General features: G+C 64.6%; 62 protein-coding genes (1 of these 62 running past the window's edge). 47 read left to right on the forward strand and 15 right to left on the reverse strand.

Annotated elements, in window-relative coordinates; all coding sequences use genetic code 11:
* The 5 genes from VJV41_RS21205 to ddaH form a co-directional block, all read right to left on the reverse strand.
* The coding region (locus VJV41_RS21205; protein WP_325336994.1) for a M15 family metallopeptidase at positions 1 to 380 on the reverse strand (380 nt) is incomplete at its 3' end.
* A gap of 108 nt (positions 381 to 488) precedes the next feature.
* Positions 489 to 1,370, reverse strand: a complete 882-nt coding sequence (locus VJV41_RS21210; protein ID WP_325336995.1) for a universal stress protein — start codon at positions 1,368 to 1,370, stop codon at positions 489 to 491.
* On the reverse strand, positions 1,367 to 2,902 hold the full coding sequence (locus VJV41_RS21215) for an amino acid permease (protein ID WP_325336996.1): 1,536 nt from the start codon (positions 2,900 to 2,902) through the stop codon (positions 1,367 to 1,369). Before VJV41_RS21215 ends, VJV41_RS21210 begins: the two co-directional genes overlap by 4 nt.
* Positions 2,903 to 2,918: 16 nt before the next feature.
* Positions 2,919 to 4,169, reverse strand: coding sequence for an ornithine--oxo-acid transaminase (rocD, locus tag VJV41_RS21220; RefSeq protein WP_325336997.1), 1,251 nt, complete (start codon positions 4,167 to 4,169; stop codon positions 2,919 to 2,921).
* A complete protein-coding gene (ddaH, locus tag VJV41_RS21225; protein WP_414685017.1) occupies positions 4,166 to 5,047 on the reverse strand; it encodes a dimethylargininase in 882 nt (293 codons plus the stop codon). The genes rocD and ddaH overlap by 4 nt, the downstream gene beginning before the upstream one ends.
* Before the next feature lie 114 nt (positions 5,048 to 5,161).
* On the opposite strand from ddaH, the gene VJV41_RS21230 reads away from it, so the two are divergent.
* Positions 5,162 to 5,608, forward strand: a complete 447-nt coding sequence (locus VJV41_RS21230; RefSeq protein ID WP_325336998.1) for an Lrp/AsnC family transcriptional regulator — start codon at positions 5,162 to 5,164, stop codon at positions 5,606 to 5,608.
* Positions 5,609 to 5,632: 24 nt separating this feature from the next.
* Positions 5,633 to 6,841 carry an NAD(P)/FAD-dependent oxidoreductase gene (locus VJV41_RS21235; RefSeq protein WP_325337057.1) on the forward strand — a complete coding sequence of 403 codons (1,209 nt, stop codon included), beginning with the start codon at positions 5,633 to 5,635 and terminating at the stop codon, positions 6,839 to 6,841.
* Between the two features lie 53 nt (positions 6,842 to 6,894).
* On the opposite strand, the gene VJV41_RS21240 is transcribed toward VJV41_RS21235, so the two are convergent.
* The 4 genes from VJV41_RS21240 to mftR all read right to left on the reverse strand — a co-directional run bounded on the left by VJV41_RS21240 (position 6,895) and on the right by mftR (position 11,070).
* Positions 6,895 to 8,181, reverse strand: coding sequence for a VOC family protein (locus VJV41_RS21240; protein WP_325336999.1), 1,287 nt, complete (start codon positions 8,179 to 8,181; stop codon positions 6,895 to 6,897).
* Complete coding sequence (locus VJV41_RS21245) at positions 8,178 to 8,702, reverse strand: sigma-70 family RNA polymerase sigma factor (protein ID WP_325337000.1); 525 nt, start codon at positions 8,700 to 8,702, stop codon at positions 8,178 to 8,180. The genes VJV41_RS21240 and VJV41_RS21245 overlap by 4 nt, the downstream gene beginning before the upstream one ends.
* A gap of 62 nt (positions 8,703 to 8,764) precedes the next feature.
* Complete coding sequence (locus tag VJV41_RS21250) at positions 8,765 to 10,408, reverse strand: NAD-dependent malic enzyme (RefSeq protein WP_325337001.1); 1,644 nt, start codon at positions 10,406 to 10,408, stop codon at positions 8,765 to 8,767.
* Between the two features lie 59 nt (positions 10,409 to 10,467).
* Complete coding sequence (mftR, locus tag VJV41_RS21255) at positions 10,468 to 11,070, reverse strand: mycofactocin system transcriptional regulator (RefSeq protein WP_325337002.1); 603 nt, start codon at positions 11,068 to 11,070, stop codon at positions 10,468 to 10,470.
* Between the two features lie 93 nt (positions 11,071 to 11,163).
* Here mftR and mftA point away from each other — a divergent pair, with 93 nt between their 5' ends.
* The 7 genes from mftA (at position 11,164) to mftG (ending at position 17,672) form a co-directional block, all read left to right on the forward strand.
* Entirely contained in the window at positions 11,164 to 11,256 is a 93-nt protein-coding gene (gene mftA, locus VJV41_RS21260; protein WP_325337003.1) for a mycofactocin precursor MftA, read from the forward strand.
* 3 nt (positions 11,257 to 11,259) lie between these two features.
* The gene (mftB, locus tag VJV41_RS21265) at positions 11,260 to 11,538 is read left to right on the forward strand and encodes a mycofactocin biosynthesis chaperone MftB (protein ID WP_325337004.1); all 279 of its coding nucleotides are present in this window, start codon (positions 11,260 to 11,262) and stop codon (positions 11,536 to 11,538) included.
* Positions 11,535 to 12,746: a mycofactocin radical SAM maturase gene (gene mftC / locus VJV41_RS21270; RefSeq protein WP_325337005.1), complete on the forward strand. Its 1,212-nt coding sequence runs from the start codon at positions 11,535 to 11,537 to the stop codon at positions 12,744 to 12,746. Before mftB ends, mftC begins: the two co-directional genes overlap by 4 nt.
* A 2-nt stretch (positions 12,747 to 12,748) precedes the next feature.
* Entirely contained in the window at positions 12,749 to 13,942 is a 1,194-nt protein-coding gene (mftD, locus tag VJV41_RS21275) for a pre-mycofactocin synthase MftD (protein WP_325337006.1), read from the forward strand.
* 134 nt (positions 13,943 to 14,076) lie between these two features.
* The gene (gene mftE, locus VJV41_RS21280) at positions 14,077 to 14,820 is read left to right on the forward strand and encodes a mycofactocin biosynthesis peptidyl-dipeptidase MftE (protein ID WP_325337007.1); all 744 of its coding nucleotides are present in this window, start codon (positions 14,077 to 14,079) and stop codon (positions 14,818 to 14,820) included.
* Positions 14,817 to 16,229: a mycofactocin biosynthesis glycosyltransferase MftF gene (mftF, locus tag VJV41_RS21285; protein ID WP_325337008.1), complete on the forward strand. Its 1,413-nt coding sequence runs from the start codon at positions 14,817 to 14,819 to the stop codon at positions 16,227 to 16,229. The genes mftE and mftF overlap by 4 nt, the downstream gene beginning before the upstream one ends.
* Positions 16,230 to 16,238: 9 nt before the next feature.
* Positions 16,239 to 17,672: a mycofactocin system GMC family oxidoreductase MftG gene (mftG, locus tag VJV41_RS21290; protein WP_325337009.1), complete on the forward strand. Its 1,434-nt coding sequence runs from the start codon at positions 16,239 to 16,241 to the stop codon at positions 17,670 to 17,672.
* Here the strand turns inward: mftG and VJV41_RS21295 are convergent.
* Positions 17,659 to 17,973, reverse strand: a complete 315-nt coding sequence (locus VJV41_RS21295; protein WP_325337010.1) for an aspartate/glutamate racemase family protein — start codon at positions 17,971 to 17,973, stop codon at positions 17,659 to 17,661. The genes mftG and VJV41_RS21295 overlap by 14 nt on opposite strands.
* Before the next feature lie 174 nt (positions 17,974 to 18,147).
* Here VJV41_RS21295 and VJV41_RS21300 point away from each other — a divergent pair, with 174 nt between their 5' ends.
* Positions 18,148 to 18,798, forward strand: a complete 651-nt coding sequence (locus VJV41_RS21300; RefSeq protein ID WP_414685018.1) for a TetR/AcrR family transcriptional regulator — start codon at positions 18,148 to 18,150, stop codon at positions 18,796 to 18,798.
* Here the strand turns inward: VJV41_RS21300 and VJV41_RS21305 are convergent.
* Positions 18,791 to 20,041 carry a cytochrome P450 gene (locus tag VJV41_RS21305; protein WP_325337011.1) on the reverse strand — a complete coding sequence of 417 codons (1,251 nt, stop codon included), beginning with the start codon at positions 20,039 to 20,041 and terminating at the stop codon, positions 18,791 to 18,793. The two genes, VJV41_RS21300 and VJV41_RS21305, sit on opposite strands and share 8 nt — an antisense overlap.
* A gap of 118 nt (positions 20,042 to 20,159) precedes the next feature.
* Between VJV41_RS21305 and VJV41_RS21310 the strand changes: the two genes are divergently transcribed.
* The 4 genes from VJV41_RS21310 (at position 20,160) to VJV41_RS21325 (ending at position 24,537) form a co-directional block, all read left to right on the forward strand.
* Positions 20,160 to 21,773 (forward strand): carboxylesterase/lipase family protein, encoded by a 1,614-nt coding sequence (locus tag VJV41_RS21310; protein ID WP_325337012.1) that lies wholly within the window; start codon positions 20,160 to 20,162, stop codon positions 21,771 to 21,773.
* Positions 21,774 to 21,777: 4 nt separating this feature from the next.
* The gene (locus VJV41_RS21315) at positions 21,778 to 22,167 is read left to right on the forward strand and encodes a nuclear transport factor 2 family protein (protein WP_325337013.1); all 390 of its coding nucleotides are present in this window, start codon (positions 21,778 to 21,780) and stop codon (positions 22,165 to 22,167) included.
* Positions 22,168 to 22,254: 87 nt separating this feature from the next.
* A complete protein-coding gene (locus tag VJV41_RS21320; RefSeq protein ID WP_325337014.1) occupies positions 22,255 to 23,772 on the forward strand; it encodes a hypothetical protein in 1,518 nt (505 codons plus the stop codon).
* 24 nt (positions 23,773 to 23,796) lie between these two features.
* Positions 23,797 to 24,537, forward strand: a complete 741-nt coding sequence (locus VJV41_RS21325; RefSeq protein WP_325337015.1) for a hypothetical protein — start codon at positions 23,797 to 23,799, stop codon at positions 24,535 to 24,537.
* A 147-nt stretch (positions 24,538 to 24,684) separates the two neighbouring features.
* Here the strand turns inward: VJV41_RS21325 and VJV41_RS21330 are convergent, their stop codons facing one another.
* A complete protein-coding gene (locus VJV41_RS21330; RefSeq protein ID WP_325337059.1) occupies positions 24,685 to 25,134 on the reverse strand; it encodes a hotdog fold domain-containing protein in 450 nt (149 codons plus the stop codon).
* Between the two features lie 377 nt (positions 25,135 to 25,511).
* Between VJV41_RS21330 and rpsJ the strand changes: the two genes are divergently transcribed.
* The 23 genes from rpsJ (at position 25,512) to VJV41_RS21445 (ending at position 46,142) form a co-directional block, all read left to right on the forward strand.
* Positions 25,512 to 25,817: a 30S ribosomal protein S10 gene (gene rpsJ / locus VJV41_RS21335; protein WP_003883485.1), complete on the forward strand. Its 306-nt coding sequence runs from the start codon at positions 25,512 to 25,514 to the stop codon at positions 25,815 to 25,817.
* A 25-nt stretch (positions 25,818 to 25,842) separates the two neighbouring features.
* Positions 25,843 to 26,493, forward strand: a complete 651-nt coding sequence (gene rplC, locus VJV41_RS21340) for a 50S ribosomal protein L3 (RefSeq protein WP_325337016.1) — start codon at positions 25,843 to 25,845, stop codon at positions 26,491 to 26,493.
* Positions 26,493 to 27,167, forward strand: coding sequence for a 50S ribosomal protein L4 (rplD, locus tag VJV41_RS21345; protein ID WP_325337017.1), 675 nt, complete (start codon positions 26,493 to 26,495; stop codon positions 27,165 to 27,167). Before rplC ends, rplD begins: the two co-directional genes overlap by 1 nt.
* Positions 27,167 to 27,469: a 50S ribosomal protein L23 gene (rplW, locus tag VJV41_RS21350; protein WP_325337018.1), complete on the forward strand. Its 303-nt coding sequence runs from the start codon at positions 27,167 to 27,169 to the stop codon at positions 27,467 to 27,469. The genes rplD and rplW overlap by 1 nt, the downstream gene beginning before the upstream one ends.
* Positions 27,470 to 27,495: 26 nt before the next feature.
* Positions 27,496 to 28,338 carry a 50S ribosomal protein L2 gene (gene rplB / locus VJV41_RS21355; RefSeq protein WP_325337019.1) on the forward strand — a complete coding sequence of 281 codons (843 nt, stop codon included), beginning with the start codon at positions 27,496 to 27,498 and terminating at the stop codon, positions 28,336 to 28,338.
* A gap of 9 nt (positions 28,339 to 28,347) precedes the next feature.
* Positions 28,348 to 28,629, forward strand: coding sequence for a 30S ribosomal protein S19 (gene rpsS, locus VJV41_RS21360; protein ID WP_010908582.1), 282 nt, complete (start codon positions 28,348 to 28,350; stop codon positions 28,627 to 28,629).
* Complete coding sequence (gene rplV, locus VJV41_RS21365) at positions 28,626 to 29,210, forward strand: 50S ribosomal protein L22 (RefSeq protein WP_325337020.1); 585 nt, start codon at positions 28,626 to 28,628, stop codon at positions 29,208 to 29,210. Before rpsS ends, rplV begins: the two co-directional genes overlap by 4 nt.
* A complete protein-coding gene (gene rpsC / locus VJV41_RS21370) occupies positions 29,210 to 30,067 on the forward strand; it encodes a 30S ribosomal protein S3 (RefSeq protein ID WP_325337021.1) in 858 nt (285 codons plus the stop codon). The genes rplV and rpsC overlap by 1 nt, the downstream gene beginning before the upstream one ends.
* A 3-nt stretch (positions 30,068 to 30,070) precedes the next feature.
* Positions 30,071 to 30,487 (forward strand): 50S ribosomal protein L16, encoded by a 417-nt coding sequence (gene rplP / locus VJV41_RS21375; protein ID WP_325337022.1) that lies wholly within the window; start codon positions 30,071 to 30,073, stop codon positions 30,485 to 30,487.
* Positions 30,487 to 30,720 carry a 50S ribosomal protein L29 gene (gene rpmC, locus VJV41_RS21380; RefSeq protein ID WP_325337023.1) on the forward strand — a complete coding sequence of 78 codons (234 nt, stop codon included), beginning with the start codon at positions 30,487 to 30,489 and terminating at the stop codon, positions 30,718 to 30,720. The genes rplP and rpmC overlap by 1 nt, the downstream gene beginning before the upstream one ends.
* The gene (rpsQ, locus tag VJV41_RS21385) at positions 30,720 to 31,037 is read left to right on the forward strand and encodes a 30S ribosomal protein S17 (RefSeq protein ID WP_325337024.1); all 318 of its coding nucleotides are present in this window, start codon (positions 30,720 to 30,722) and stop codon (positions 31,035 to 31,037) included. Before rpmC ends, rpsQ begins: the two co-directional genes overlap by 1 nt.
* A gap of 336 nt (positions 31,038 to 31,373) precedes the next feature.
* Complete coding sequence (locus VJV41_RS21390) at positions 31,374 to 32,966, forward strand: methane monooxygenase (RefSeq protein ID WP_325337025.1); 1,593 nt, start codon at positions 31,374 to 31,376, stop codon at positions 32,964 to 32,966.
* An 8-nt stretch (positions 32,967 to 32,974) separates the two neighbouring features.
* Positions 32,975 to 34,123 carry a toluene hydroxylase gene (locus VJV41_RS21395; protein ID WP_325337026.1) on the forward strand — a complete coding sequence of 383 codons (1,149 nt, stop codon included), beginning with the start codon at positions 32,975 to 32,977 and terminating at the stop codon, positions 34,121 to 34,123.
* Complete coding sequence (locus VJV41_RS21400) at positions 34,120 to 34,530, forward strand: MmoB/DmpM family protein (protein ID WP_325337027.1); 411 nt, start codon at positions 34,120 to 34,122, stop codon at positions 34,528 to 34,530. The genes VJV41_RS21395 and VJV41_RS21400 overlap by 4 nt, the downstream gene beginning before the upstream one ends.
* Positions 34,527 to 35,552, forward strand: coding sequence for a 2Fe-2S iron-sulfur cluster binding domain-containing protein (locus tag VJV41_RS21405; protein WP_325337028.1), 1,026 nt, complete (start codon positions 34,527 to 34,529; stop codon positions 35,550 to 35,552). The genes VJV41_RS21400 and VJV41_RS21405 overlap by 4 nt, the downstream gene beginning before the upstream one ends.
* Positions 35,549 to 36,103, forward strand: a complete 555-nt coding sequence (locus tag VJV41_RS21410; protein WP_325337029.1) for a methane monooxygenase — start codon at positions 35,549 to 35,551, stop codon at positions 36,101 to 36,103. The genes VJV41_RS21405 and VJV41_RS21410 overlap by 4 nt, the downstream gene beginning before the upstream one ends.
* A gap of 41 nt (positions 36,104 to 36,144) precedes the next feature.
* Positions 36,145 to 37,710 (forward strand): sodium:solute symporter family protein, encoded by a 1,566-nt coding sequence (locus VJV41_RS21415; RefSeq protein WP_325337030.1) that lies wholly within the window; start codon positions 36,145 to 36,147, stop codon positions 37,708 to 37,710.
* Between the two features lie 38 nt (positions 37,711 to 37,748).
* Positions 37,749 to 38,096, forward strand: coding sequence for a hypothetical protein (locus VJV41_RS21420; RefSeq protein WP_325337031.1), 348 nt, complete (start codon positions 37,749 to 37,751; stop codon positions 38,094 to 38,096).
* A complete protein-coding gene (locus VJV41_RS21425; protein WP_325337032.1) occupies positions 38,093 to 39,412 on the forward strand; it encodes an LLM class flavin-dependent oxidoreductase in 1,320 nt (439 codons plus the stop codon). Before VJV41_RS21420 ends, VJV41_RS21425 begins: the two co-directional genes overlap by 4 nt.
* A 236-nt stretch (positions 39,413 to 39,648) precedes the next feature.
* Positions 39,649 to 41,484: a hypothetical protein gene (locus VJV41_RS21430; protein ID WP_325337033.1), complete on the forward strand. Its 1,836-nt coding sequence runs from the start codon at positions 39,649 to 39,651 to the stop codon at positions 41,482 to 41,484.
* Positions 41,481 to 43,007, forward strand: a complete 1,527-nt coding sequence (locus VJV41_RS21435) for a hypothetical protein (RefSeq protein WP_325337034.1) — start codon at positions 41,481 to 41,483, stop codon at positions 43,005 to 43,007. The genes VJV41_RS21430 and VJV41_RS21435 overlap by 4 nt, the downstream gene beginning before the upstream one ends.
* Entirely contained in the window at positions 43,004 to 44,476 is a 1,473-nt protein-coding gene (locus tag VJV41_RS21440; protein ID WP_325337035.1) for a glycosyltransferase, read from the forward strand. Before VJV41_RS21435 ends, VJV41_RS21440 begins: the two co-directional genes overlap by 4 nt.
* Positions 44,460 to 46,142: an ABC transporter gene (locus VJV41_RS21445; protein WP_325337036.1), complete on the forward strand. Its 1,683-nt coding sequence runs from the start codon at positions 44,460 to 44,462 to the stop codon at positions 46,140 to 46,142. The genes VJV41_RS21440 and VJV41_RS21445 overlap by 17 nt, the downstream gene beginning before the upstream one ends.
* On the opposite strand, the gene VJV41_RS21450 is transcribed toward VJV41_RS21445, so the two are convergent.
* Positions 46,139 to 46,846 carry a TetR/AcrR family transcriptional regulator gene (locus VJV41_RS21450; protein WP_325337037.1) on the reverse strand — a complete coding sequence of 236 codons (708 nt, stop codon included), beginning with the start codon at positions 46,844 to 46,846 and terminating at the stop codon, positions 46,139 to 46,141. The genes VJV41_RS21445 and VJV41_RS21450 overlap by 4 nt on opposite strands.
* Positions 46,847 to 46,904: 58 nt before the next feature.
* Between VJV41_RS21450 and VJV41_RS21455 the strand changes: the two genes are divergently transcribed.
* The 4 genes from VJV41_RS21455 to VJV41_RS21470 all read left to right on the forward strand — a co-directional run bounded on the left by VJV41_RS21455 (position 46,905) and on the right by VJV41_RS21470 (position 51,558).
* A complete protein-coding gene (locus VJV41_RS21455; RefSeq protein WP_325337038.1) occupies positions 46,905 to 47,546 on the forward strand; it encodes a DUF2306 domain-containing protein in 642 nt (213 codons plus the stop codon).
* A 55-nt stretch (positions 47,547 to 47,601) separates the two neighbouring features.
* Positions 47,602 to 49,953, forward strand: a complete 2,352-nt coding sequence (locus VJV41_RS21460) for an arylsulfatase (protein WP_325337039.1) — start codon at positions 47,602 to 47,604, stop codon at positions 49,951 to 49,953.
* A gap of 242 nt (positions 49,954 to 50,195) precedes the next feature.
* The gene (locus VJV41_RS21465) at positions 50,196 to 50,642 is read left to right on the forward strand and encodes a hypothetical protein (RefSeq protein ID WP_325337040.1); all 447 of its coding nucleotides are present in this window, start codon (positions 50,196 to 50,198) and stop codon (positions 50,640 to 50,642) included.
* Between the two features lie 4 nt (positions 50,643 to 50,646).
* Positions 50,647 to 51,558, forward strand: a complete 912-nt coding sequence (locus tag VJV41_RS21470; protein ID WP_325337041.1) for a formylglycine-generating enzyme family protein — start codon at positions 50,647 to 50,649, stop codon at positions 51,556 to 51,558.
* On the opposite strand, the gene VJV41_RS21475 is transcribed toward VJV41_RS21470, so the two are convergent.
* Together VJV41_RS21475 and VJV41_RS21480 are read right to left on the reverse strand one after the other, a co-directional pair.
* Complete coding sequence (locus VJV41_RS21475) at positions 51,493 to 52,440, reverse strand: DMT family transporter (protein ID WP_325337042.1); 948 nt, start codon at positions 52,438 to 52,440, stop codon at positions 51,493 to 51,495. The genes VJV41_RS21470 and VJV41_RS21475 overlap by 66 nt on opposite strands.
* 73 nt (positions 52,441 to 52,513) lie before the next feature.
* A complete protein-coding gene (locus tag VJV41_RS21480; RefSeq protein WP_325337043.1) occupies positions 52,514 to 53,050 on the reverse strand; it encodes an SDR family NAD(P)-dependent oxidoreductase in 537 nt (178 codons plus the stop codon).
* Between the two features lie 126 nt (positions 53,051 to 53,176).
* On the opposite strand from VJV41_RS21480, the gene rplN reads away from it, so the two are divergent.
* The 6 genes from rplN to rplF all read left to right on the forward strand — a co-directional run.
* On the forward strand, positions 53,177 to 53,545 hold the full coding sequence (gene rplN, locus VJV41_RS21485) for a 50S ribosomal protein L14 (RefSeq protein ID WP_015305035.1): 369 nt from the start codon (positions 53,177 to 53,179) through the stop codon (positions 53,543 to 53,545).
* Positions 53,546 to 53,863, forward strand: coding sequence for a 50S ribosomal protein L24 (rplX, locus tag VJV41_RS21490; RefSeq protein ID WP_325337044.1), 318 nt, complete (start codon positions 53,546 to 53,548; stop codon positions 53,861 to 53,863).
* Between the two features lies 1 nt (position 53,864).
* The gene (gene rplE / locus VJV41_RS21495) at positions 53,865 to 54,455 is read left to right on the forward strand and encodes a 50S ribosomal protein L5 (protein WP_325337045.1); all 591 of its coding nucleotides are present in this window, start codon (positions 53,865 to 53,867) and stop codon (positions 54,453 to 54,455) included.
* A gap of 4 nt (positions 54,456 to 54,459) precedes the next feature.
* The gene (locus tag VJV41_RS21500; RefSeq protein WP_003920619.1) at positions 54,460 to 54,645 is read left to right on the forward strand and encodes a type Z 30S ribosomal protein S14; all 186 of its coding nucleotides are present in this window, start codon (positions 54,460 to 54,462) and stop codon (positions 54,643 to 54,645) included.
* 85 nt (positions 54,646 to 54,730) lie between these two features.
* Positions 54,731 to 55,129, forward strand: a complete 399-nt coding sequence (gene rpsH / locus VJV41_RS21505; protein WP_325337046.1) for a 30S ribosomal protein S8 — start codon at positions 54,731 to 54,733, stop codon at positions 55,127 to 55,129.
* 13 nt (positions 55,130 to 55,142) lie between these two features.
* A protein-coding gene (rplF, locus tag VJV41_RS21510; protein ID WP_325337047.1) for a 50S ribosomal protein L6 crosses the window boundary here: on the forward strand, positions 55,143 to 55,508 show its 5' portion. The gene runs 174 nt beyond the window's last position; only the first 366 of its 540 coding nucleotides appear in the window; its start codon is at positions 55,143 to 55,145; the stop codon falls past the right edge of the window.

The raw sequence follows: 55,508 nt of genomic DNA on the forward strand, positions 1-55,508 counted from the left end.
TAGTGCATCTCGTCTTTGGGGCACTCCCAGTTGCGGCCCCAGAAGATCACTCCCCGAAAGAGCGCGAGGCCGTTCTCGACTTTGGCGACGCGGTCGGCCGGCATGGTGAGCATCCGGAACGGATAGCTATTCCAGTTCAGATCCAAAGCGGTGCCCGAGAGGTGATTGGAGTTCCACACATCGTTGGTCGGGGTCCAGCAGCCGCACACCCCGTTCCGAAGCGGCTCGACGTTGCCGTTGTACCAGGCCGCCCACGCTTTCAGGATCACAGACGCATCACCTCCGCGCACCGGCAGCCGAATGTCAGTCCCCGGGATGGGGGCCCTTTCGGTGTCTTGTGCGCTGCACTGCGCCCAGCCGTTCTCCGTTATCAGCGCCATGGCAGTTGCCCCCATCTGTTGCGGACTGCTGCAGTCGATGGTGACGCTGAATTCGACGGTGGGCGCGAGTAGTGGACTACCTCATTCTCCGAGACGCGCGACGAAGGATCAGCCCGCTAGCACGAGCACCGGCACCGGGCTGTGCCGCAGAATCTTGGATCCACGCGAGCCAATGAACACGCGGGCGATTCCGCCTACCGGCGAGGTGCCAATGGCCAGTAGTTCGCCCTCCTGCCATTCGGCCGCGTCCAGTGCCTCGTCCCAGCCGTTGCCGGTGACCACCTGCAGCACCGCGTCGTCACCCACCACGCCTTCGGACCTCAACTGCGACAGCGACTCGCGCGCGTGGGACGCCAGCTGCTCGAGGATCGAGTCCTCGGCGCGCAAGCCCACCTCCGGCGGATACATCGTGCGGCCGCGAACCGCGAATGTGACCACACGCATCGGAACTTGCAGTCGTTCGGCGAGCGCCGCGGCGCGCTCCACCACGTGACGTGTTTCCAGAGTGCCGGGGTAGGCGGCAGTGATGCGGGTCAGTCCACCGGCTTTCGATCCGCGATATCCGCGGGGCGCGATGGCGAGTGGTACCGGTGACGAGTGCAGCAACCGGTCTGCGGTCGATCCCACGACCACCTGGCCGAGCTTGCCGTCGGCCGCCGATCCCAGTATCAGCGCCTCGGCATCGAGTTCGGCGACGGCCTCCAGCAGTCCGCCGGACGCCGACCGGTGGGAGATCTTGTGGTACTTCACATCCAGCCCGTCGGCCAGCGCACCGATGACCTGCTGTGCTTCCTTGGCGGAGTTCGCCGCCAATTGCTCGGCGTACTGGGCGTATTCGGCGTCGATCCGGCCCAGCGACGGCGTCATCCATGGCCGCGGCACGACCGTGACCACCGTCAACGACGTCTTCAACGTCCTCGCCGCTTCGACGGCCAGGTACAGCGGTGACCGGCCACCCTTGCCGGCCAGATAGCCGACCGCGACGGTCACGGCTCATCCTCGTGCTTGGTGACGAAGTGGTGATCCTTCGGTTCTTCAACGAACATGACGTCGTCGTCACCAGGAACCGCGGTCGGGATGTAGCCATCTGCGCCACCGGCATTGAGTGCACTGTGGCGGCGACCCCACAACAGGTAGAACACCAGCACTGCGCCGACACAGCCGCCGAAGACCAGCCATGTCTGCCAGCGCAGGCCGTAGAGCACAGCTGCGCATGCGAGGACAGAGAGGACGGGCGTAACGGGGTAACCCGGCACTTTGAACGGGCGCTCCAGATTGGGTTCGCGCACCCGCAGGATGATGACGCCGATCGACACCGTGATGAAGGCGACCAGCGTGCCGATCGACACGGCATCCAGCAGCCAGGTCAGCGGAATGAAACCGGCAAGGATCCCGGTGGCGACCGCGACGATGATGGTGTTGCCGACAGGAGTCATGCTGCGCGGGTTGACCTTTGCGAACATCGACGGAAGCAGTCCATCCCGGCCCATCGCGAACAGGATGCGGGTCTGGCCGTACATCACGACCAGGGTCACCGAGAAGATCGAGATCACCGCTCCCGCGGCCAGAAGCGTGCTGGCCCACGTTCCGCCGGTGATCTTCTCCAGGATCACAGACAGCCCCGCTTCGGCCTGTTCTTCCGAGCCGAACTCGGCGGCGTCCTGTGTGCCGAGTCCGGCGAAGGCGACGAGGATGTAGAAGCTGGTGACCACGATCAGTGCGGCAATGATCGCGCGGGGCATGGTCTTTTGCGGATCCTTCACCTCGTCACCGGCTGTCGATACCGCGTCGAGGCCGATGAACGAGAAGAAGATCATGCTCGCGGCCGTGGTGATGCCGGCCAAGCCCTTGTCCCAGAAGCCGTGGAAGTGGTCGGCGTTGAAACCGGTGAGCGCAATGACGATGAACATCAGAAGCACACCGAGCTTGATCAATACCATGATGGTGTTCACCGTTGCGGACTCGCTGGCACCGCGGATGAGCAGCAGCATGCACATCCCGATCAGCAAGACGGCGGGTAAGTTGACGATGCCCGGGGTGGCATCCCAGGGGGCTGACGTCAATGACTGCGGGAGTTGCCAACCAAACAGGTTGTCCAACAACTTGTTCACGTACCCGCTCCACCCAACTGCTACTGCGGAGATGGACACGCCGTACTCCAGAAGCAGACAGGCTGCCACACCCATCGCGACGAATTCGCCCATCGTCGTGTAGGCGTACGAGTATGTCGAGCCCGACACCGGCACCGACGACGCCATCTCCGCGTAGCAGATCGCGGACAGGCCGGCCGCGATGGCGGCGAGGACAAACGAGATGAGCACCGCCGGGCCCGCCTCCGGCACTGCCGCAGACAGCACGAAGAAGATGCCGGTGCCGACGGTCGCGCCAACACCGAACAGTGTCAGCTGGAATGTGCCGATGCTTCTCTTCAGGTGATCGGAGGCACCGTGTGCGACCGGGGCGCCGGCCACGGGCCGACGACGCCATAACTGCTGGGAGAGGCTTTGAGATGGGGCGGTCATGGTGCCTCCTGTGGGCCTATAACTGACTACCGGACAAGTGTGAACCGGTCTCCGCCAAAACTTCGGCGAACTGGCCAATCGCCCAGTCGATCTCCTCGGCGGTGATGACCAGCGGCGGAGCGAAGCGCAGTGTCGAGCCCTGCGTGTCCTTGACCAGTACCCCGCGTTCGGTCAGCTTCATGCTGATCTGCTTGCCGGTGGCCAGGTCTGGATCGATGTCCACGCCGGCCCACAAGCCCATGCCGCGCACGGCCACTACGCCGTGGCCGATCAGCGCTCGTAGCCGGCTGTGCAGGCGCTCGCCGAGTTCGGCTGAGCGGGTTTGGAATTCGCCGCGGCGCAGCATCCCCACCACCGTGGTGCCGATGGCGGCGGCGAGCGGGTTACCGCCGAAGGTCGAGCCGTGCTCGCCGGGATGCAGTACGCCGAGGACATCACGGTTGGCGACCACCGCGGACAACGGAACCACGCCGCCGCCAAGGGCTTTACCGAGAAGGTAGATGTCGGGCACAACGCCCCAGTGGTCGCATGCGAACGTGCGCCCGGTGCGGGCCAGGCCGGACTGGATCTCGTCGGCGATCATCAACACGTTGCGCTCGGTGCATAGTGCGCGGACGCGCGGAAGGTAGTCCGCGGGCGGCACGATGATTCCCGCCTCGCCCTGGATGGGCTCGATCAGCACCGCGACCGTGTTGTCGTCGATGGCCGCCGACATCGCTTCGGCGTCACCGAACGGCACGGCACGGAATCCGGGCGTGTACGGACCGAAGCCGCGGCGCGCCGCCTCGTCGTCGGAGAAGCTGATGATGGTCGTCGTGCGGCCGTGAAAGTTGTTGTGGGCGACGACAATATTGCTCTCGCCGGGCGCAACGCCCTTGACGTCGGTGCCCCACTTGCGGGCCACCTTGATGCCGCTTTCCACTGCTTCGGCGCCGCTGTTCATCGGCAGCACCATGTCTTTTCCGCACAGCTCGGCCAGGGCCTCGCAGAACGGTCCGAGCGCCTGAGAGTGGAACGCGCGGCTGACCAACGTCACTTTGTCGAGCTGGGCGTGGGCCGTCGCCGCGATCTCGGCATTGCGGTGTCCGAAGTTGACGGCCGAGTACGCGGCCAGGCAGTCGAGATAGCGCCTGCCCTCCACATCGGTGATCCAGGCGCCATCGGCGCTGGCGGCAACGACCGGCAGCGGCGAGTAGTTGTGCGCGACATGGCGGTCTTCGATCGCGATTGCCGCGTCGGTTGCGGTCACGGTGTCAAGAATGGTCACGGATGTACCTCCAGCGTGCAGCATTTGACGGATCCACCGCCCTTGAGAAGCTCCGAAAGATCCACCCCGATCGGCCGGAAGCCGGCCGCGCGCAACTGCTCGGCGAAGCCGACGGCAGCGGCGGGCAGCACGACATTCAGGCCGTCGGAAACGGCGTTGAGGCCAAGAACATACGCGTCGGCGCTGCCGACCTCGATGGCGTCGGGGAACAGCTCGAGCAATCGCATCTGCGATGTTTCGCTGAACGCCGGCGGGTAGTACGCGATCGTGGTGTCGTCGAGCACGGCCAGCGCGGTGTCGAGGTGGTAGAAGCGCGGATCGACCAGCTCGAGGCTGACGACCGGCATCCCGACGGCCCTGGCGATCTCGTCGTGGGCGCGCTGTTCGGTACGGAAGCCGTAGCCGGCCAACACGATTGAGCCGACGACGAGCAGGTCGCCCTGACCCTCGTTGAGATGGCGGGTGTAGAGCGGCTCGTAGCCGTGGTAGGCCATCCACTCGGCGTACGCATGGGCCTCGCCAGCGCGCTGCGGATAGGCGAAGCGGGCCACGACGGCGGTGTCGTTGACAATCAGTCCGCCGTTGGCCGCGTAGACCATGTCCGGCAGGCCGGCGACGGGTTCGACCAGCTCGACGGTGTGGCCCAGTTCCTTATACGTCTGGCGCAGGGTCTCCCACTGGTTCATCGCGACGTGGATGTCGACTTCGGTCGACGTGTCCATCCATGGGTTGATGGCGTACTCGACGGCGAAGAAAGTCGGCGCCGTCATGGCGTAGTGGCGGGGAGATGGCGCGCGCTCAGATCGTTGGTCGGCGCCGGGGCGCCTCCGTGTTGCGGCGACCTCGGAGCGCGAAATAGCGTCGGCGATAATCGTCATGAAATAAACGATATGTGGCGTTGATTTTGCAATCAATCGCCGTTTGTTGCGTGTCTACCTGTGATCTATTGCGCCAGACGCCGAAATGCGGCAGTTTATTGCGTGGAGGTGATCATGGAGCGTCTGGACGAGACCGACGAGCGGATTCTTGCCGAGCTAGCCGAGGATGCGCGGGCCACATACGCCGAGATCGGGCAGCGGGTGAACCTGTCGGCTCCGGCCGTCAAGCGGCGGGTAGACCGCATGCTCGACAACGGAGTCATCCGCGGATTCACCACTGTCGTCGACCGCAGCGCGCTGGGCTGGAACACCGAGGCCTACGTGCAGGTGTTCCGCCACGGCACCATCGCCCCCGATGACCTCCGAGCGGCATGGATCGACATCCCCGAGGTGGTCAGTGCGGCCACCGTCACCGGCACGGCCGATGCGATGCTGCATGTGCTCGCGCGCGATATGCGGCACTTGGAAGAGGCGCTCGAACGGATTCGTTCAGCTGCGGAAGTCGAGCGCAGCGAGAGCATTGTGGTCCTGACGAACATCATCGATCGGATGCGGGGCTAAGACCACAACCGCAGGGTGACGTACATATCGCCGGGCCCATCGTGTAGAAAACCCCACGTGAGCACAACTGGTGGCGTCGTGATCGTCGGAGGTGGACTGGCGGCTGCCCGCACGGCTGAGCAGCTGCGCCGTTCGGAGTACACGGGCCCGATCACCATCCTTAGTGACGAGGACCATCTGCCGTACGACCGGCCACCGCTGTCCAAGGAGGTATTGCGCGCCGAAACCGATGACGTGACCCTCAAGCCGGCCGAGTTCTATGACGAGAACGAAATCACGGTTCTGCTCGGGAAGGCCGCGCGTTCGGTGGACACCGCCGCGCGGACGGTGACGTTGGCCGATGGCAGCTCGCTCGCCTACGACGAGTTGATCATCGCAACGGGTTTGGTGCCCAAGCGAATTCCGTCGTTTCCAGACCTTCCGGGGATTCACGTCCTGCGGTCGTTCGACCAGAGCCTGAAGCTGCGTCGCGAGGCCGGCTCGGCGCGGCATGCCGTTGTTGTCGGCGCCGGGTTCATCGGGTGCGAGGTCGCGGCGAGTCTGCGTGGCCTCGGCGTCGACGTCGTCCTGGTCGAACCGCAGCTCGCGCCGCTGGCATCGGTGCTCGGCGAGCAGATCGGATCGCTCGTCGCGCGGCTGCACCGCGCCGAAGGCGTCGACGTGCGTTGCGGCGTCGGTGTCGCCGAGGTCCGCGGAGCTGAGCGCGTCGAGACGGTCGTGCTGTCCGACGGCGCCGAGCTCGACTCGGATCTGGTCGTCGTCGGCATCGGATCCCATCCCGCCACCGCGTGGCTGGAGGGCACGGGCGTCGCGGTGGACAACGGCGTCGTCTGCGACGCGGTCGGCCGTGCCAGCGCTCCGCATGTCTGGGCCATCGGCGACGTCGCATCGTGGCGCAACACCGTGGGGCATCAAGTGCGCGTGGAACATTGGAGCAATGTCGCCGACCAGGCGCGCGCTCTGGTTCCGGCGATGCTGGGCCAGGAGCCGCCGGCGGCCGTCACGGTGCCGTACTTCTGGAGCGATCAGTACGACGTGAAGATCCAGTGCCTTGGAGAACCCGAGGCCACCGACTCCGTGCACGTCGTCGAGGACGACGGCCGAAAGTTCCTGGCGTTCTACGAGCGTGACGGCGTCGTCGCCGGCGTGGTCGGCGGCGGCATGCCGGGCAAGGTGATGAAGAGCCGAGCCAAGATCGCCGCGGGCGCACCGATTTCGGAGGTCCTCACCTAGCGACTTGTGCACGGTTTGCCGCGCCTACCGCCAATTCTCGTGCACAAGTCGCGTCAGAGCTCGCCGAGATAGAAGCGGATGCCCTGGTCGTCGCTGCACTGCGCCGACTTCCCGTAGGCCTGCTGGGACGGCTCGTCGATGACGGTGCCGCCAGCCTCCCGCACCCGGGCCACCGCGGCGTCTACGTCCTCGACGGTCCACATCGGCACGGTCACCTGCTGGGCGCTGCCGCCCGCGACACCGGCCATCGGATGGGTCTGCTGCACCTGCCAGCCGTCGTCGATGCGGCCCGGCTCGAACGTCCAGAACAGCACGCGGCTGTAGAACGCCCTGAACGCCGACGAGTCCGTCACCTCATACGTGATGTACGAAAGCTCGCCCGGCCCAGAGCCGTTGAGCTCGGGCCGTGGCTCGCCGGGATTCGGCTGGAAGACCGCGAACGCGGCGCCCTGTGTGTCGGTACCGGCGAGCACCGTGCCGAAGTCGAACTCCTGAGGCTCGTCGACGGTGCCGCCGCCGTCCAGAATCGCCTGCCGGGCGCCGTTCAAATCGGTGACCGCGTAGCAGCAGAGCATCCCCTGCGGGCTGGCGACGCTGAAGATCCCGATGTGCTGCTTGGTGTTGGTGACCTGATGGGTCGTCGGGTCATACACCCACCCGAGCACGTGGCCATAGAACGCCGCGGCGCGGTCGGCGTCCGGCGTCCACACCGAGACATAGCCGACATCGCCGTGCTGGATGGGCGTCGCGGCGCCGGTGACCGGTCCGGACAGCATCCAGCGATGCCCGAACGGGTCGATGATGGCGGCGCTGCGGGCCCCGTAGTTCTCGTAGGGTTCGCGCTGCACGTCGGCGCCCCGTTCACGGGCGCGTTCCAACGCGGCATCGGTGTCTGGCACGTGCAGCATCAGGCTCACCGAAACAGCCTGCGGTGCAGGAGCTTTCAAACCGATTTCGGGATACTCGTCGGCCAGGTACAGCACGCCACCGGAGATCGCCAGCTCGGCATGGCCGATGCGGCCGTCATCCATCTCGATGGGTTCTCCGACGAGCGTCGCGCCGAATGCGTCGACATACCAGGCGATGGCCTCGCGGGCGTTGGCGACGGCAAGGTACGGCAACGCCGCAGGTCGCGGGGGAGCGGACGGAACCGCTGCGGCGGGGTCGGTCAGTTCGGCGATGGTGGTGTCTGTGCCACTCATGACAACTCCTTGGGTTCGATTGGGAAGGGACAGTGCTGATTCCAGGCGTGCGCGCAGGTGGGCCGCGAACGCCGGATCCGGCTGGACCGGAAGCTCGTCGCCATGCAGCACGGTCAGCGGATCGTGGGTGTTGTTCACGACTTCCCTCCTTCCGGCTCCGGGTAGTGAGATCTGAATGCGCGGCGGGCCCGCACCAGCAGCGCCTCCGTGGCGTGCACGGTGCGCCCGATCAGTTCCGCGCACTCGGGCACGGAACAGTCGTCCATGTAGCGCAAGGCCAGCACAGTCCGGTGCTGCTCGGGCAACTTGGCCAATACACTCTCGGCGACGATGCGGTCGAGTTCGACGTCCCAGTCGTCGGCTGGGTCGATGGGCTCGGGCAACTCGGCGACCGGAATGCTGAACCGGTCGTGCCGACGGCGGTAGTGGTCGGCGAGTTTGTGGCGCGCCACGCCGAGTAGCCACCGCACCGTCAACGGCGGCGGAGCGTCTTTCCGTGCGGCGTCCATCGCCGCCAGAAAGGTTTCCGACGTCAGGTCCTCGGCGGTTCCGCGGTCACTGCAGCGCCGCACGAAATAGCCGTAAACGACCGGCAGCGCATCGTCGTACAACGCCAGCAGTGCCCGCGGAGCGTCGTTGCCGTTCGGCTCGGCGCTCACACCCTTATAGTCGCCGCCGCGACCCGAACTCCGACGGGTTGGCCGAAAAATTCTTCAGTGGCTCAGCGGTACACGGGCGTCCAGCGCACGTCGGCGATGCGTGCGGCCAGTTGTTCGGGGCTGCGCTTGGGTGCCACGCCGTCCGCGACGGCCTGGACCGCGACGGCGCGGGCGATGCGGACGGCGATCTCGGGTATGTCTGACCATGCGGGCAGCAGCGGCCGCGTCGGATCGGTCAAGGCGGGCGAGGCGTCGCCGAGCGCGGCGGCCGCGGAGCGCATCATCTCGTCGGTGACGCGCGTGGCCTGTGCTGCGGTCACGGCGAGTCCCATCGCCGGAAAGATATATGCGTTGTTGCACTGCGAGATCGGGCGTTCCACGCCATCGCGATGCAGTGGCGCGAACGGTGAGCCCGTCGCGATCAGCGCGCGCCCGTCGGTCCAGGCGTCTAATTCGGCTGGATGCGCCTCGGCACGACTGGTCGGGTTGGACAGCGGGAAGATGATCGGCCGCTCGGTCTTGCCGGCGAGCTCGCGGACGATCTCCTCGGTGAAAGCGCCAGCAGCCGTTGACAACCCGAGCAGGACGCCCGCGTCGACGTGGTGCACGACGTCGGCCAGCTGAGCGGGGCCGGACAGGCCCCAGTCCGCGACGCGGCCGGCCGGCTGGGCGAACTTGCGTTGCCCAACCGACAGGTCCGTGCGGTCGTCGGTCAGCAGGCCGACGACGTCGACGACCCAGATCCGCGCGGACGCCTCCTGCGCGGACAGCCCTTCGGTCACCATCTGGCGGTGGACCATCTCCAGTACGCCGATGCCTGCCGAGCCGGCACCCAACATCACGACCTGCTGTTGCGACAGCGGCCGACCGGCGACCGTCGCTGCGCCGTGCAGCGCACCGAGCGTGACGGCCGCGGTGCCCTGGATGTCGTCGTTGAACGTGAGCAGCCTGTCCCGGTAGCGCTCGAGGATCGGCTGCGCGTGCGCGGTCGCGAAGTCCTCCCATTGCAGCAGGACGTCCGGCAGTTCTTCGGCCACCGTGTTCACGAAATCGTCTATGAATGCGTAATACTCGTCGTCGCCGATCCGCCGGTGCCGCCAGCCGAGATATTGCGGATCCTCGAGAAGCTCGACATTGTCGGTGCCCACGTCAAGCACGATCGGCAGGGTGCGCGCCGGATCGATCCCGCCAATGAGTGTGTACAGCGAGAGCTTCCCGATCGGGATGCCCATGCCGCCGATGCCCTGGTCGCCGAGGCCGAGGATGCGCTGGCCGTCCGTCACCACAATCACGTCGATGCCGTGCAGGGGCCGGTTCCGCAAGACTTCCCGCAGATTCTCCCGGTCCGGATACGACACGAACAGACCTCGCGGACGACGATAGATCTCGCTGAACCGTTGGCAGGCCTCACCGACGGTCGGGGTGTAGACGATCGGCATTGTCTCGGAGATGTGGTCGCTCAGCACCCGGTAGAACAGGACCTCGTTGCGATCCTGCAGAGCGCGCAGATAGATGTGTTTGTCGAGACCGTCACGGCGCGTTGAGAACTCGTTCCAGCAGTATTCAACCTGCTGGTCGAGCGTCTTCTCGGCGATCGGGAGCAGACCCAGTAGACCGAACTCGCGGCGCTCGGCCTGGGTGTACGCGGTGCCCTTGGTCCACAACGCGTCGAACAGCAGCGCTTGTCCCGTCTTCTTTTTTGGCATCGAGCTCCCTCCCGCGACGGCTTCAACCTAACGTGGCGTCGGCGAAGAGTCGGGAGTATTCATCGATCCAGGGCCCGCAGCCCGTCGGCGACAGTGTCGAACGCATCGCCCAATGCCTGCGCCAGCGAAACCGATTCGTCGGCCAGCCAGTGCTCGTAGGCCGAGAGCGCCACCCCGAGCATCGTCCAAGCCACGGTCTGCGGCACCAAATCCTCCGGCTTGGTGCCCAACCGCTGCGCCACGAATGCGGCGACCACGGCGCGCCAGCCCGCGTACATCGTCATCGAATAGGCCTGCAGCGCAGCGGTCTCCAGGATGACGCGCATTCGCTGACGGTGTCGGGCCGTTTCCTGTTCGTCGAAGCTGTTGAACGCCAGCAGCGCGGTACGCAATGCGTCCCGAATAGGCACATCCGGGTCTAGGCCTGTCAGCAGGTCACGCATGTGGTCGAGGTGGGCGTCGAAATCACCCCACGGCAGTGCGTTCTTGGAGGCGTAGTACCGAAAGAGGGTGCGACGGGCGATTCCGGCGGCCTCGGCGACGTCGTCGACGCTGACCTCGTCGAAGCCGTGAGCGGCGAAGAGGTCGATGGCCACGTTGCTGATGTGGTCCCACGTCGTGGAGCGCCGCCGCCCCAAGCGACGCGGGGAATCCCGCCTCATCCGGACCCGTCCTTCCATTTCGGCACTCGATGCCATATTCTTGCGATCTCGATCACAATTGTCGAGGTACTTGGCAAGGAAAGGAAGACGTCGATGGAGCCGAACCAGCAAATCGCAACTGAAGAGCTCGTCACCGAGACCCTGGTCGAAGAAGTGTCGATCGACGGGATGTGCGGGGTCTACTGACCCGTGACGGCGTCTGTGGCGTTCGACCCGGATCTGCGCTGGCGGCTGCACCACCAGGTGGCCGTGCGGCCCGAGCCGTTCGGCGCGCTGCTGTATCACTTCGGCACGCGCAAGCTGTCGTTCTTGAAGAACCGGACGATCGTCGAGGTGGTCAACTCGCTGAGTGAGCACCCTGACGCGCGATCGGCCTGTCGTGCCGCGGGAGTCGACGACGCCGCGCAGGCGCCCTATCTGCAGGCCCTAGGCGTGCTCGCTCAATCGAAGATGGTGGTGCCGCAATGACAACTGCGCAGCCCGTGCCGCGGTTGGTTGAACAGTTCGAGCAAGGCCTCGACGCGCCGATCTGCCTGACGTGGGAACTGACCTACGCGTGCAACTTGGCATGCGTGCACTGCCTGTCGTCGTCGGGTAAGCGTGATCCGCGTGAGCTGACGACGCAGCAGTGCAAGGACATCATCGACGAGCTCGAGCGCATGCAGGTGTTCTACGTGAACATCGGTGGCGGCGAACCGACTGTGCGCCCGGACTTCTGGGAGCTGGTCGACTACGCGACCGCCCACCACGTCGGCGTGAAGTTCTCCACCAACGGAGTGCGCATCACCCCCGAGGTGGCAGCCAAGCTCGCGGCCAGCGACTACGTCGACGTCCAGATCTCGCTGGACGGCGCGACAGCGGAAGTCAACGACGCCGTGCGCGGCGCCGGCTCGTTCGCGATGGCTGTCCGGGCGTTGGAGAACCTCGCGTCGGCCGGGTTCAAAGACGCCAAGATCTCGGTGGTGGTGACTCGCCACAATGTCGACCAGCTCGACGAATTCGCCGCTCTTGCAGCACGTTACGGAGCCACTCTGCGTATCACCCGGCTGCGGCCCTCCGGCCGCGGCGCCGACGTGTGGGACGAACTGCATCCCACCGCCGAGCAGCAGGTGCAGCTGTACGACTGGTTGGTCGCCAAAGGCGACCGCGTCCTCACCGGCGACTCATTCTTCCATCTGTCCGGCCTGGGTGAACCCGGCGCGCTGGCCGGGTTGAACCTGTGCGGCGCAGGTCGTGTCGTCTGCCTCATCGACCCCGTCGGCGATGTGTATGCCTGCCCATTCGCAATCCACGATCGCTTCCTTGCCGGAAACATCCTGTCGGACTCAGGCTTTGGGACGGGCTTCGCCAACGTCTGGAAGAACGCGCCGCTGTTCCGCGAACTACGCGAACCGCAATCAGCCGGCGCGTGCGGCAGCTGTGGCCACTACGACAGCTGCCGCGGCGGCTGCATGGCCGCCAAGTTCTTCACCGGCTTACCGCTCGACGGGCCGGATCCCGAATGTGTGGAGGGCTACGGCGCACCCGCACTCGCGGGAGAGCGTGTCAAGCCCAAGCCGAGCGTCGACCACTCACGAAAAGGGCCCGTCATGCTGGAATTGGGGAGAAGCCTTCTCAAGCCCGATGTCGCCGCCAAAGCGGCTCCGGCCCGCTTGTGTAACGAAAGCCCGGTTTAGCCATGGCACGCGACAAATGGTTCGAGACGGTGGCGTACTGCCAGCAGGCGGCAAAGAAACGGCTGCCGAAGTCGGTGTACAGCGCCTTGCTAGCGGCAAGCGAGAAGGGTGTCACGGTCGCCGACAACGTCGACGCCTACGCCGAGCTTGGATTCGCACCACACGTCATCGGTGCGCTGGAGAAGCGCGACCTGTCGACAACCGTGATGGGACAGCAGATTTCGCTGCCAGTAGTGATCTCTCCGACGGGTGTGCAGGCGGTTCACCCCGACGGTGAAGTGGCCGTCGCCCGTGCCGCGGCGGCACGCGGCACCGCGATGGGACTGTCGTCGTTTGCCAGCAAGCCGATCGAAGAGGTCATCGCGGCCAACCCGAAGCTGTTCTTCCAGGTGTACTGGCTCGGTGGCCGCGACGCGATCGCGGCCCGTGTAGAACGCGCCAGGGAAGCGGGCGCCGTCGGCCTCATCGTCACCACCGACTGGAGCTTCTCGCACGGCCGTGACTGGGGCAGCCCCAAGATTCCCGAAGAGATGAACTTGCGCACCACCGTGCGGATGCTTCCCGAAGGGTTGACCCGACCGCGCTGGCTCCTGGAATGGGCCAAGACCATGCGTCCACCCAACCTGCGGGTGCCCAACCAGGCACAGAAGGGCGAACCCGGTCCGCCGTTCTTCGCGGCCTACGGCGAGTGGATGGGCACGCCGCCTCCGACGTGGGAAGACATCTCGTGGCTGCGCGAGTTGTGGGGCGGACCATTCATGCTCAAGGGCGTGATGCGCGTCGACGACGCGAAACGTGCTGTGGATGCCGGTGTTTCGGCTATCTCGGTCTCCAACCATGGCGGCAACAATCTCGACGGCACGCCCGCGTCGATCCGAGCCCTGCCTGCGATCGCCGATGCGGTCGGTGACGAGATCGAGGTTTTGCTCGACGGCGGGATACGGCGCGGAAGCGACGTCGTCAAGGCGTTGGCGCTCGGCGCACGGGCGGTGATGATCGGCCGGGCCTATCTGTGGGGGCTGGCGGCCAACGGCCAGGCGGGTGTCGAGAACGTCCTCGACGTCTTGCGCGGCGGCATCGACTCGGCGCTCATGGGCCTCGGTCGCGCATCGGTCCACGACTTGGTTGCCAGCGATGTGCTCGTCCCGCCCGGCTTCACCCGCGCGCTCGGCGTCCCCGCCGACCCCGACGCCTGACGAGCAACTCTGCCGAAGCCGAATGCGCTGGTACAGGCGAGGCGGAGGGGACTGGCGTGACCCATCGGCGGGGTCTTGAGAGAAAATCTCGGAAATCAATTGCTGCGCATGCGCCAACAATTGGCGCACGCCAGGTGAATTCGGCCTACCATCGGCGGGTGGCTTTCCCCAGCGAGCTCGGGAACTCAACGTCGAGACAGCTGCACAGCACGTCACCCGCGTTGATCATCCCGGTCGGTTCTGTCGAACAGCATGGACCCCACCTGCCGCTGGACACCGATACCCGCATTGCGACGGCGGTTGCCCGCGCGCTTCGTGAACGGCTCACGGACCGGAATGAATCCAACTGGATGCTGGCGCCGGCGATCGGCTACGGCGCGAGCGGAGAGCACGAGGGCTTCGCCGGCACCATCTCGATCGGGACGTCCGCGCTGCGTCTTTTGCTGGTGGAGTATGGGCGGTCGGCATCGAAATGGGCATCTCGCCTTGTCTTCGTCAACGGCCACGGCGGCAACATCGAGGCATTGGCCGCGGCTGCGGCTTTGCTTCGGTATGAGGGGCGCGACGTCGGCTGGTGTTCGTGCAGCGCGGAAAACGCCGATGCACACGCCGGCCACACCGAAACATCTGTATTGCTACATATTTCGCCGACCGACGTGTGGGCTGACGAACGTCAACCCGGCAACAGCGCGCCGCTAGCGCAATTGCTGCCGCAGATGCGTAGCGGCGGTGTGGCCGCGGTCAGCGAACTCGGAGTACTGGGTGACCCGACCACGGCAACCGCCGACGAAGGTGAGCGCATCTTTGTCGAGATGGTCGACAAATGTTTGCGGCGCGTTACGCGCTGGGTACCCGACCGCGACGGGATGTTGACATGACAGGGCCGCGGCTGCCGGATGGGTTCGCCGTTCAGGTGGATCGCCGGGTGAAGGTGCTCGGCGAGGGCGCTGCCTTGCTGGGCGGATCACCGACCCGGCTGCTACGGCTGGCTCCCGCCGCTCAGACCATGCTCAACGGCGGACGGCTCGAAGTGCACGACGCGGTCAGCGCACAGCTGGCACGCGCGTTGCTCGATGCCACCGTCGCCCATCCGCGGCCAGCCACCGGCCCCTCGCATCGCGATGTGACGGTCGTTATTCCGGTGCGGGACAACGTTTTTGGTCTTCTACGCTTAGTGGCGACGTTGCGTGGCATGCGGATCGTCGTGGTGGATGACGGCTCGACCACTCCGGTGCAGGAGAGCGACTTCGCGGGGATGCACGGCGACGTTTCGGTGCTGCGCCACCAGCGCAGTAAGGGGCCTGCCGCTGCTCGCAACACCGGCCTGGCCGCATGCAACACCGACTTCGTGGCGTTCCTCGACTCCGATGTGGTGCCGCGGCGCGGTTGGCTTGAAGCGCTACTCGGTCACTTCTGCGACCCCGCGGTGGCACTGGTCGCACCCCGCATCGTAGGAATGCCGCAGGCCGACAACCCGGTGGCCCGCTACGAGGCTGTGCGGTCGTCGCTCGACCTGGGTCTGCGCGAGGCCCCGGTGGTGCCCTACGGGACCGTCTCCTACGTGCCCAGCGCGGCCATCATCTGCCGCCGCGCGGTGCTCACGGAGGTCGGCGGATTCGACGAGACGCTCAAGTCCGGCGAAGACGTCGATCTGTGCTGGCGGTTCATCGAGGCCGGCGCCCGGCTGCGCTATGAACCCATCGCTCTGGTCGCTCACGACCACCGTACGCAGCTGCGAGATTGGTTGGCACGCAAGACGTTCTACGGAGAGTCGGCCGCTCCGCTGTCGATCCGGCACCCTGGCAAAACCGCTCCGCTGGTGATCTCGGGCTGGACGCTTGTGGTATGGATCCTGTTTGCAATGGGCTCGGGCGTCGGCTACTTCGCGTCGATGATCGTGGCCACACTAACCGGCCGTCGCATTGCCAAGTCGCTGAGCGCGGTCGAGACCGAACCCAAGGAAGTGGCGGTGGTGGCCGCGCACGGCCTGTGGTCGGCCGCGCTTCAGCTCGCGTCGGCAATCTGCAGGCACTACTGGCCGATCGCCCTAATTGCGGCGGTGATATCTCGCCGATGTCGCCACGTGGCCCTGGTCGCGGCCGTTATCGACGGGGTGGTGGATTGGATCACCCGCAACGGCAACGCCGAAGAGGACACCAAACGTGTCGGCCTGCTCACCTACGTCCTGCTCAAACGGCTCGATGACATCGCATACGGCGCGGGGCTTTGGACCGGCGTGGTGCGTGAGCGACACCTGGGCGCACTGAAGCCCCAGATCCGGACCTGATGCGGTGCCTTGCATAGCGATGTGCTGATCGTCGGAGCCGGCAGCGCAGGATCCGTTCTGGCCGAACGCCTTTCCGCTGATCCCGGATGCCAGGTGACGGTTGTCGAAGCAGGCCCCGGCCCATCGGATCCTCGGGTGGGTGCGCAGATCAGTGACGGCCTGCGGCTGCCGATCGGCGAGGCCAGCTCGGTCGTGCGCCGCTACCCGACTCTGCTCACAGAAGACCCCGAAAGGCGCGCGCAACTGATGCGCGGCGCAGTGGTCGGAGGATCGGGTGCGGTCAACGGGGGCTACTTCTGTCGGGGGCTCCCCTCGGATTTCGACAGTTGGGGACTGGCGGGATGGACGTGGGATGACGTCCTTCCGCACTTCCGCGCGATAGAGACCGACCTCGACTTCGACAACCTGATTCACGGGTCCGACGGTCCGATCATGGTGCGCCGCGTCGCCGAATTCGACGGTTGCACAGCCTCGTTCGTGCGGGCGGTTACAGACGCCGGCCACGATTGGATCAGCGATCTCAACGGTGCCACACCGGACGCACCATTGTCACCCGGAATCGGAGCGGTTCCGCTCAACATCAACGGCGGCACCAGGGTTGGCCCGGGCGGCGCGTACCTGCAGCCGGTGATGGATCGTGCCAACCTGACCTTGCTGACAAGCACCCGCGTGCGCCGCGTCCGGATAGTGGCGGGCCGAGCCGTTGGCGTAGCGTGCGCCGGACCCGACGGTGCCGTCGACTTGACGGCGGATCGGATCGTACTGTGCTGCGGAGCAATTGGATCGGCTCACCTGTTGATGCTCTCCGGGGTGGGCCCGTACGACGTGCTGGTCTCTGCGGACATTCCCGTAACGGTGGATCTCCCCGTCGGCGCGGCGTTCATCGACCATCCTGAGTGGGTGTTGCCGGTGAATTGGTCCGCCAGCCACGGGTTGCCGCCTCTGGAAGCGGTGCTCACCACCGCCGACGGGCTTGAAATCCGGCCCTACACTGCGGGATTCGGTGCGATGATTCGTGGCCGCCACGATGACCCCGCAGACCGCCCGCACATCGGGGTGGCATTGATGCAACCCAAGTCCCGCGGCCGCATAACAGTCATGTCCGGCGACGCCGAAGCATCACCCGTCATCGAGCATCGCTACGACAGCGAACCCGACGACATCGCGAGACTGCGAGCAGGTTCCGAGCTGGCACGTGAATTGGCCGGTCTGACAGCCGAAGTAGGGGAGACCTCGTGGTCAACCTCGCAGCACTTGTCCGGCACGGCCCCGATGGGTGGTGGCGACGATCCGGCTGCCGTCGTCGACCCACAATGCCAGGTCCACGGCGTCGACGGACTCTGGGTTGTCGACGGATCGGTGCTGCCGATGATCACGAGCCGCGGACCGCATGCCACGATCGTGATGGTCGGGCACCGAGCCGCGGAGTTCATTGCGCCGTGAGTGTGACCAGCGCTTCCGCGAGGACCGTCGCCGCGACCACGCCGTCGATCACCGGGACGCTCAACTGCCGGCCGAGTGGTTCGGCGAACCGCGCCATTGCGGCACAGCCCAACACTATTGAACGGCTCCCATCCGTCTCGAGGGCATGCTCGCACAACTCGCTGATCGGTTCGACGATGGTCGGATCGGCGGCGATCCGCAACACAGGAATATCGCAGGCGTAGACGCCAAGACACTGTGTCGGCGTGTAGGCCTTCGCGAGCTGCCAGGCCGGCGAGCAGTGCGCCGCGGCGACAGTCAACAATCAGATCCGCGCGCGTGGCGACAAGTTCTTGACGCTGGCGTCGATATCCTGAGCAGACCGGGCGAGGGCATCGACCATGGTCGTCGCTCTCCTTCGGTGGAATACTTTTGAGACTAATAATCTTGGTCCGAGACCGACAGTCTTGTTCCCGCGTTGGAGGTGATGTAAACGATGGCCGTCCCCAGCTCGCCCGTGGGCCCGGTGAGTAGTGACCCGCGGCCGGCCCGTTCGCGGGCTCGTCTGCTCGACGCCGCGACAACGCTGTTGAGATCGGGTGGTCCTGGTGCGGTCACGATCGATGCGGTCACCCGCAGCGCCAACGTGGCGCGGGCCACCCTGTATCGCCATTTCTCAAGCGCCAACGACTTGGTGGCGGCGGCGTTCATGAGTCTGATTCCACCGGCGCCTATGCCGCCTGAGGACGGGTCGCTACGGGAGCGGCTCAACGCGACCGTGGTGGCGTGGGCGGAGTCGATCGCCGAAGCACCCACGACGCTCACGGCTATGGCGTGGCTCTCGCTGGGGCCGGACATCAGCCACGTGCCAGCTGTGTGTCAGACCGAGACCGGCAGTCCGGAGGTGCGCTCCCTGCGCGCGCGCATCGCCGAGCAGTATTCCGCGCCGTTCGACGCGATCTTCGATAGTCCTCAGGCCGCCGCCGAGCTCAAACCTGTCGACCGGGCAATGGCTTTCGCGTTGCTGATCGGTCCGCTGGCGTTCGGCAGGCTCAGCACGCTGACTGAGTTCGACTACCAGGGCGTTGCGATCGCCGCGGTCAACGGGTTTCTGAAATGCTTCGCGAAGGAACCGGAAATCACTTGACGGAGTAGCGAATCGGCAGGTGCTTGAGCCCGCCGACGAACGTCGTCGCTGCAAGTTGGGGTGTCCCCGCCAGTTCGATGGACTCCAGCCGGGGTATCAGCTCGGAGAAGAAGCTGCTGATCTCCATTCTGGCGAGCGCCGCGCCCAGGCAGAAGTGCACACCGTAGCCGAACGCGACGTGCTTGTTGGGATCACGGCTCACGTCGAATCGGAACGGATCGTCGAAGGCTTCTTCATCGCGGTTACCGGAAACATAAGCCAGATATACGGATTCGCCCTTGGCGATCGGAACCCCTCGCACCTCGGTATCCGCAGTCGCTGTTCGCATGAACTCCTTGACCGGGGTTACCCAGCGGATCATCTCCTCGGTCGCGGTTCCCATCGACCGTGGGTTTTCCTGTAGCCGCTGCAACTCGCCCTGATTGTCGATGAGCGCGCGTAACCCTCCGGCGATCGTGGCACTTGTGGTGTCGTGGCCGGCGGTGGCGATGATGACGTAGTAGGACATGGTTTCGAGATCGGACAGCGGTTGTCCGTCGATTCGGGCATTGGCGATCGCCGATGCCAGGTCTTCGGTCGGGTGTTCCCGGCGTGAGGCGGTCAGCGAGGTGAAATAGGTGAAGAAATCGAGCAGCACCGCGTTCTGGTCTTCGAGAGTCGTGCCGCGCTTGTACTCCTCTTCGTCGCCGCCGAACAATTCCTGGGTGAGCTTGAGCATCCGAGGAAAATCCGATTCGGGCAGCCCGAGCAGCGAAAGAATCACGTACAGTGGGTAATTCACTGCGACCTCCTGGACGAAGTCGCATTCGCCGTCAGAGTCGCGCATCTTGTCGACGTACATCTTCGCGAGCTCGTCGACCCGGATCTTCAAATCGCGCATGGCTTTTGGCCGGAACCAGTCCGCGCCAATGGCCCGCACGGCGCGATGCTGCGGATCGTCCATGTGAATCAACGTGCGCAGGCCGCCGCCGGCCGCCAGCATTTCCTGGGCCATGTCGTCGGCTTCCGCGGTGGCCAGCAGCGGTCGCGGCTCGTTGATCCACAAGGTGTTATCGCGCTCGATGGCCATGATGTCGGCGTGCTTGGTGATCGCCCAGAACGGCCGGTAGGGCGGGTTGTCCACCCATGCGACCGGGTTGTGCGCCCGCAGATGGCTCAGCGCCGCATGTAGCCGTGTGTCGTCGGCGTAGGCCGTCGGATCGGCCAGGATCTTTGCGGCGTCATCCATCGTCGGCGTGCTCATTTGGGCTCCTCACTGCGGGCGGCGGCGGAACTTGACGGGTGTCAAATTCGAAGTGTATGTGACGACGACCGCTCGAGGGAAGAAATCGGTGCATCCTGTGCCACTAGGCTCGAACCTCGTGCTCCCCCCATCGGTTCGACGTCTCGGCCGTTCCGTGGTGGCGCTCATCTTCAGTGTGGTGCTGGCAGTCGGATGCGGCCGCGGCGACGGCGCGCCGCCACACAAGGCTCTGCCGCACCCGGCCGATCCCGCGGTGGTGCAGACCGCAGAGGGCGCGCTGCATGGCGTCGTCGCACCGGATCACCGCCTGTTCGCGGGAATCCCTTATGCCGCACCACCGGTCGGGCCGTTGCGGTGGCAGCCGCCCGCTCCCGCTCTGCCCTGGCAGGGAGTACGTGATGCCACCCGCTTCGGGCCGCGCTGCATGCAGGACCCCAGCGGTGATCTGGAGTTCGGCCGCCAGACTGACGAGGACTGCCTGACCCTCAACGTGTGGACCCCGCCGGCCGGCGGGGAGCACAGGCCGGTGATGGTGTGGATCCACGGCGGCGCCTTCGTCAACGGCAGCGGCGGCGTCTATGACGCGCGCTGGCTTGCGAACCGGGGAGACATAGTCGTCGTCACCCTCAACTACCGGCTGGGTGCGCTGGGGTTTCTGGCGCATCCGGCGCTCGGGCCGCCTGGTGACGTCGGAAACTACGGCCTTGCAGACCAGCAGGCCGCGCTGCGCTGGGTGCGCGACAACATCGCAAACTTTGGCGGCGATCCCGACAAGGTGACGGTTGCCGGAGAGTCCGCCGGCGGCATGTCGGTATGCGACCACCTCGTCGCACCCGACTCCGCGGGATTGTTCAGCGCGGCGATCATCCAGAGCGGGCCCTGCCAGGCGCAGGTCGCCCTGCCGGTCGCGGAGAAGAACAGTCTGGACTATGCGGCCGAATTAGGTTGCGGCGATCCGCAATCCGCGGCGCAGTGCCTACGTGGTTTACCGGCGGACAAGCTACGAACGCCGGTCTGGTACTACCGCGTCGGCGAAGATTCGCTGTCCGGTCCGGTCACCGGGACCAAGGCACTGCCGGTGGACCCGATCACCGCGATCGCCGACGCACGCGCGGCCAGGGTGCCGGTGATGATCGGAACCAACCGCGACGAGTTCACGTTGTTCGTGGCGCTGCAGACACTGCGGGGGCGTGAGTACACGGCCGACCAGTACCCACAGTTGTTGGCCGAGACGTTCGGCGCCAACGCGGATGCGGTCGAGGCGCATTACCCGCTGCCCCGCTATGACAATGTGTCCCTTGCTTATTCGGCGACTGTGACCGACGGCGTGTTCGCTTGTGTAGCCGATCGGATGGCCGACATGTTCGCGCGGGACGAACCGGTGTACGCCTACGAGTTCAACGACCGTGGCGCGCCGGCCCCTGACCCGCTGCGCCACGTGGCGTTCCCGGTCGGTGCAAGCCATTCGTTGGAGCTGCGCTATCTGTTCGACATCGGGGGTGCGCCGCCGCTCGATCCGGCACAACAGAAGCTGTCGGAGCAGATGATCGACTACTGGAGCCAGTTCGTGGCCAAGGGCGCCCCGCGCGCCGACGGCCAACCGGAGTGGCCCGAACTCGGCGGCGACTCGGCGGCGGGCAAGTTCATGTCGCTGCAGCCGGATGGCAGCCGTGTCGTCACCGACGTCGAGCAGGCGCATCAATGCCCGTTCTGGGCCGGGCTGAAAGGCTGACCCCATGCCGACTCCCGATCCTCAGTCGTTCGCCGACACATGGGTTCGGGCGTGGAACGCCCACGATGTCGAGGCGGTGCTCGAGCACTTCGGCGACGACGTCGTGTTCACCTCGCCGGTGGCCGCACGCGTCGTACCGGAGAGCGGGGGAGTCGTGCGGGGCAAAGCCGCGTTGCGCGAGTACTGGACGACGGCGTTGAAGATGCTGCCGGGCTTGTACTTCGACGTCGTCGGCGTCTACCGCGGCGAGTCGACATTGGTCATCAACTACCGAAACGAGCGTGGCGGGCTGGTCAACGAGGTGCTCACGTTCGATCCGCAGGGCCTGGTTCGTGAGGGCCACGGCACGTACCTGGAGCAAACGGCGTTGGGCCCGATGTGGGAAGCTGATTAATGGTGCTCTAGGTCTGCAAAGGGCCACTTGCCGCGATGGTGTTGAGCTATATTCGCTCAATCTATTGGTTCAGTCGCGAATGTGCACATGGAGGCCTACTTCAGCCACAGCTACCGAGATGTTCCTGTCAACGCATACTTCTCGGAGTTGTTCTCGGACGCTGGTATAACGCTGCGCGCCGATCAAAAGACTGATGTCTGGTGCACTGCCAAGCTTGAGCGTTATCTGTTCGAGACGGATGGCTTTGTCTCCATCATCCCGCGCCGGATCGCAGCCGACGAGTCGGTCACCTACTCGCCGTACATCGCACGTGAGCTAATGCTCGCGCGGCGATCGCGCGGTCCGCGAATTCTGTTCGTCGACGGCCAACTGCTGACCGAGTTCCCGTCGGAATTTCCCCCGTGGGCTGTTCCGTTCTTTCATGGTGAGCCCGAAACCGAGCGCATCCGTCATGTCAAGGCTATCGACGGATTCCGCAAATATGTCGGGAGCGCTGTCCGCGCGCAACGCAGATATGAAAGGCGCCGGGCGACCGTCATTGCTGGGAACGATCCACAACTGAGGGATGCCGCAAGTCACGTCGCCGCAATTCTTCGCAAGGAGGACTACGCGCCGACCGTCAGGTATGCGGCGGGTATGGATGAGGCCTTCGACGACATCGAGGCGTTTGAGTCGATCCTCGATTCCGAGCTCTGCGTCTTTGTGTTGGGCGACGTTCTTTCGCATTCCGACCTGTACATGGCGATGGCACATGCGCATTGTGTACCGTCGGTGCGCCTGCGGCACGATCCCGCCGCCACCAGCTCTGAGCCGGAGCTTTCGGGTGTCGTTCGCTGGAGATCTCCAGCCGAACTCGAGCCGCAGTTCCGCAAGGTCTTCGACAACTACCTAAGCGTCTTCGAGAACCCCATGAGTGAGAGCGATCTCGAGCGACTTGCCACCCCGAAAACGAATGGTCAAGTCTGGGATCCAACTAATGGGCCTGCCCTCGTCGCGCATATACATCCCGACAACCCGTATGTGAGCGATCGGGTTACTGGTGTGCTGCGTGGCATCAACAGCACTGCGGAGAGCCGAGTTCACAGCGATGAGGTGTGTCGTGGGCTCTACGACCGCATCAAGATGGACCGCTTCTACTACACATTCGAGCCGGCATTGAGTCGGCCTGTCGCGCAGCGGATTCGCCCTCCCAATGAACTTGACACACTCAACTGCGGGACCTGCCTCGACTTCGCGTGCATGTTCGCGTCGCTGTTGGAGGCGGCACACGAGAAGCCCATCGTTGTCGTCACCCGCTCGGATTTTGGCGCACATGCACTGAGCGGTTATCTCGCGCCAGACCACGTGCCTTGGGATGACGTGCCCACTCTCGGGGATGTCCGCGGAGCGTTGAAACGTGGCGAAATAGTTCTCTTCGAAACCACCGGGGCAGTCGAAGTCCGCGGACGAACGGTAGCTGCCGAAACCGAAATCGAGCGCCTAGAGGGCAAGTACATGCTCGACTACCGCACCGCAAAGCTAGCCGCGGAAAGGCTGTTGTTGGGGGACGCCATCGAGCTACAGCACTTCATCGACGTTCGCCAGTTGCGCCGTCAAACGAGTTAAAGCCAGACCCTTGGAAGGATCAACATGGCCAGCCCCGTACAGCTTTACCAGCGCGAGATGCACAAGAACATGGGGTTTTTCGCGACATGGCTACCGTCGAGTGCCATCGAACTTGGGGACATCGGGGTCCTCGAAGCGGGTCGTTTTCGGCGTATTGGCTCGCTGAAGGAACTCGGAATTGTTGACGTGGACGTGCGCGAAGGAGCGCCCGAGAACGTCAGCTACTCGGCGTCGGCGAAGCGAAGCAGCGGCATCTCGGCGGGTGCGGCCACCGCCGTTCCGGTGGTGAGCGGCGAGGTTTCGATCGAGTTCGCGAGCGAGGGCGGATATGTCTTCGAAGCCATGGCGATGCGACAGATGGAGATCTCAGATCGCATGGCGCTGGCAGCCGCCCTGCTCCAGTCGTACAAGAAGGGTGCTTGGCAGGCGGAATGGCTTGTTGTGGACACCGTCTACACCGCGCATTCTGCGACGGTCCTGGTCTCGCAGGATACGGTGTCGAAGATCGTCCTGAAGGCGAGTGCAGCGACGCTGCCTCTCGGCACGCTGCTATTGGCCGATCCCAACCTTGGCCTAACAGTTGCTTCGTCAAGCGGTCGGATCGTCCACGTCATCGCGGCGGATAACCTGCGCCCGCTGTACTCATGCGTCAAAGTTCGTGATCCCTTACTCGGGAGGCCGAGTGTGGTGCCGGTGCGCGGAGAGGACGACCGAGGTATAAGCCCTCTGCGGCGGCCAGGAATCGACGATCTTCTCAACTCGTAGCCCAACCCAGAACTGTGTCGCGATCAGGTTGAGAGTTCTCCGTAGCTGACTGAAATCCTCAGAGCCACCAATGCCGCGCGAGGCGCAACAAGCTGCGGGGAGATGGCAATTTTGCGACGAATCGCGATATAGCCGCGGTTTCGGCGGTCAATGGGCCGGAGTCACCCAGCACGTGATGTCGGCGTGCACGACCTCGACGCCGTTGCGGTCGCGGACGCTGACCGGCACGACAACCTCCGTGCCATCGGTGATCGCATCGAAGTCCGGCGGGTCCAGCCGCGCCTGCGCCCGCAGGGACGTCGTCGCCTTCTCTAAGTACTGCACATTCATCGCCTTGGGGATCCAGCGATGGGTCGTCGGCACGGTGGCCTCCATCAGCATCCCCATCGCCATCTCGGCGGCGTTGCACGAGGCGATCGCGTGCACGGTGCGCAGATGGTTGTACAGGAAGAACCACTTCGGCACCTCGACTTCGGCGAACCCCGGCTCCATGCCGACCACGTGGGGCACGATCGACGCGAAATAGGGCACCCGCACCATCGCCGCGACCGAGAACAAGCGGCTGCCGCCCGGCCGCTCGGCGAGGCGTTTCCACATACGATATGTGCTGGTCGAACCCGCCACGCCAGCCAACCTTACTCTGGAGTAAGGAAGCCCGTGGGTCTCCTTGGCCAGGGATTTGGATGAGGCCCCACATCTAGGGCATACTGTTCGGGTTGCCTTGAGCCGGGTTCGCGCCTCGCCGGGGCATACGACCAGCGTCTTAACGGACGCATCCGGTCCCCACTTCGATCGCGACGATTTCTGCCGCGGCTGAGTGTGCGTACGGGCGACACACCCGACCGCGTGGACCGGTGGACCACAGACAGATAAACAGCGGCGGCATACCAGCGCGAAGCAAGTGCGCCGGACGGAAGCGGCCCGACCGGGATTTTCCCAACTGGGCCCATAGGTAGGAGTGAGGTAGGAGAAGCGTGGCGGGACAGAAGATCCGCATCAGGCTCAAGGCCTACGACCACGAGGCGATTGACGCCTCGGCACGCAAGATCGTGGAGACGGTCACCCGTACCGGCGCCAGCGTGGTTGGCCCTGTGCCGCTGCCGACCGAGAAGAACGTGTACTGCGTCATCCGGTCCCCGCATAAGTACAAGGACTCGCGGGAGCACTTCGAGATGCGCACGCACAAGCGGCTGATCGACATCCTCGACCCAACGCCGAAGACCGTTGACGCCTTGATGCGCATCGATCTGCCGGCGAGTGTCGACGTCAACATCCAATAGAAATCCCAGTAGGAGTTCCTTAGAAATGGCACGAAAAGGCATTCTGGGCACCAAGCTGGGCATGACGCAGGTGTTCGACGAGAACAACCGGGTCGTCCCGGTGACCGTCGTCAAGGCTGGCCCGAACGTGGTGACCCGCATCCGCACTGCTGAGCGCGACGGTTATTCGGCCGTGCAGCTCGCCTACGGCGAGATCAGCCCGCGCAAGGTGAACAAGCCGCTGACGGGGCAGTACACCGCCGTCGGCGTCAACCCGCGCCGCCACCTCGCCGAGTTTCGGCTCGACGATGAGGCCGCCGCCGAGTACGAGGTCGGCCAGGAGCTGACCGCCGAGATCTTCGCCGACGGCGCCTACGTCGACGTGACCGGCACTTCGAAGGGCAAGGGCTTCGCGGGCACGATGAAGCGGCACGGCTTCAAAGGCCAGGGCGCCAGCCACGGCGCTCAGGCGGTGCACCGCCGTCCCGGTTCCATCGGCGGCTGCGCCACCCCGGGCCGGGTGTTCAAGGGCACCCGCATGTCGGGCCGGATGGGCAATGACCGTGTGACGACCCAGAACCTGGTGGTGCACAAGGTCGATGCCGACAATGGCGTGCTGCTGATCAAGGGTGCCATCCCCGGACGCAACGGTGGACTGGTGATGGTCCGCAGCGCAATCAAGCGAGGCGAGAAGTAATGGCTGCCAAGACACTCAAAATTGACGTCCACACGCCGGCTGGCAAGAAGGACGGCTCCGTGGAGCTGCCCGCCGAGCTGTTCGACGTTGAGCCCAACATCGCGCTGATGCACCAGGTGGTGACTGCGCAGCAGGCCGCGGGCCGGCAGGGCACGCATTCGACCAAGACGCGTGGCGAGGTCCGCGGCGGCGGCAAGAAGCCGTACCGCCAGAAGGGCACCGGCCGCGCGCGCCAGGGTTCGACGCGTGCGCCGCAGTTCACCGGCGGTGGCGTCGTGCACGGCCCGAAGCCGCGCGACTACAGCCAGCGCACGCCGAAGAAGATGATCGCCGCCGCGCTGCGCGGGGCGCTGTCGGACCGGGCGCGTAACGACCGTATCCACGCCGTCACCGAGCTGGTGGAGGGGCAGACCCCGTCGACCAAGACCGCCAAGGCGTTTCTGGCCACGCTGACCGAGCGCAAGCAGGTGCTGGTGGTAATCGGCCGCAGCGACGAGGCCGGCGCGCTGTCGGTGCGCAATCTGCCTGGCGTGCATGTGCTTTCGCCCGACCAGCTCAACACCTACGACGTGCTGAAGGCCGACGACGTGGTGTTCAGCGTCGAGGCGCTGAATGCCTATATCGAGGCAGCAACACCAAGTGCCAAAGAAAACACTGTGGAGGTTTCGGCCTGATGGCGACCGTCACTGACCCCCGCGACATCATCCTGTCCCCGGTCATCTCGGAGAAGTCCTATGGGCTGATCGAGGACAACGTGTACACGTTCGTCGTGCACCCCGATTCGAACAAGACGCAGATCAAGATCGCGATCGAGAAGATCTTCAACGTCAAGGTCGACTCGGTGAACACCGCCAACCGGCAGGGCAAGCGCAAGCGCACCCGCGCCGGCTACGGCAAGCGCAAGAACACCAAGCGCGCCATCGTCACGCTGGCCGCGGGCAGCAAGCCGATCGACCTGTTCGGAGCACCGGCCTAGCCGGATAGAGAGAGACCTAGACACTCATGGGAATTCGCAAGTACAAGCCGACGACTCCGGGTCGTCGCGGTGCCAGCGTCTCCGATTTCGCCGAGATCACTCGAGACCATCCGGAGAAGTCGCTGGTTCGTCCGCTGCACGGAAAGGGCGGCCGCAACGCGCACGGCCGAATCACCACCCGGCACAAGGGCGGTGGCCACAAGCGTGCGTACCGCGTGATCGACTTCCGTCGCAACGACAAGGACGGCGTCAACGCCAAGGTCGCGCAGATCGAGTACGACCCCAACCGCACCGCGAACATCGCGCTGCTGCACTACCTCGACGGCGAGAAGCGCTACATCATTGCGCCGCAGGGGCTTTTGCAGGGGCACATCGTGGAGTCCGGCGCCAACGCCGACATCAAGCCCGGTAACAACCTGCCGCTGCGCAACATCCCGGCAGGCACCGTGATCCACGCGGTCGAGCTGCGGCCCGGCGGCGGTGCGAAGCTGGCCCGGTCGGCGGGCTCGAGCATCCAGCTGCTTGGTAAGGAAGGCGCCTACGCCTCGCTGCGTATGCCCTCCGGTGAGATCCGCCGCGTCGACGTGCGCTGCCGCGCGACGGTCGGTGAGGTCGGCAACGCCGAGCAGGCCAACATCAACTGGGGTAAGGCCGGCCGTATGCGGTGGAAGGGCAAGCGCCCCACCGTCCGCGGTGTCGTGATGAACCCGGTTGACCACCCGCACGGCGGCGGCGAGGGCAAGACCTCCGGTGGCCGTCACCCGGTCAGCCCGTGGGGTAAGCCCGAGGGTCGCACCCGCAAGAAGCACAAGCCAAGCGACAACCTCATCGTCCGACGCCGGCGTACCGGCAAGAAGCACCACCGGTAGGAGTAGCCGATGCCACGCAGCCTTAAGAAGGGTCCGTTCGTCGACGACCATCTGCTCAAGAAGGTCGACGTCCAGAACGAGAAGAACACCAAGCAGGTCATCAAGACCTGGTCGCGTCGTTCGACCATCATCCCCGACTTCATCGGGCACACCTTCGCGGTCCACGACGGCCGCAAGCATGTCCCGGTGTTCGTCACCGAGGCGATGGTCGGGCACAAGCTCGGTGAGTTCGCCCCCACGCGCACATTCAAGGGTCACATCAAGGATGACCGGAAGGCCAAGCGGCGATGACTGTTACGACTGAATATCCGTCTGCGGTCGCGAAGGCACGCTTCGTGCGTGTTTCGGCGACCAAGGCGCGCCGGGTCATCGACCTGGTGCGCGGCAAGAGCGTGGAAGACGCGCTGAACATCCTGCGGTGGGCACCGCAGTCGGCGAGCGAGCCGGTCGCCAAGGTGATCGCCAGCGCCGCAGCCAATGCGCAGAACAACGAGGGTCTTGACCCGTCGACCCTCGTCGTGGCCACCGTCTACGCCGACGAGGGCCCGACTGCCAAGCGCATCCGGCCGCGCGCCCAGGGGCGTGCGTTCCGAATCCGCAAGCGCACCAGCCACATCACGGTGATCGTAGAAAGCAGGCCGAGCCGGCAAGAGCGTGCCGGTCAGGGTTCGGCCAGCACCGCCCGCGCCCGTCGCGCGCAGGGCAGCAAGGCCGCCGCGGCCGAGAAAGCTCCGACGACCAAGGCGACCGCCGAGACCGCAACCGCTGAAAAAGCTCCGGCCAAGAAGGCACCGGCTAAGAAGGCTCCCGCCAAAAAGGCGGCCGCCAAGAAGACTGAAGCTTCTGACGAAGCGAAGGAGGGCTCGGAGTAGTGGGCCAGAAAATCAATCCCCACGGCTTCCGGCTCGGTATCACCACCGACTGGAAGTCCCGGTGGTACGCCGACAAGCAGTACAAGGACTACGTCAAGGAAGACGTGGCGATCCGTCGGCTGCTGGCGACTGGTCTTGAGCGCGCCGGCATCGCCGACGTGGAGATCGAGCGCACCCGTGACCGGGTTCGAGTTGATATCCACACCGCCCGGCCGGGCATCGTCATCGGCCGCCGCGGTACCGAGGCCGACCGCATCCGTGCCGACCTGGAGAAGCTGACCAAGAAACAGGTGCAGCTGAACATCCTCGAGGTGAAGAACCCCGAGTCGGTCGCTCAGTTGGTGGCTCAGGGTGTGGCAGAGCAGCTTTCGAACCGTGTGGCGTTCCGCCGCGCGATGCGCAAGGCCATCCAGTCGGCGATGCGCCAGCCCAACGTCAAGGGCATCCGGGTGCAGTGCTCGGGCCGCCTCGGCGGCGCGGAGATGAGCCGCTCGGAGTTTTACCGCGAGGGTCGGGTGCCGCTGCACACGCTGCGCGCCGACATCGATTACGGCCTGTACGAGGCCAAGACGACCTTCGGCCGTATCGGCGTGAAGGTGTGGATCTACAAGGGCGACATCGTCGGTGGCAAGCGCGAAGCGACCGCGGCGGTTCCGGCCGGAGCGGATCGTCCGCGCCGCGAGCGTCCGTCGGGCACCCGCCCGCGTCGTAGCGGCGCGTCGGGTACCACCGCGACGAGCACCGAGGCCGGCCGCGCCGCCACGGGCACCGAAGATGCACCGGCAGTCGCTGAGGCGACGGGCGCAACCGAGGCCGCTGCTGCTGAAGCACCGGCCACGGAGAACACGGAGAGCTGAATCATGTTGATTCCCCGCAAGGTCAAGCACCGGAAGCAACACCACCCCAGGCAGCGCGGCGTCGCCAGCGGCGGGACGTCGGTGAGCTTCGGTGACTACGGCATCCAGGCACTGGAGCACGCCTACATCACCAATCGGCAGATCGAGTCCGCTCGTATTGCGATCAACCGGCACATCAAGCGTGGCGGCAAGGTGTGGATCAACATCTTCCCGGACCGTCCGCTGACCAAGAAGCCTGCCGAAACCCGAATGGGTTCGGGCAAGGGTTCGCCGGAGTGGTGGATCGCCAACGTCAAGCCCGGCCGCGTGCTGTTCGAGCTGAGCTACCCCGATGAGAAGACCGCGCGAGAAGCACTGACCCGCGCGATCCACAAGCTGCCGATCAAGGCGCGCATCGTGACTCGAGAGGAGCACTTCTGATGGCAGTGGGAGTTTCGCCTGGTGAACTGCGCGAGTTGACCGACGATGAGTTGAAAGACAAGCTGCGCGAGTCCAAGGAAGAGCTGTTCAACCTGCGCTTCCAGATGGCCACCGGCCAGCTCGCCAACAACCGGCGGCTGCGCACGGTGCGGCAGGAGATCGCGCGTGTGTACACCGTATTGCGTGAACGTGAGTTGGGTCTGGCTTCCGGGCCCGCTGGTGAGGATTCGTAATGGCAGACAAGACTGAACCCAAGAGCGGCGAGAAGGGTCCGAAGCACACGCCGCGCGCCGAGAAGCCGCGCGGACGTCGCAAGACGCGCATCGGCTATGTCGTCAGCGACAAGATGCAGAAGACCATCGTGGTCGAGCTGGAGGACCGCAAGAGTCATCCGCTGTACGGCAAGATCATCCGGACCACGACGAAGGTCAAGGCGCACGACGAGAACAGCATCGCCGGTATCGGCGACCGGGTTTCGTTGATGGAGACCCGGCCGCTGTCGGCCACCAAGCGCTGGCGGCTCGTCGAGATCCTCGAGAAGGCCAAGTAGTCTTCTAGCGCGAGACGAAGCCCCCGGCAGGCCGGGGGCTTTTGTCGTTCGTGAGCGATCGCCTAATTGTCTGGGGCGTGCGTACCAGGTAGTGAAATCACCTCAGCCTCTTCGATTAGGGGAAGCAACGGGGTAGATATCAGCTCATGCTGAGTGCAATGCTGGTGTAGCGTGAATTCGTTTTCGTCCCAAGGTATTTCGCGCAGTAGAGTGTTTTGAACTTCTTGACTCACCGGGGTCGTTCGCGTCACGGCGAGTCAAACGCTTAATAGGCCCGTCCGCCCCGTCTACGTTTCTGCTCTGGCACACCACGTGCCCACCGAGCTAGGAGCGTCGATGACCCTCACCCCTGACGACATCAGGGTGCCCACCCCGCGCGAGATCAAGGTGGGCGCCCAGGATGTGCATCGGTGGATCCAAGACATGGGCTGGGATGTTCCGGGCGGCCGCTCGAAATACCCGACCAAGTATCAATTCGACGGCGGGACGCGAGAGCAGTTCAAGCTGATCGTCGGCGAGTACTGCCGGATGGAGACAGAGAAGGACGACCGACAGTACGGTTCGCTACTGGACAGCCTCGCCCGGCTTCAAGCCGGCAGCCGCATCGAGCCGCGGTGGGCCGAGGCGATGAAGTTCGTCAGCTCCTTCCTCGAGCTGGGCGAGTATGCGTCTATCGGCGGCTCGGCGATGCTGTTGGATGCCGTCGTCTCGCCCGAACAACGCAATGGGTATCTGGCACAGGTAGAGGACGAAGTTCGGCACACGAATCAGCTTGGCTACCTTAAGAAGTACTTCGCTTCTCAGTATTACGACCCGGCGGGATTCACCGGCGCGCGGGGCCATCGCCACGGCAACCCGCTGTTCTGGAACAACCGACAACAGGCCTGCGAGACGTTTGTCTCGGGCGACCCGGTCCTGATCTCGCTGAACCTCCAGATGGTTGCGGAGGCCTGCTTCACGAATCCACTCGTGGTGGCCATGACCGAATGGGCCGCCGCCAACGGTGACGAGGTCACGCCGACTGTCTTTCTGTCGATCCAGTCTGACGAGCTTCGTCATATGGCCAACGGCTACCAAACGATCGTCTCGGTCATCGAAAACGACCACAACATGCAGTATCTGCAGACCGATCTGGAGAACGCCTTCTGGATCCAGCACCGCGGCTTCTCCTCGATGGTCGGGCGGACATTCGAGTACGGCGCGGTCAATCGCGCTGAACCGTGGGCGCAGACCTGGAACGACTGGGTGATCGAGGACTGGGGCGGCATCTGGATGGGCCGGTTCTCGAAGTTCGGCCTGGAGTCGCCGAGGAACCTGGCCGATGCCAGTCGCGACGCCTATTGGGCGCATCACGACGCGTTTGCGATCGCTTACGCCCTATGGCCGTTCATCGGTTACCGCATCGAGCTGCCGAACGACACCGACAAGGAATGGTTCGAGCGGCATTATCCGGGTTGGTACACCTCGATCGGGCGGATCTTCGACCGCTGGAAGGAGATCGGCGTCGAAGACCCGGCAAACCGGACCAGCCCGATCGAGCACCTGATCGAACTCGGCAAGGTCCTCCACATCTGCCGGGTGTGCCAGTCGCCGCTGTTGGATGTGGCGCAACACAGCAGCCCCGCCGGCGTCTCTACCCGAATAATCGAGTACGGCGGCCGCAAGCACGCGTTGTGCTCGGACTGGTGCGAGCGGATGTACCTGCAGGAGTCGGAGCGCTACACCGGTGAGAACTTCCTCGAGATCTTCGACGGCTGGGAGTTGTCGGAGATCGTCCGCGCCACCGGCGGGGTGCGCAGCGACGGGCGAACCCTGGTTGCTCAGCCTCACCTGAACAGCGAACGGCTTTGGACCCTTGACGATCTGGCGGCCTGCGCCATCGTCGTGCGTGATCCCCATCGCGCCGGCGTCAGCTTCGAGAAGTTCTGAGGCCGACTATGACGAACAGCTACCGGCGGAGCCTGCTCAACCCAGAGCACGACCTGGATCGGAAACCTCTCGAAACTGTCCGCACCGCCGTCCATTTCGCCAACCCGTACCGGCGGCGTATCTCCGAATACGAGCAGGTGTTGCTCTACGCCCAGCCGAACCCCGACTGGATTCGCGGAGGAATCGGCGTCGGCGGCTGGTCGACCCGTTTCCCCGGCGGGCGGGGCGCGTGGGAGAACTACTTCACCGAGGCCCGCTGTACCGACTGGTTCGCCTTCAGGGATCCCGAGGGTCGTTGGCAGAAGCCCTATGTCGCCGAGAAAGCCGACCAGTGGCGCACCACTGGCCGGTTGTTCTCCACTTTCAACAGCCACACACTGCACCGCAGAGCCGACCGTGACTGGCTGGAGACGACGATCGCCGAGCACCTCGGCGCCATCGTGCTCCACGACTACGGCATCTTCATGGCACTCGCGTCGCCCATACGCGACGCACTTGTCGACACCCTGCGCGTGGCGGTGGCCCATTGGGCGCTCGATTTCCTCGACAGCGCGCAGCAGATCCAGGCCGAGAAGGTCTATCTAAGCCAAGCCATTTCGGAATCGATCGCCGAGTTGGAGCCGGCCAAGCGGCGGTGGCTACATGACCCGGTCTACGCAGGTGCGCGGTCGTTCGTCGAACACCTGTGGCGCGACGGCTATGACCACATCGAGGTCATCTTCGCGCTGGCGATGATCTACGAGCCGCTATTCGGTCGTTTCGTCCGCCAGGAGTACTTCTACCGGCTGGCGCCACTCCACGGAGACCACCTCACCCCTCAAATCCTGTGGCCGTCGTTGCGTTCCGCCGAGGCGGCGAATACCTGGACGAGAGAGTTGTTTGGCCGAATCCTCGCGTCAGACACCGAGTTTGGCCCTTACAACCGGCAGCTCATGGCCTGGTGGACACGACGCTGGATGCCGCGGGCGGTAGATGCGGTCGCAGGGATCTCTGCACTGTTCGATTCGACCGATCTTGTTCGGAGCGTCCCGGTCGAGCCACCTCGACAGGTGTTTGAAGCGGTGGCAACTGGCTGGGTCGCCGACACCGCCGCTGTGTGGGGCTCGGACGTGACGGTCGACCACCTCCTTGACCTTTACGACGGGAAACACCAGTGAGTGGGCCGAATTCGCACCAGGCCGCTGTCAATCGACGAGTTTCCAACGTCGACGTCGAGCAAGTCCGCGACAAGTTGTTCAGCGACAACGGCGTGCTCGAGACCCGGCGGGTGGTGCTGACCCTCACCAAGGCCGACGAGATCGAGGCGACGGTCGAGTGGCTTGCAGATCGGTACCAGCACGATGCCAGTTTCAGTATCGACGACTGCGGAACCTTCTATCGCATTGACTGCCTGGAAGGTTTTGAGATCGACGCCGACGAGATCGCCGAACTCCTTGGCCGCTCCTTCTCCGTCTACGACCTTTTGGTGAATGTCTCGACGACGATCGGCCGGGCCTACGTCAACGGCAATGTGTTCGCCATCACCACCGATCTTCTTGGCTGGGAGCGCGAGGTCCCTCGATGATCGAGCACAAGGTCGCCCTCACCTTCGAGGGAGCCGACCGAATCGACATCGCCTGCCGGCAGGACGAGGACATCATCACCGCCGCCCTGCGCCAGGGGCATCTGTTGCTGAGCGACTGCCGCGAGGGCAGCTGTTCCACCTGTCGCGGGTTTCTGGTCGACGGTGACTACGACGAGTTGCTACCCCACAGCCCGCATGCGCTTACCGAGTCCGAAGAGGAGGAGGGATTGATACTCGCATGCCGCTTGAGACCATCGAGCGATCTCGAAATCGACTTCGACTATCCGGTCGACCGGGTCGGTCGCTATGAGGAGGGCACGCGAACCGGTCAAATCGTGGCAACTGAACGGCTTTCCGACACCGTTGCTCGAATCGTCATACGCACCCACGCTGCTCAGAATCCGCTGATGTGGGATCCAGGGCAGTACGTTCAGGTCACCATGCCGGCTGTCGGCGCTACCCGCGCCTACTCGATGGCCAATGCTGCCGACGGCAGTCGTGAAATCGAGTTTCTGATCCGGCTATTGCCTGGCGGGAAATTCTCAGGGCACGTCGCTTCGGCGTTGTCGACGGGTGAGCCGGTGCGTCTGCGAGGTCCCCACGGGCAATTCACCTTTCGCGGCGACGCCAGGCCGGTGTTCGTCGCGGGCGGGTCGGGCCTGGCGCCGGTCCTCGCAATCCTGCGGTCGTTGGTCGGTACCGCGCCCACGACCGAGGCGAAGCTGGTGTTCGGGGTGGCGACCGAGTCGGACCTGTTCTGCATCGACGAGCTGTCCGCCTTGAGTCAGGTCCTGCCCAACCTTGACATGGTGACGACCGTCGAGCGCCCGACCGCTGGCTGGGCAGGTGTGGCGGGGCAGGTGACCGCCCATCTCGATCCCGTCGACGCGACGAGGTCGTACTACCTCTGTGGTCCTCCCGGGATGATCAGCGCCGCGCAGGAGCGGCTGCGTGCTGGGGGCGTCCCGCCCGACCGCATCCACGCCGAACGATTTTTCGAAACAGGAGACGAGCAGCCATGACACGAGCAACCAGGGCTGCAGCAGGCGCGACGCCTCGCACCGACTATCCACCGTTCGGGAACCAGACGTCACGCAAGGAATGGACCGAGCGGCTCGCTGACGTGACAACGCTGCGGGCCGCCATCGATCTGCTGATCGACTGGCGGCGTAAGCACGACCACCAGGCGCTCGAAGAAGCAGACGTGCTGTGGATCGAAGCCCGCATTGAGGACCGGGTCGCTGTCCTCCGATTCGCCGAACTCTCCGGCGAATCCATCGAAACCACCACGCTCACGGGCGAACCGATCGCGCAGGCCTGCGACACCGCCGTTGACGAGGCGAAAGCCGCAGTCGACGTCGCGGCGCTCGAAGCGGTCGCAACCACGTTCCGCCGCCGATACAAGCCTCCGGTAATGCCCACGGTGCCGTTCATGCGTACGGAGACCGAACTCGCCGAAATTCTCATCCAGCACCGCTCCAAGGGCTGGTACGACGAGCCCCTTGTCGAGTTGCGACGCCGCCGGGCGGCCGTCCTCGTCGACGAAGGAGTCGCAGACGAAGACGCCACCTAGCACTCAGTCCCAAATACAAACCTCTACAAGGAGATTCACTCGTGCCAAGTCTTGACTTCATACAACAACCAAATGGATTGGGCTTCGCGCTGTTGTTCGGCCCGGGAATTGTGCTGCTGCTCATCGCCCTGGCTGTCAAAGGTGCCGTCAAAACCACACACAACTTCGTCATATCGGGCCGACTGCTGGGCTTCGGATTCGGTGTCGCGTCGCTCATTTCGGTGTGGACCTGGTCGATGGCGGTCATGCTCTCTTCGGCCCAGGCCTACACCTGGGGGACGTCCGGACTCGTCTGGTTCATCGTGCCCAACGGGCTGGCGGTGATCATCATGGTTCCGTTCGGATTGAAGGTCCGCCAGAAGATGCCGGCCGGATACACCTTGGCGGAGTTCATCCGCGCCCGCTTTCAGACCGGTCTCAGTAGCGCGGCGACCCTGATCTTTCTGATCGGCGCGCTGCTCGGCGTCATCATGATCAACCTGGCCGGACTGGTACTGGTCATGCACACCATCTTCGGGCTCACCCCGATCAGCATTGTCATCACCGGCATCATCGTCGTCACCGTCTACTCATACTTCGGTGGGCTGACGACCTCGGCCGTGACGGGCACCCTGAACACCCTTCTCCTCGGAGTGGGGTCTTCCGTGGTCGTGCTCTACGCCTTGGCCAAGGCCGGTGGAGCGCAGCTGGTGTTCAACGAGGTCCACAAGCTCGAGGACCAACACCTCAACCCCTTCAACCCGGTCACCGCGGCCAGCTTCGGCCTGGCGCTCGCGCTCGGGCTTCTCACCAATGTCATTGCCGACCAGTCGTTCTGGCAGCGGGTGTGGGCCATCCGACCCAAGGATCTGGGTCGCAGCTTCCTCTGGGCAGGAGTGTGGTTCTATCCGATCCCGCTGGCGCTGGGTCTGCTCGGCTTTATCGGGGTCGCCTATCACGTCACGCCAGCGGAGTTGGGATCGCTCGGCGCCGGGGCGATCGGCCCGCATGTCATCGCCAGCCTGGGCTTGCCGGTGATCGTCATCGCCCTCTACACCCTGGTGGTCGTCAACGCGTGCTTCGCTGCGATCGACGGGGCGCTGTCGGGGGTCACGTCGCTGGTGGCAGTCGACATCGTCCATCGCTACTGGCCGCAGGTATCCGAGCGCAGGCTGCTCGGCATCACCAAAACCAGCATGATCCTGGCGGCTGCGATCGCCGGCGGCGTCGTCTTGACCGGTATCGACTACGTGAATCTCGTTACGACGGTTTACTTCTACGGCACCAGCTTGCTCATCCCGGTCACGCTGAGCATCTTCTGGTCCCGCATGACCGGGGCTGGATACGTCGCGGGCGTCATTGCCGGCATCGTCGTCGGCGGGCCGCTCCGTGAGACCTTGGGCCCGACGTACGGTCCCCTTTTCGGGATCATCGCATTGATCGCGGCGTCGGCAGTGGTGTCCATTGTCGTAAGCCTTAGGCAGAACACTCGGTTCGACTTCGACAGCTTGGCCGAAGGCAAGGCCGCGCTATTGGAACGGGAAAGCACGCCGGCCCCAATCTACACAGCGCCACAGCCGGATGTCGTCGTCGACGACGTGCTGGGCGAGCCGGCCGGACAGCAGTAGTAGACAGCAACATTCGAAAGGCTTAGAAAGGCACTGTCGTGGTCATCTTCTATATCGGCGCCGGGATCGGATTACTCCTTGCCGCAGTCTATCTGGTTGTCGGAGCGCTGAGCTTTCTTCGGATCCGGCGAGAGTTGTTGAATGGAACCGATTTAGACCGCAGCATCGAACTGCAGGATCGACCGGCGCCGTCCTCCGCTGTCGCTCTGGTTCCCGGCTTTGGCTGGAAAGCGAGCATCGCCGTGCTGACGTCCTTCGTCGCCTTGGTCACCGCTTCGTACAGCGGCGTCTTCTGGTACGTGCTCGCGTTGAGCGGGCTCGGCACCGCGGCCGCGGTGATCGTCGCGTTCGTGCTCGAACTACGCAACGATCGGGCACTGGCATGACCAAGAAGAAGATCCACCTGCTGGGTTTCGTCCAGCACGGCGTGATGAACCACGCCTCGACGATGTGGGCGCACCCGCGTGACAAGGTGGGCTACCACTGGTCACGCCCAGAGTATTGGCGCGACCTCGGCCGCATCATGGAACGCGGTCTGTTCGACGCTATGTTCATCGCCGACGAGCTCGCACCGTACACCACCTACAAGGGCAGCTCGGACCCTGTGGTGCGCTACGCCGGCCAATGTCCGGTGCACGAACCCGCCACCCTGGTGCCGATCGTCGGGGCGTTCACCAAACACCTCGGGATCGGCATCACACTGTCGACATCCTTTGTGCCGCCGTACATGATGGCGCGGCAGCTCTCCTCGCTCGACCACCTCACCAACGGCCGCGTCGGCTGGAACATCGTCACGTCATATTCCAAGAGTGAGTTCCAGGCGATGGGCAAGGACAACCTCACCCCCAGGGACAAGCGCTATGAGGTGGTCGAGGAGTACATGCAGCTGTGTTATCAGCTCTGGGATTCCTGGGACGACGACGCGATCGTCTACGACCGCGAGACCGGCGTCTTCGCCGACCCTTCCAAGGTGCGCGAAATCGACTTCCAGGGGCAGTTCTTCCGGTCGAAGGGCCGCCACTTCGTCGCGCCCTCACCGCAGAAGCGGCCGGTGCTGTGGCAGGCAGGCTCGTCGGATCAGGGCCGCGAATTCTCCTCCAAGCACGCAGAATCCGTCTTTGGCATCTTTCCGACGCCGAAGAGTATGCGCGCCTACGCCGACGATATCCGCACTCGTGCCGACAACTTCGGCCGCGATCCGGAATCGGTGAAACTCATCTACGGCCTGCAGACGATCATCGACCGCGACAAGTCCCGTGCCAACGACAAGTATGCCGAGTTCGTCGAGAACGTGCAGATCGAAAGTGCACTCGGAATCCTGTCCGGCCATACGGGTTTCGACTTCTCGACGCTGGGTCTCGACGACAACGTCGTCGACGCCGACGTGCAGGGTATCCGCGGGCTGTTCGACGCCATCCTCGAGGCCAAGGACGGCGCACCCGTGACGGTGCGCGAGGCCGCACAAATCTACGGGGTCTCGATGGGAGCGCCGGTGGCCGTCGGCACACCGAGCGATGTTGCCGATCAGATGGAGCAGTACATCGACGAAGGCGGCTGCAACGGATTCATGTTGCTCGCCACCGACACGCCTGGCTGCTTCAACGACGTGACGGAACTGCTCGTCCCCGAACTCCAGCGGCGCGGTCGCTACCGCTCCCGCTATCCGGGCACGACTCTGCGGGAGAGCCTGCAGGAGTACTGACCGCGGCTGTCACACAAGACGCACGACTATAGGGACTCTTGGCACCGTCCGCGGGTCTTAGGGCACACACCTATGGGTTTGCTAATTGACGAATTCGTTAGCTCGTATATCATCTCTCCATGCGCAGATTTGCACAAACGTCAATATGTGCTGCGATAATAGCCGCATCTGTGCTGGTGCTGGTCGTCTCGGGCTCAATTGGTACGGTAGCCACTGCAGCTCCTGGCGAAGATACGGTGTCCGCCGATCGGACGACACTGAGTCTGAGTTCGCTGGGCCTGGACAGCAACCTCGCCCTTTACGGGTTGCAAGGAACGCAGTCCTTGACCATCCCCGTCACGCCGGGGCTTGCTCCGTCGACGTTGAATGCGCTCGTCGAACTGCCCGTCGGCGTACGGGGCGGAACGATCGCCGTCTCGCAGGACGATCGGACCCTCGCTCGCGTCCCGCTGCCCACCGATTTCGACGCACCGGTGTCGATACCACTCGACGGCGCCAACGTGGTGGACAACGCCATAACGGTCCTTGTGCGCAGCTATCTGGATCCACTTGACGGGTATTGCCTCTACGACCCGACGGTGCCGCTACACCTCGCTCACCCATCGGTGTCCTTCACCGGAACCGAAACCCCACCGGCTTCCGTCGCCGATTTCCTGCCGCCGGTGCTGCGCAAGCTCACGATCTTCGTTCCGCCGTCGCCGTCGCGGGGGGAATCGGATGCGGCAGTGCGAATGGCGACGGCCGTAGTCGCCCGCTACGGGAAGCAGTCCACCGAAATCGTCGTCGCTCCGCTGGCACCGCGGGCCCCGGTCCCGCCGGTGGACCCGTTCGAGCGCCAGATCATCGTTCGCGAGGATCCCAAAGCGGGCGTGTCTCTTCAGGGCCTCGACGGAATTCGGCCGCTGCTGGTCACGGGCCAAGGTGGCGCGCTGGCGAACCAGTCCCGGCTGCTATCCAGCGATATGGCCAGGCTGGCATTGTCTTCGAAAGCGGTTGTGGGTCCTTTGAAGAACGTTCCACAACTGCCTGCGGACCAGACCACCTTGCGTGCGCTCGGTCAACCGGGCGTCACCGCGATCGCCCTGTCACCGCAGGTCTCCTTGGCGCTGGACCAAACTCGCCTCGGCCGGCCCGCCCACGATGTCCGCGTCCACCTGCGGGGCTCCTACACGCCGCCCCCGAGCGGAATCGGTGGGCAACTGGTGGCCACCATCGGTGGTCAGACGATCGACAGCTGGTCGCTGGAACCATCCGGCGCGATCGATCGATGGGTGCAGATTCCGGACAACCTTCTGGTGCGATACACCAACTTGGTGGTGGGGCTGAACATCACGGGTAACACCGGCCGGTGCGGTGAGTTCCAACCGCTCACGCTGACGATCGACGGCGACAGCGCGGTTGAAAGCGCGGCGGCCAAACCGCCGGTACCGTCAGGCTTCCAGTCACTTCCGCAGGCATTACTTCCGCGTGTTTCGGTAGGCATCGGCGCCGACGGCTTCGCCGACACAATGCGCGCCGTGACCATCATGGCGGGGTTGCAGCGGCTCAGTGCGCTACCGATGGACACCGCGGTGATGTCGGTTGACGATGCGGTGAACGCCAAGGAGCCCGCGGTTCTGGTCGCAGCGGGCAACTGGACCGACGATCGCATTTCGCTTCCGGTGGCCAGCACTGGTGGGGGCGAGCTGCGGCTGGCCAACGGCAACGGCGGCGAGACGCAGACCGTCACACTCGATCCCGCGATCGAATACGGTTCTCTGCAAACGGTTTACACCGGCGCCCGTACTGTGCTGATCGCCACTTCGACAGATGCGCCCGAGCAGCTCGACGCCTTGCTCGGCTGGCTCAACGCCGATAGCCGGCGATGGTCGAAGTTGTCCGGCGACGCGCTCCTTTCCGTGCCGGGCCGTGACCCATTCACCGTCGACGCGAATACCCCAGCGCCACAGGAAAACCAGACATTGCAGAGTGGATGGCCGGCTGTCTGGTGGATCGCCTCGGCTGTGGGCGTAGGTGTAGTCGTCGCGCTCGCGCTGCTGGCTCTGCGCCTGCGCCACCGCCGCCGGTCATGACCACAACCGTCGACACCGAGGCTCGTGGATTCTCGGCGTTGGTGACCAGGTACTACGAACTGCACCCGAGCTTTCTGCTCATCGTTCGCTGGACGGCGATCGCGGCGTTGACCGGAATCGTGTTTCGCGAGAGTTTCTTCAGCATTGGGGAGACGGCGCACCTCGAGGGCATCGGTGGCTATGTCTGGACAGTGCCGACTGTTGCCATCTTGGTCGCGGTCGGCATAACCCGTCGCCACCGCACAGAGTTACCGATTCACGACCGGCAGACCGACATCATTGTCGGAACGATGGGCCTCGTGCTGGCCTTGCTTATCCAGCTCGTACTACTTCAGCGGTACGCGTTGTACTTCCACCTGCTCCGACTCGACTTGCTGGCCATGTGGCTCTTCGTACTCAGCACCAGCATCGTCTTGTTCGGGCTGCGCCCTGTCGCTCGATTCGCCTGGGTATGGGCCATGATGTTCATGGTTTTCGCCTTGCCTTATTACCTGATGGTGATCTTCCTGGGAGGTACGAAGTTCGCCGCCGGCGCCGCCAACCTCCTCATTGCGGGAGTCGGCGCCGGTATCGCGACCGGACGGACGGCGCGGCGCGGCCTGATGGGATCGATCGCCGCCTGGATCGTCGGATTCGCCGTGCTGGGAACCATTGCGGTCTTCTTCACCGACGCACCGATTCTGGTGTACCAAGAGGTTCCTCCGGTCACGGCCGTCATCGTCGTCGGCTTCACGATGTTTCTGCGATCACGCCGGGGAATGCCGAAGCGCGTGCTTGACCGCAAGGTCGAACCGTTGGCCGTGATGCAGATTTGGTCGGTCGTGCCGTTGGTGCTCGCAATATCCGTGCCGCTTGCCTTCGTCCATCTGCCGACTGAGGTGAGCACCGCGCCAATCGTCAGAACCGCTCCGGCTCAACTGTCAGCCGGTCAGCCCCTGGTTGCACCGCCGGGCTGGACGACAGTGCAGCGGCGGAACTACCGCGACATGAATCGGCTCTACGGTGACAACGCAGTACTGGTGCGGCAATGGATGACGTCGCTCAACGCGGATACTCGCTTCGACAAGCTGGCGCGGCCACGAACCGTGGTGGTGGACAGCCTGGTATCGGAGCGCCCGTTCTCATTCGGCGTCTACCCAGATCGGGTGTTGTACGGTCTCACCGCTGCGCGGATCAGCGATCCGAGGCCGGTCGACCTGGGCATGGGTGTCACGGCGCGCCTCATCTCCGTGGTCGACGACGACCTCCTGGTGACGTGGAACTCCGTGCAATTCGTTTGGGGCGATGGACAAATCGCGCAGCGGGTGACGATTTTCGCCGTGGACAATCATGACCCCGGCGCACCGTTTCCCGATCCGTCCGCCGACATCACGTCGTCGGTGCGGACCTTGATCACGTTGTTGTTCAGGGGAAATGCGGTCCTCGATCAGCGGATACCGTCGTTCAAGGATGCCCAGCTACTGACTGAATTCGGTCGGGTGCTGGTCGCTGCACAATTCCGATCGGCAGGCAAGACGGGATGAGCACCGCGTTCGAGCGTCCATCCCCGGACACCGTCACCGAGCAGGAACGGCAGGAGTTTCTGCGGCGCGCTATCGACACCCTGCGCGAGGACGATCCGGTTCATTCGGCCGCGATATCGGTGATGGGCTGGCAGCGCTGGTTGTTCTGGTCGCTGTTGGTGGTCCTGATCGGTTGCGCGGCTTGGCGGCCGATGGCCACCGCCGTTGTGCTGGTCGGCATCTGCACATTCGCGTACGTGTTGACGATGGTCGACCGGGTGATGATCTTCCGCGACGGGCTGGCGTCGCGAGCGATCGCCATCGCCGACGAGCAGGCCCGCGCGATTCCCTACGCCGACCTGCCGCGCTACACAATTCTGGTTCCCGCCTACAACGAACCCGAAGTGGTGGGCGACCTCATCGGCGCGATGGCGGCGCTGGAGTACCCGTCCGACAAGCTGCAGGTGCTTCTGCTCCTGGAAGCCGACGACGATGTGACCATTGCGGCGGCACGGGAAATCGTCGAATCCGACGCCATCAGTATCGTGCTCGTTCCTCCCGCTGAGCCTCGGACAAAACCCAAGGCGTGCAACTACGGTCTGTACTTCGCCACCGGCGATATCGTGACCATCTTCGACGCCGAGGATCGGCCCGAACCGCTGCAACTTCGCCGAGTGGTGGCCGCATTCGGCCAGCTTCCCGACAACGTCGCCTGCGTGCAGGCGAAACTGGTCTACCACAACGCACATCAGAACCTCCTCACGGCATGGTTCACCGCCGAGTACCGGCTGTGGTTCGGTTACCTGTTGCCGGGCATGATGCGAACCGCATCCCCAATTCCGTTGGGCGGCACATCGAATCACCTTCGTCGCGCTGTTCTGGACGAGATCGGCGCGTGGGATCCCTTCAATGTCACCGAAGATGCCGATCTGGGGTTACGGATCGCCGCGAGCGGATACCACACGGCTGTAATCGATTCGAGCACGCTCGAAGAAGCCAACAGCGACGGGATCAACTGGATCCGGCAGCGGTCGCGGTGGTACAAGGGTTATCTGCAGACGTGGCTCGTTCAGGTACGACGGCCGGTGCAGCTGTACCGGACCATCGGGTGGCGAAACTTCGTCAGGTTCAACCTCGTGCTGGCCGGCACGCCGATCATCTCTGTTCTCAACCTGGTGTTCTGGTTGATCACCGTGCTTTGGTTCCTGGGGCAGCCCGCACTTGTGGAAGCCGTATTTCCTTGGTACATCTACTTTCCCGCGCTCGCAGCGCTGGTCGTGGGCAACGCCGCGACGCTGTACATGAACATGATCACGATTCGCGAGGACGACCGCGCTGACTTGCTGGGTGCTGCGCTGACCGTTCCGGTGTTCTGGGTGATGATGAGCGTGGCCGCGGCCAAGGGTTGCTATCAGCTGATTCGCAACCCGTCCTATTGGGAGAAGACGGTCCACGGGCTTACGGAGCGACCCGATGACGTCGAGACGTAGCCGCCCGGACCGCGCGCTGAAGGTGACGGCCTTCGTAGCGACGCTCCTGGTGTATCTGGCCGTTGGTTATTGGCTTCAGGTACGCCATGGCTTCATCATCGGCGATGCTCTGTCACGTGTGGCGTCCGCGCAGTCGGTGCTGTTCAGCCGTGATCCCCACCTGGCTGCGATCGGCTTCATCTTCACGCCGCTGATGGCGTTGGTTCAGCTCCCGGCGATAGCGCTCAGCCCGTTGTGGCCGGACATGGCCGAACGCGCGTTCTCAGGGTCGATGATGTCGGCGGTGTTCATGGCCGGTGCTGTCGTGCAGATCCTGACAATGGGCACCGACCGCGGTCTGCCACGCGCGTACTCGCTGGCGATCACCGTAGCGTTCGCGCTCAATCCGATGATCATCTTCTACGGTTCCAACGGGATGAGCGAAGCGCCGTTCATCTTCTTCATGTCCTGGGCCGTTCGCAGACTGATCTTGTGGATGACCGACGACGACGTCCATCACTTGATCGCCGCGGGCGGCATTGCGATGGGACTGGCCTACCTCACCCGCTACGACGCGGTCGCCTGCATCGCCGCAGCGGGACTGTTGGTTGGGGTTACCACCTACCTTCGTGCGAAGCCGGCTCCGCGAATCCGGAGGGCGCTGCTGGACCTGCTGATGGTCAGCGGACCCGGTTTCGCCGCCTTCGTCGGCTGGGCCGCGGTCAGCTGGTTGATCACCGGAGAGGCGTTCGCCCAGTTCACATCCCAGTACGGCAATAGCGCGATCCTCGAGCAGTCCGGCAATACCGCACCGACATTCGGCAGCGGACTGACCTTCGCCGCGGTGTGCACATCACTGCTGGCGCCCGCGCTTGTCCCCATCGCAGCATGGGGGCTGGTGCGCCGGTGGGGCAAGCCGAGCTGGCAGGTGCTGCTCGTGCCCGTCACTATTTACGGTGCGGCGCTTGTCTTTCAGGCGTACAGCGACGCCTCCGGATCGACCTTCCCGTTCCTCCGTTTCTACATCATCGCGATCCCGCTCACCGCCTGCCTGGCCATGCTCGCGGTGCCGGACGGCCAGCTCGTCATATCCGCCCGCCGTGGCAATTACGCCCCGCCTGAGCCCGCGGCGCCGTCGCGTGCGCGCTGGATCGCCTATGCGCCTGTAGCGTTGGCCTTCGTGGTGGTGCTGCCGGTCACCGCGTGGGGGATGGGTCAGCAGAAGTACGCACCGCAGGAATACGCGCTGGGCGCGGTACTGGCGCCCGACCCGAACAGCGTGAGCGACCGCAAGGCGCTTGAGCGCCGCATCGCAGCTACCTTCTCCACCGAACGCCAGATCGCTCACTATCTCGACAACCTCAACTTGCCGGAAAGCTCTGTCATCACCGACACCGTTTACGGCTTCGCCATTCTCGCTGCCTCACGGCATCCGAAAACCTTTGTAGTGCCGTCCGATCCGGACTTCACTGAACTGCTCAACTCTCCTACGGAAAATGGGATCAAGTACTTGCTGGCCGTACCGCCGACCGGGCGTGGACAGTCGGACGCACTGAATCTGCGCTATCCGACGCTGTACGAAACAGGCGCCGACATCGCGACGTTGCAGCTGGAGATACCCAACGACGGTGACAACCAGCCGACGTGGCGTCTGTATCGCGTGAACGAGCCGGCCCCGGAGACCTAGGTCGATTCTTCGATCAGCACGCCGATCCCGTCGAGTAACCGACGTAGTCCGCTGTTGAATTCGGCCTGCGGGTCCTCGTTTTCGTTGTCGAACACCCCGGCCGCCAGCGCCGCCGCCAATGCCGGGAACCGGTCGGCGTCCACGAGCCGTCGCAGAAGCGCCGGGTAATCCTGGATACCCACGTGGCCCACCTCGATGTCCAATGCCGCCGCGCCGCGAGCGAAATGCAGCACGGCCATCACGGCCGCCATCTTGTCTCGTTCGGCGAGACCGGTGCCGCCGAGTGCGGCAAGACCGGCGTCGAGCCAGGCCAGCTGCCCTGGATCGGCGGGCGGGCCCTCCGACGGGGTTCGCAGGATCCACGGGTGCCGGTGGTAGACGTCCCAAATCCCAGCAGCCCAATCCTTAAGGGCGCCACGCCAATCCGCGCGATCGTTCGGAGCCGGGGGAGGACCCGGCCCGGCAGACACCATGAACGTCACCAACTCGTCCTTGTTGGCGATATGCCGATATAGCGACATGGTTCCGCAACCGAGACGCTCGGCCAGGCGCGCCATGGACAGCGCGCCGAGACCGTCGGTGTCAGCCAATTCGATCGCCGCCGCCACGATGAGCTCGCGGTTCAAGCCGCGCGTGCGGTGCGCCGGCGGGGCTTCCCGCCACAGCATCTCCAGCGCCCGGGGCAGCGGGTCGTCGTCGCTCATCGTCGTCAAGCCTAGTCGACGTGCGCGGGCGGTGCGTATACCGTACGCGCTCCTGCGTATGTTATACGCAGATCGACGGCCGAAGGTGCTCGCGACCGCCCTTGCCGTCATCGTCGTGATCGTCCTGGCATATTCGCTGCCGCCGAACTTCACCGGTGGCACGCGCGTTCCCGTGATGTTCGCGAGTGTCGTGATGGTGACTGCGGTGGCGCAGATCTGGCCGGGGCTGCGCGCCCGTCGCCCGGCACTGCATCGTCGCGCGGGGCGCGTCTACGTATATGCGGCGATTCCGGCCGTGTCGTGTGCGATGGTGATCGGCGCCGCGACGCCGTTCGGTCCGTTCCTTGCCGTCAGCAATGTCCTTCTGGCCTCACTATGGTCATGGTTCACGATCAACGGCTATCTCGCGGGCCGTCGGCGGCGGTCGGTCGAGCATCGGCGCCACATGATCCGCGGTGCGACTCTTGCGCTGTCAATCGTCACCAACCGGATCTGGACGCCCGTACTCTTTGTGGCGCTGTACCCGTTGCGGGACAGCGTCTTTCGCGGTGACGACGAGCACTTCGTGTGGATGGTGGCGGGAGTGGGCGCATGGCTGGGTTGGACGATCCCACTCGGCGCAGTGCAGTGGTGGCTGAACCGGCGACACGCACTGGCGTCGTCGTCAATTTCTCAGCTAACCAACACATCGCCGGTGTAGTTTCGCAGACGACTGTCGAAGAAGCGGCGGTCCATTCACCGGGACGAGGCTGGCCATGGCGACGGAATTCAACGGCAAGATCGAGTTGGACATTCGCGATTCCGAGCCGGACTGGGGCCCGTACGCCGCACCGACGGCGCCCGAAGGCGCACCCAATGTCTTGTATCTGGTGTGGGACGACACCGGCATCGCGACGTGGGACTGCTTCGGCGGATTGGTCGAAATGCCGACGATGAGCCGCATAGCGGAGCGCGGTGTGCGGCTGACGCAGTTCCACACCACCGCGCTGTGTTCACCGACTCGGGCATCACTGCTCACCGGGCGCAACGCCACCACTGTCGGAATGGCCACCATCGAGGAGTTCACCGACGGCTTCCCGGGCTGCAACGGGCGCATCCCGAACGACACCGCATTGTTGTCGGAGGTGCTGGCCGAGAACGGCTACAACACCTACTGCATCGGCAAATGGCACCTGACGCCGTTGGAGGAATCCAATCTGGCTTCCACTAAACGACATTGGCCGCTGTCACGAGGTTTCGAACGGTTCTACGGCTTCATGGGCGGTGAGACCGACCAGTGGTATCCCGAGCTCGTCTACGACAATCATCCGGTCGCCCCGCCCGGGTTGCCGGAGGAGGGCTACCACCTGTCAAAAGACATCGCGGACAAGACAATCGAGTTCATCCGCGATGCAAAGGTGATCGCTCCCGACAAACCTTGGTTCTCTTATGTCTGCCCAGGCGCCGGACACGCTCCGCACCACGTCTTCAAGGAGTGGGCCGACCGCTACGCCGGGAAGTTCGACATGGGGTACGAGCGTTACCGCGAGATCGTGCTCGAGAACCAGAAGAGGCTCGGCATCGTCCCGCCGGAGACCGAACTGTCCCCGATCAATCCGTATCTGGACGTCAAGGGTCCAAACGGCGAGGCGTGGCCACCGCAGGACACCGTTCGGCCGTGGGAAACGCTCTCCGACGATGAGAAGCGACTGTTCAGCCGGATGGCCGAGGTGTTCGCCGGCTTCCTTAGCTACACCGACGACCAAATCGGCCGCGTCCTGGACTATTTGGAAGAGTCGGGCCAACTCGACAACACGATCATCGTCGTGATCTCCGACAACGGCGCCAGCGGCGAGGGCGGCCCGAACGGCTCGGTGAACGAAGTGAAGTTCTTCAACGGCTACATCGACACCGTTGAAGACGGCATGCGCTTCATCGACAATCTAGGCGGGCCGGAGACCTACAACCACTACCCGATCGGTTGGGCGATGGCGTTCAATACGCCATACAAGCTTTTCAAGCGTTATGCCTCGCATGAAGGCGGTATCGCGGACACGGCAATCATCTCCTGGCCCAAGGGAATTGCCGCACATGGGGAGGTTCGCGACAACTACATCAATGTCTGCGACATCACCCCGACGGTATACGACCTGCTCGACATCACCCCGCCGGCCACTGTCAGAGGCATACCGCAGAAACCACTTGACGGTATGAGTTTTAAAGTGGCCCTTGGCAATCCGGATGCGCCGACGGGCAAGGAGACGCAGTTCTATGCCATGCTCGGCACCCGTGGTATCTGGCACAGAGGATGGTTCGCCAACGCCATCCACGCCGCATCGCCGGCCGGCTGGTCACACTTCGACAAGGATCGATGGGAGCTCTTCCACATCGAGGCCGATCGAAGCCAATGCCACGACCTGGCTGACGAGAATCCCGAGAAACTCGAGGAGCTCAAGGCGCTGTGGTTCCGCGAGGCCGACAAGTACAACGGGTTGCCCTTGGGCGACCTGAACGTACTCGAGACCATGACGCGGTGGCGGCCCTACCTGACAGGCACGCGTGAGTCGTACTTCTACTACCCAGGCACCGCGGAGGTTGGCATGGGTGCGGCGGCGGAGATCCAGGGCCGATCGTTCGTTGTGATCGCCGAAGTGACGATCGACACCACCGGCGCCGAGGGCGTGTTGTTCAAACACGGTGGTGCGCATGGCGGGCACGTCCTGTTCATCCAGGACGGGCGGCTGCATTACGTCTACAACTTCCTCGGCGAGGAGGAGCAGCAGATGTCGTCGTCGGAGGCTGTGCCGTTGGGCAGGCACACATTCGGTGTCGGGTTTGTCCGTACGGGCACCGTGGAGGGGAGTCATACACCGCTCGGCGACGCCGCGCTCTACATCGACGAGAACGAGGTGGCTGCCCGCCAGGCGATGAAGATCCATCCCGGGACGTTCGGACTGGCCGGTGCGACGCTGGCCGTCGGGAAAAACCCAGGTTCGCCCGTTTCGCGGGCCTACAAGGCGCCGTTCGCCTTCACAGGTGGCACCATCGCTCAAGTGAATGTTGACGTATCGGGCAAGCCCTTCGTGGATCTGGAACGCGAATTCGCGCGGGCCTTCGCGAAAGACTGATGAATCGGTTTGGTTGGACGGCAGTCGCGCTCGCTTTCTTGACGGCGGCGTGCGTGCGCACCAGCGACGGCGTGCCGGTCGCGGGTGAGGCTGGCACGAACGCGCCGTCATCGACTCGGTCGGCGACAACTACACCGACACAGCGACCCGGCGAGACTGTATTCGGCGTCGTCCCCACGACGCGGGCTCCGATACCGCCGAACACCGCCGTCTGCACACAGCCGATCAAACCCGCTGTGAGGATGACCGCCCAGATCGAAGATCCGCAGGCACCCCGGATCACCGTCGGCGTCCCGGACGGCTGGTCGATGACGTCGGGGGAGGGAGACGTCGGCGGGAAGCTGGCCGGGCCCGGTGGCATGGAGGCGACGATCACGATCGCGCTCACCCAGCTCGAGCCCGCGGCCGCGTTCACTCAATACGCGGACAAGCTGATGGAGGAGTCGGCCGTCAGCAGCGTCAGCGTGCTGCCCGGCGAACTGTGCGGATTCAGTGGCCAAAAGCTGATGGGGGCATGGTCGGATACGCCGCAGAACGCCGTCGAGTTCGAAGACCGCATAGTCCATGTCTGGACCAACAGCGGCAAGAATTATCTGGTCGCCGTCCACGTGCAGGCCCCGACTGGCACGCGCGACTTCGACGCCGCGGCGGCACTGATGACTCAGGATTTTGAAATCGTCCTACCCTGAACCCATGCTCACTGAGCTCGTCGAGCTGCCGGGCGGGTCGTTTCGGATGGGCTCGACGCAGTTCTATCCGGAAGAGGCGCCGGTGCACACCGCGACCGTGGCCGCTTTCGCCATCGATCGCCATCCGGTGACGAACGCCCAATTCGCCGAATTCGTGGCCGACACCGGCTACGTCACCGTCGCCGAGCAGGCGCTGGATCCGGCGCAGTTTCCCGGTGTGGCGCCGCAGGATCTGGTGCCGGGCGCGCTGGTGTTCCGACCGACCGGCGGCCCCGTCGACCTGCGCGACTGGCGGCAGTGGTGGCATTGGGCACCCGGCGCGAGCTGGCGTCGGCCTTTCGGCTTGGAGAGCGGAATCGACGACCGGCTGGAGCATCCTGTGGTGCAGGTGGCCTATCCCGACGCGGCGGCCTACGCCCGTTGGGCCGGGCGCCGGCTGCCGACCGAGGCCGAGTGGGAGTACGCGGCACGCGGCGGTGCGACGTCGGCGTATTCGTGGGGCGACGACGCCACGCCAGGCGGCCGGCTGATGGCCAACACGTGGCAGGGCCGCTTCCCGTACCGCAACGACGGCGCTCTCGGCTGGATCGGCACCTCCCCGGTCGGGACCTTCCCGCCCAACGAGGTCGGCCTGGTCGACATGATCGGCAATGTCTGGGAGTGGACGACCACGCAGTTTTCTGCGCACCACCGCCTCGACGGCCCGGTGCAGTCCTGCTGCGGCCCTTCCGGAGCCGCTCCGGCGGCGACATCAGACCTGACCGCTGATCCGGCCGTCATTCAGACACTCAAGGGCGGTTCACACCTGTGCGCCCCTGAGTACTGCCATCGCTACCGCCCGGCGGCCCGCTCACCGCAGTCGCAGGACAGCGCGACGACCCACATTGGCTTCCGCTGCGTCGCCGGCATGTTGTAACTGCGCGTTCCCATAGAGCTGCCGAGTGATCGACGCGTTGGCCAGGCCCACGATGCCGACCGCGATCAGCACTCCGGACGCGGCGATGGCCGACAGCATGGCGGGGTCGCGGGGAGCGGGCGCGTCGAAGGCGAGAATGCCCAACGCGAAACTGGCCAGGGGGTTGGTGACACTCATCGCGGCAACGGCAGGTGGAAGCGGACCGCTGGCAAAAGCGATCTGCACCAACATCATTCCGCTCACTGCGGTCACCGCCATCGCGTAGACGGGCCAGTCGAAGAGCGTGGCGATCACCCCGCCGTGGAAGAGGTCCTCGACTGTCAGCTTCAGGTACACAGCATTGAGCGCGTGGCACAGGCCCGCGGCCACACCGACGAGCAGGCTCGCCAGCCACGGGAACGTGTGCCTGCTCACCTGGCGCAGCATCACGACGAGCCCGACCACGGACGCCGTCGCGAGCAGCACGCGATGCCGGTGCGGCTCGGCGGTCAGAGGCGACGCGTCGGCGGTCAAGAGAAGGACCAGGCCGGCGCAGACGGCGAGCGCGGAGAGCCAGTCACGAACAGACGGCCACCGGCGTTGTTCACCCGCCGCCAGTGAGAGCACGAACAACAGCTGTGCGGCCATGAGTGGCTGGACCGCCGCCACCGACCCGACTTTGAGAGCGGCCGCCTGGGCGCCGACACCGCAGAGGTTCGTCAACCAGCCGATCAGCCACATCCTGCTTCGCAGCAGACGTCCCAGCAGCCGTCTGACTCCGGCCGCGTCTCGCAGCGATGCCGTGTCTGCGCCGACGACTGCGCGCGCGGCGCGTTGCTGCAGGAACGCCGACAACGCGAAGAGGAACGCGGCCGCCAGCGCCAGCGCCGCAACGGTGCTCATGCTGCCATCGTCACGTGGCGCGGTACGGCGAGATGAACGTGCGCAGAATGCAGGGTTTTAGGTTCGTGTCGGGCTAACCGAAGCGGACCACGAGCCGCCGATATGCCCCCGGCGCCAGCGCACGCATTGCCGGGGCGATCCGCAGCCAGCCGGGGATCCAGGTTTCCGCACGGTCTTTGACGACGGTGCGCACAACGGCCTCGGCGACGCCTGTGCGGCCCGCGATCGACGTGACAAAGCAGATGGCGCCGTTGCGGCGTTCGGCCATGCCCGGCAGCAGCGCGCGGGTCAGTTCGATCGGAGCCAGCAGGTCAACCTCGATGAGGCGGCGGATATCGTCCGCATCCATCTCCGTCAGCGGTCCGGACCAGCCGATGCCGGCGTTGTTGATGAGGACATCAACCTGCCCGAACACATTCAGCGCCTCAGCAGCGAGCCTCTCCCGACCCTCCGGAGTGACCAGCTCCGCCACGAGCATGGTGCCGTCCACGTCCGCCGCGACGGCGAGTGTGGGCTTGATGCACGTTTGACAGGCAAAATGCGTGTCGGCAACCCACGTTCGCGGGAACAGCGGCGATTTGGTTCCTCGCAGGTCCTCACCTAGAATCAAACGGTTGCCTTGGGCAGACCTCGGCCAATCCTTCGGATAGGTCCTGCGTGCCTTTCGGTGACAGCAAGACCGCGCATGTCAGGTCGGTATCTGCCATGCACACATTAACCAGGTCGAGGAGATCGAGTGATTCAGCAGGAATCGCGGCTGAAGGTCGCCGACAACACGGGCGCCAAGGAGATCTTGTGCATCCGCGTGCTCGGCGGCTCGTCGCGGCGCTACGCCGGCATCGGCGACATCATCGTGGCGACCGTCAAGGACGCCATCCCGGGCGGCAACGTCAAGCGCGGCGAAGTGGTCAAGGCCGTCGTCGTTCGCACCGTCAAGGAGCGCCGCCGCGCCGACGGCAGCTACATCAAGTTCGACGAGAACGCCGCCGTCATCATCAAGGCCGACAACGATCCGCGTGGTACCCGCATCTTCGGCCCGGTCGGCCGTGAGCTGCGCGAGAAGCGCTTCATGAAGATCGTCTCGCTTGCACCGGAGGTGTTGTAGATGAAGGTCCACAAGGGCGACACGGTGCTCGTGATCTCCGGTAAGGACAAGGGCGCCAAGGGCAAGGTGCTGCAGGCCTACCCGACTCGCAACAAGGTGCTCGTCGAGGGCGTCAACCGGATCAAGAAGCACACCGCGATCTCGCGCAACGAGCGCGGCGCGCAGTCCGGCGGCATCGTCACCCAAGAGGCGCCGATCTCCGTTTCGAATGTGATGGTCATCGACTCCGACGGCAAGCCCACCCGCGTCGGTTTCCGCGTCGATGACGAGACCGGCAAGAAGGTCCGCATCGCCAAGACCAACGGCAAGGACATCTGAGATGACTACTTCTGAGAAGGCGCGTCCGGCCGAGCCGGACCAAAGGCCATTGCCCCGCCTCAAGCAGCGCTACCGCGAGGAAATCCGCGACACGCTGCAAAAAGAGTTCAGCTACGCCAACGTCATGCAGATCCCCGGCGTGGTGAAGGTAGTCGTGAACATGGGCGTCGGTGACGCCGCCCGCGACGCGAAGCTCATCAATGGCGCGGTCAACGACCTGTCGCTGATCACCGGTCAGAAGCCTGAGATCCGCCGGGCCCGCAAGTCGATCGCGCAGTTCAAGCTGCGCGAGGGCATGCCGATCGGCGCGCGCGTGACGCTGCGCGGCGACCGGATGTGGGAGTTCCTGGACCGGCTGATCTCGATCGCGCTGCCGCGTATCCGTGACTTCCGCGGCCTGTCGCCCAAGCAGTTCGACGGCACCGGCAACTACACCTTTGGGCTGACCGAGCAGTCGGTGTTCCACGAGATCGACGTGGACAGCATCGACCGTCCCCGTGGCATGGACATCACCGTCGTCACCTCGGCGACGACCGACGACGAAGGGCGAGCGCTGTTGCGGGCTCTCGGCTTTCCGTTCAAGGAGAACTGAACAGATGGCAAAGAAGGCACTCGTCAACAAGGCGCAGCGCAAGCCCAAGTTCAAGGTGCGGGCGTACACCCGCTGCAGTAAGTGCGGCCGCCCGCACGCGGTCTACCGCAAGTTCGGGCTGTGCCGCATCTGCCTGCGCGAAATGGCGCACGCGGGCGAGCTTCCAGGCGTGCAGAAGTCCAGCTGGTAACAGCCCCAGGCAATTTCAGACCCATTCGAAATGTTGCGGTAGGCCCTGAAAGGGGAACCGCCGCGAGGAAGGTGAACCGGCTGTCATGACTATGACGGACCCGATCGCAGACTTCTTGACACGTCTGCGCAACGCCAACTCGGCGTATCACGACGAGGTGGCCCTGCCACACTCGAAGATCAAGGCCAACATCGCCGAGATCCTCAAGACGGAGGGCTACATCTCCGATTACCACACCGAGGACGCCCGCGTCGGCAAGTCGCTCGTGGTGCAACTGAAATACGGCCCAAGCCGTGAGCGCAGCATCGCCGGGCTGCGCAGGGTGTCCAAGCCCGGCCTGCGCGTGTATGCGAGATCCACCAACCTGCCGCGGGTTCTGGGTGGCCTCGGCGTGGCGATCATCTCCACGTCTTCGGGTCTGCTCACCGACCGTCAGGCAGCACGACAAGGCGTGGGCGGCGAAGTCCTCGCTTACGTGTGGTGAGGGAGAGCTAGATATGTCGCGTATTGGAAAGCAGCCGGTCGTCGTGCCAAGCGGCGTCGATGTGACGATCGACGGCCAGAACGTGTCGGTCAAGGGGCCGAAGGGCACCTTGGCGTTGGCGGTCGCCGAGCCGATCACCGTGTCGCGCAACGACGACGGCGCCATCGTGGTGACCCGGCCCGACGACGAGCGGCGCAACCGCTCGCTGCACGGGCTGTCGCGCACCTTGGTCGCCAACCTGGTCACCGGTGTGACCGAGGGTTACACCACCAAGATGGAGATCTTCGGCGTCGGTTACCGCGTGGTACTCAAGGGCAACAGCCTCGAGTTCGCGCTCGGTTACAGCCATCCCGTCGTTGTGCAGGCACCGGAGGGCGTC

Source organism: Mycobacterium sp. (assembly GCF_035274705.1).
Taxonomy (GTDB): domain Bacteria; phylum Actinomycetota; class Actinomycetes; order Mycobacteriales; family Mycobacteriaceae; genus Mycobacterium.

What these genes read in the sequence shown, in the direction of transcription:
- rpsQ (WP_325337024.1), top strand. Translation starts at nt 30,720, where the DNA reads ATGGCAGACAAGACTGAACCCAAGAGCGGCGAGAAGGGTCCGAAGCAC.
- VJV41_RS21320 (WP_325337014.1), top strand. Translation starts at nt 22,255, where the DNA reads ATGGAGGCCTACTTCAGCCACAGCTACCGAGATGTTCCTGTCAACGCA.
- rpsS (WP_010908582.1), top strand. Translation starts at nt 28,348, where the DNA reads ATGCCACGCAGCCTTAAGAAGGGTCCGTTCGTCGACGACCATCTGCTC.
- rplD (WP_325337017.1), top strand. Translation starts at nt 26,493, where the DNA reads ATGGCTGCCAAGACACTCAAAATTGACGTCCACACGCCGGCTGGCAAG.
- rplB (WP_325337019.1), top strand. Translation starts at nt 27,496, where the DNA reads ATGGGAATTCGCAAGTACAAGCCGACGACTCCGGGTCGTCGCGGTGCC.
- rplP (WP_325337022.1), top strand. Translation starts at nt 30,071, where the DNA reads ATGTTGATTCCCCGCAAGGTCAAGCACCGGAAGCAACACCACCCCAGG.
- VJV41_RS21425 (WP_325337032.1), top strand. Translation starts at nt 38,093, where the DNA reads ATGACCAAGAAGAAGATCCACCTGCTGGGTTTCGTCCAGCACGGCGTG.
- VJV41_RS21390 (WP_325337025.1), top strand. Translation starts at nt 31,374, where the DNA reads ATGACCCTCACCCCTGACGACATCAGGGTGCCCACCCCGCGCGAGATC.
- VJV41_RS21250 (WP_325337001.1), bottom strand. Translation starts at nt 10,408, where the DNA reads ATGCCAAAAAAGAAGACGGGACAAGCGCTGCTGTTCGACGCGTTGTGG.
- VJV41_RS21500 (WP_003920619.1), top strand. Translation starts at nt 54,460, where the DNA reads ATGGCAAAGAAGGCACTCGTCAACAAGGCGCAGCGCAAGCCCAAGTTC.
- ddaH (WP_414685017.1), bottom strand. Translation starts at nt 5,047, where the DNA reads ATGACGATTATCGCCGACGCTATTTCGCGCTCCGAGGTCGCCGCAACA.
- VJV41_RS21410 (WP_325337029.1), top strand. Translation starts at nt 35,549, where the DNA reads ATGACACGAGCAACCAGGGCTGCAGCAGGCGCGACGCCTCGCACCGAC.
- VJV41_RS21305 (WP_325337011.1), bottom strand. Translation starts at nt 20,041, where the DNA reads ATGAGCACGCCGACGATGGATGACGCCGCAAAGATCCTGGCCGATCCG.
- VJV41_RS21465 (WP_325337040.1), top strand. Translation starts at nt 50,196, where the DNA reads ATGACCGCCCAGATCGAAGATCCGCAGGCACCCCGGATCACCGTCGGC.
- VJV41_RS21455 (WP_325337038.1), top strand. Translation starts at nt 46,905, where the DNA reads ATGTTATACGCAGATCGACGGCCGAAGGTGCTCGCGACCGCCCTTGCC.
- VJV41_RS21470 (WP_325337041.1), top strand. Translation starts at nt 50,647, where the DNA reads ATGCTCACTGAGCTCGTCGAGCTGCCGGGCGGGTCGTTTCGGATGGGC.
- mftC (WP_325337005.1), top strand. Translation starts at nt 11,535, where the DNA reads ATGACAACTGCGCAGCCCGTGCCGCGGTTGGTTGAACAGTTCGAGCAA.
- VJV41_RS21230 (WP_325336998.1), top strand. Translation starts at nt 5,162, where the DNA reads ATGGAGCGTCTGGACGAGACCGACGAGCGGATTCTTGCCGAGCTAGCC.
- rplX (WP_325337044.1), top strand. Translation starts at nt 53,546, where the DNA reads ATGAAGGTCCACAAGGGCGACACGGTGCTCGTGATCTCCGGTAAGGAC.
- mftD (WP_325337006.1), top strand. Translation starts at nt 12,749, where the DNA reads ATGGCACGCGACAAATGGTTCGAGACGGTGGCGTACTGCCAGCAGGCG.
- VJV41_RS21315 (WP_325337013.1), top strand. Translation starts at nt 21,778, where the DNA reads ATGCCGACTCCCGATCCTCAGTCGTTCGCCGACACATGGGTTCGGGCG.
- rpmC (WP_325337023.1), top strand. Translation starts at nt 30,487, where the DNA reads ATGGCAGTGGGAGTTTCGCCTGGTGAACTGCGCGAGTTGACCGACGAT.
- rplE (WP_325337045.1), top strand. Translation starts at nt 53,865, where the DNA reads ATGACTACTTCTGAGAAGGCGCGTCCGGCCGAGCCGGACCAAAGGCCA.
- VJV41_RS21300 (WP_414685018.1), top strand. Translation starts at nt 18,148, where the DNA reads ATGGCCGTCCCCAGCTCGCCCGTGGGCCCGGTGAGTAGTGACCCGCGG.
- VJV41_RS21435 (WP_325337034.1), top strand. Translation starts at nt 41,481, where the DNA reads ATGACCACAACCGTCGACACCGAGGCTCGTGGATTCTCGGCGTTGGTG.
- VJV41_RS21395 (WP_325337026.1), top strand. Translation starts at nt 32,975, where the DNA reads ATGACGAACAGCTACCGGCGGAGCCTGCTCAACCCAGAGCACGACCTG.
- VJV41_RS21330 (WP_325337059.1), bottom strand. Translation starts at nt 25,134, where the DNA reads ATGTGGAAACGCCTCGCCGAGCGGCCGGGCGGCAGCCGCTTGTTCTCG.
- VJV41_RS21450 (WP_325337037.1), bottom strand. Translation starts at nt 46,846, where the DNA reads ATGAGCGACGACGACCCGCTGCCCCGGGCGCTGGAGATGCTGTGGCGG.
- VJV41_RS21405 (WP_325337028.1), top strand. Translation starts at nt 34,527, where the DNA reads ATGATCGAGCACAAGGTCGCCCTCACCTTCGAGGGAGCCGACCGAATC.
- rplV (WP_325337020.1), top strand. Translation starts at nt 28,626, where the DNA reads ATGACTGTTACGACTGAATATCCGTCTGCGGTCGCGAAGGCACGCTTC.
- mftA (WP_325337003.1), top strand. Translation starts at nt 11,164, where the DNA reads ATGGAGCCGAACCAGCAAATCGCAACTGAAGAGCTCGTCACCGAGACC.
- VJV41_RS21440 (WP_325337035.1), top strand. Translation starts at nt 43,004, where the DNA reads ATGAGCACCGCGTTCGAGCGTCCATCCCCGGACACCGTCACCGAGCAG.
- VJV41_RS21215 (WP_325336996.1), bottom strand. Translation starts at nt 2,902, where the DNA reads ATGACCGCCCCATCTCAAAGCCTCTCCCAGCAGTTATGGCGTCGTCGG.
- rplC (WP_325337016.1), top strand. Translation starts at nt 25,843, where the DNA reads ATGGCACGAAAAGGCATTCTGGGCACCAAGCTGGGCATGACGCAGGTG.
- rpsH (WP_325337046.1), top strand. Translation starts at nt 54,731, where the DNA reads ATGACTATGACGGACCCGATCGCAGACTTCTTGACACGTCTGCGCAAC.
- mftF (WP_325337008.1), top strand. Translation starts at nt 14,817, where the DNA reads ATGACAGGGCCGCGGCTGCCGGATGGGTTCGCCGTTCAGGTGGATCGC.
- VJV41_RS21445 (WP_325337036.1), top strand. Translation starts at nt 44,460, where the DNA reads ATGACGTCGAGACGTAGCCGCCCGGACCGCGCGCTGAAGGTGACGGCC.
- mftR (WP_325337002.1), bottom strand. Translation starts at nt 11,070, where the DNA reads ATGAGGCGGGATTCCCCGCGTCGCTTGGGGCGGCGGCGCTCCACGACG.
- VJV41_RS21460 (WP_325337039.1), top strand. Translation starts at nt 47,602, where the DNA reads ATGGCGACGGAATTCAACGGCAAGATCGAGTTGGACATTCGCGATTCC.
- rplW (WP_325337018.1), top strand. Translation starts at nt 27,167, where the DNA reads ATGGCGACCGTCACTGACCCCCGCGACATCATCCTGTCCCCGGTCATC.
- VJV41_RS21325 (WP_325337015.1), top strand. Translation starts at nt 23,797, where the DNA reads ATGGCCAGCCCCGTACAGCTTTACCAGCGCGAGATGCACAAGAACATG.
- VJV41_RS21475 (WP_325337042.1), bottom strand. Translation starts at nt 52,440, where the DNA reads ATGAGCACCGTTGCGGCGCTGGCGCTGGCGGCCGCGTTCCTCTTCGCG.